Genomic DNA, 57,671 nt, shown 5'->3' on the forward strand with positions numbered 1-57,671 from the left:
TGAAGTACGTGTACACCGTACTTTTGGGAGGAAAGTCGCTCGGTATCATGTCCCACTGGCAGCCGCTTTTTAACACGTACAATACCGCGCAAAACACATCATATAAATCCACTTTGCGCGGCTTGGTCTTCTTGCGTGCGCTCAGCAAAAGATCTTCTATCTTCGCAAACTGTTCTCGACTGATATCGCTTGGGTAGGTTTTTCTCATTACCCAAGTTTACGCAATATTCTTTTTGTTTACAATAAGATCTCGAATAGCTTCTTAGAATGATGCTGGGCAAACCCTGAGTTTGCTTCACCCTTCCAGCAATTCGCTCAGATTCCCTAGTCGCAGCACATTACACCCGCCGCACTGGCAACCGGGTGCGCAAGATCAATGCGGTGCTACAACATCCTGATCCTGACAAGTCCTGGATGCTGGCGAATATCGACCGGGAAGTGACCGGTGCACCGGATGTGCAAATACTGGAATGCAAGACTGCCGGGGAATTTGGGGTCAGGTTGTGGCGTGAGGGTGTGCCGGAATACATTGTCTGTCAGGTACAGCATCAGCTTGCTGTCACGGGTAAGACGGCTGCAGATGTCTGTGTGCTGGTATGTGGGCAGGAAATCAGAATTTATCGTATTACTCGCGATGATGAGTTGATTGCCCGACTGATGGCACTGGAAAGACAGTTCTGGTATTACGTGGAAACGGATACACCACCACCTGCGGACGGATCAGAATCTGCTGAGTTGGCCTTGCGCTGTCTGTATCCGCAGGATTCGGGCAATCATCTCGATTTCACCACTGATACGGAAATGTCAGCCATCTTTGCCGATCTGGTCAATCTGCGGGCGGATATAGCGAACCGGGAAGAACTGGCCGCTTTGCTGGCGCAGCAAATCCAGCAGCGCATGGAGAATGCGAGTACGGCGAGTTTTGAAACTGGTCGTGTCAGTTGGAAACGTTCGAAAGACAGTGCACGTCTTGATGTTGAGAAGCTGCTGCTGGATCAACCGGATTTGCTTGAGCGTTATCCGCTGCTCAGGCCGGGTAGCCGACGATTCTTGCTGACACCTGAAACTGGTGACTGAACAATCCGGATGCTGGCGAATTTTCCCATTAGTACCAGTTTAATCAAGCTGCATTTTCCCCTTCTGCAAGTCCATACAGCCTGCCCCTGATTACCAGAGGGCAGGCTTTCTTTTTTTATTTCAAGGAATCATGATGATCAAAGGTCTCGCTATCACGCCTCCCATATTGGGCCGTATTTCCATAGGCAGCATAGTTGAAACGAACGGTAAACGTCTGCCAGTCAAGGAAGACTTTTTTACTATTACTTCACAGGTACAGGGGCGGAATGGATGGTTGAACCATCCAATGAATGAAGCATTGCGCAAGAAGTCAGGAGGAACAGACAAGCTGCGCTCGATCCCTGTACGGGTACTGTTCAGTGAACCCGGCCTGAACTTGCGGGCCGAGTACAGCCTGTTCGACCGGCAGACTGGCCGACCACTATGTGTGGGGAACGGGGAAACGTGCAGACGCTATACCAAGTCGGGACTCCAAAGCCTGCCCTGCCCTTCGCCAGATGGTTGTGAACTGGCAAAGGGCGGTGCCTGCAAACCCTATGGCCGTCTGAATGTACAGATCGGGGATGAGGATGAACTGGGGTCGTTCATCTTCAGGACAACCGGGTTTAACAGCATCCGCACCCTGGCAGCACGTCTTAGCTATTATCAGGCGGTGTCTGGCAATCTGCTGGCTTGTCTGCCGCTGGAACTGCGGCTCAGAGGTAAAAGCACGACGATGAGCCATCGTTCTCCTATTTATTACGTGGATTTAACGGTGCGGGAAGGCATGTCGCTGGAGGCAGCCATTGCCACAGCAAGGGAAACGGATCAAAGACGCAGGGATAGCGGGTATGACCAGGTGGCACTGGATACTGCCGCAGCGCTCGGGTTGCGCCTCCAAAAATTCAGGATGCGACGAGAGTGCTGTACTTTTCAAATTGAATCCATCTGAAAGGATGGTTTTGATGTAAATTAAAACTAAGGAATCATCATAAACATGATCCTTAAGAGAGGTTTCGTTTAGTGCAATACCTAGGTGCGTCATTGATTCCTTTCTTAGTGATTAAGCAAAAAAAAGCCCGCAGGGATTAAGTGCGGGCTAGATTTAATAGGTTAGTTTGTTTTTCAACCTATGCATAAATAATATCATCACAATGTCAATTTGTCAAATTATGCCTTCTTGGGGACTGAGAAAACTATTGGGAGCTTTAGCTTAATCCTAAGGATTCTTAACTTAGAAAGCTGAAGATCAATAAATGAATAGCTCTATCAAAACGAATAGGGCAATGCATCTTGAATAAAAGTAGTGAAAGTATTGCGATGGTACAATCGCAGGAGACATTCAACATCAGTTAAGCCTAATTTAAGCCTAAATGACCTTGAATTCTTTGACGATAAGCACGCTTATCAGTTGATATAAACCCTTAGGCAGCAAGTTAATTACTGTGCTAAAGCTTTTTAAGTCTTTGATTTATATAGGTAAATGGCGGAAGCTGTGAGATTCGAACTCACGAAGGCTATAACACCTCGCCAGTTTTCAAGACTGGTGCATTCAACCGCTCTGCCAAGCTTCCGAGCCGATGATTATACCCGGATTATGCTTCTTCAACAAGGCTCAAATTTCAGTATGAAAATTCTTGTCCAGCAGGCTGATGATCTGCTCCGGGCTGACGGGTTTGGAATACAGGTAGCCTTGCACCTCGTCACAGCCAGCCTTGATCAAAAAATCAAGTTGTTCGCGGGTTTCCACGCCTTCGGCGATGACTTTGTGGTGTAGCTGCTTGGCCATGAGGATGATGGCGCTGGCGATGGCGCAATCGTTGGGGTCGGTGGGGATACTTTGTATGAAGGACCGGTCGATTTTAAGCGTATCAATAGGGAAACGTTTCAGGTACGACAAGCTGGAATAGCCGGTGCCAAAGTCGTCCAGTGCCAGCACTACGTCTTGTGCTGTGATTTGCTCCATGATGGCGATCACGCTTTCCGAGCTGTGCATGAGCATGCCTTCGGTAATTTCCAGTTCCAGCCACTGGGGTGATATCTGATACCGCTGCAAGGCTTCTTTGACGCGCACTGGCAGGTTATTGGTAAATTCCCTGGCTGATACGTTGACGGCAACGCGGAAAGGCGCAATGCCGCTGTCTTGCCAGGCTTTGGCCTGGGCGCAGGCGGTTTCCAGTACCCATTCATCAATTTGCAGGATCAAGCCGGTTTCTTCGGCAACGGGGATGAACTCTACTGGCGAGATGAAGCCTTTGTCTGGATGTTGCCAGCGCAATAGCGCTTCGGCACCGATGATTTTGCCGCTGGCCAGGTCTACCTTGGGTTGATACACCAGATAAAATTCCTGGTTTTCCAGCGCCTTGCGCATGGCGGATTCCAGGTACAGCCTGCCGGCGATGCTCTGGTTCATGCTGTCGCTGTAAAACAAGAAACTGCCGGATACGTTGCCGGCACTGCGCTTGGCTTTCACCATGGCGATATCGGCTTTTTGCAGCAGGGTGTCAGCACCGCTACCATCTTGCGGGTAGACGCTGATGCCTATGCTGGCCCCTACCCGCAGTTCATGCCCATCCACTACGAATGCATTCTCTAGCGCGTGCAACAGCTTTTGCACCACCAGGCTGGCATGAAAATGCTGGCTAATATCCAGCAAGGCAATCGCAAACTCATCACCACCCAGACGGGCGACGATGTCGTTTTCGCGCAAGGTGGTCAAAAACCGGGACGAGACCTGGCGCAGCAGTTCATTGCCAATATCATGGCCCAGGGTGTCATTGATGAGCTTGAAACGGTTCAGGTCAATAAAGATGATGGCGGCACTGGTGTTGTTGCGTTGTGACTGCAACAGGGCTTTGTCCACCAATTGTTTGAACAGGCTGCGGTTTGGCAGGCTCGTCAGCGCATCGTAATAGGCCAGGTAATTGATTTTGTCTTCGGCTTCTTTGCGCGCAGTAATGTCGCTTAAATAGCCGATGATGCCGATGGGCATGCCATGGGTATCACACAAAGGTGACAGGCTGAGGCTGGCCCAGAACACTGCACCGGATTTCTTTTTGCGGCGCACTTCCATCTCGCGCCCGCCCTGCTCCAGAAAGCTGTCATACAGCTTGAGGCCATCGATGTCTTCGTCGTCATACAGGAAAAGAATATTCTTGCCGATGACTTCCTGGGCGTCATAACCAAACAGTTTTTCTGCGCCACGGTTCCAACTGATGATGAAGCCTGCCAGATCCATGGTAATGACGGATTCATGAATCTGATCAAGTATCTGCGTCTGTTGCAGTTGCGCCTGGGCGGATGCCTGGTATTGCTTGTCCAGCAAAGCACGGCGTGAAAACAGGCTGGCTGTCAGCGCAGCCAATATGTTCAGTTTTTGTATGTCCGCCTGGTTGATGCGTCCCATTTTGCCGGACAGCACATAGTAACTTTCGGCAGTAGCGGCGCAATGTATTGCATCCTGCATCTGTCCTGGGTCGGGCAAACCGCGTTTGAAAGCGGCATTGGCATCGTTAAAAATGGCACTGACGATACGGTTCAATTCTGCATCAAGCGCTTCGCCTTGCAGGCACAATACGGCCTCGCTCAGGCTGACGCCGATTTCCAGTTCGTTGATCGCGGGCGGCATGCTCATGCTCACATGTCCTGACAAACCTGGTTGACCCATGCATAGGCAGAGATCACGCAGTCATAATACTCATCCGGCTTAAGGCCGATTTCGCCCATCAATGCCATGTCAAAGTGCGCATGCGCACGGTCGGCCCGCTCTACCAGGTCCAGGCATTTGCCCAGTTGCCCGGATTTGTGCAGCAAGGCGTCCAGCACGTCGGTATGCAAATTCAGCGACTGCAATACTTCTGCCAGCGAGTTGCCAAACAATTTGTCCAGCAATGAAAACATGCCGACCATGAAGGCGCAATCCAGTTGGTCTTTATTGCCGCCCTGCTTGTGGCAGATAGCCTCCATCAGGCTGGCACGAAAAGCGGCGCGGGGCATCAAGGGGTTCAAACCACCACCGTTGTCATGCTGGCGCGCGTATAGCAATAATTGCAGCCATCTTTGCAACTGTCGTCGGCCCAGCAGGTTGATGGCCTGGCCAAAACTGGATACCCCAACGGTCTGGGCAAAGGCAGCCGAGCTCACCAGCTTAAACAACATGAAAGACAGGGTGGTGTCTTGCTTGAAAAGTTCTTCCAGTTCACGCGATTCGGCATCCCGGGCGACAAGGCCCAGCAGCTTCAGCAAACGCGTCCTGACGCTGGCATCGGCGGTTTTATTATTGGCAGGTGGATTAAATGCATAATCGCCAGAAAACCATTTGAAACCGGCCTCACCAGCATGCTCTTGTAGTACGGCACTGGACAGGTTTTTTGCCAGATGCATGCCACCATGCAAGCGCCCCAGCCATGGTTTGACCTGGGCAGGTATGGCGATGTGGCAATCAACCGCAAGAATTTTGGTGCCTTCCCAGGCGGGTTCACAACGGGCGGTAAAATCATCCAATACTACCGCCACGCCCAGCGAAGAAAAATGCTTTAACCTGAGTTGTATCTCTTTGTCGCTGGCATGCACTTCGGGTACGCACAGCTTCAACCTTGCGACAGGCAGGCGGGTATCCAGATCAACGGGGACCTGGGCAACATCATTGATTTTTACCAGCAGCGAAATGGGGCTTAGCCTGGTAAAGAATTCGCTCTCATTCAAAAACTGAAGAATCGAAAACACTTCTGCCACAGGCACGTTACCAAAATCAGCCTGCAATGCCTGCAGTTGCTGTTTGCCGTTCATGACTGGCAAAAATGTGCCAATTCCTCGGTGTTGTGTCATAAGTGGAAGAGCAATTTGGATCAGAAATTGTTAAAGATATTAATTTGAGAATTTAGCAATTGCAACATAATTTAAAGCAATACATGAGGTATTTTGGATATTATCGGCAGGACTGTCTGTTTCCTTTAAAAACAAGGCCAGAACTTGCAATATCGTTGCTGTATCGTTGCTATATAGTTGAGCAAGTGTCGCGAAAATGCTTCACTGCAAGACAGCGCGCGAATGGCTGCCTGCAGAAAAATGCGTAAGGATTTTACAAAGTGATGGGTGACGCACCTGCCAGGATCAGGTGGTTTTCAAGAAAATCTGCTGCAAATCGTTCAGGAAAAGTTTGCCCAAAGCCGTGGGTGAGATCGTCTGGTGATCGCGGTATAGCAAGCCCTTCTTTTCTGCCTCAAGCAACTCGCTCTCGATGGTATTGAGCAGCATGCCGGTACGTTCCTGGAACAGGTTGACATTGAACCCGCCTTGCAGGCGTAAGGCATTCAGCATAAATTCAAAACCCATTTCATCCGGGTGGATTTCTGCAGATTCCTGCACGGCATTGCCGCTTGCCACGGCATCCATATACGCTTTGGGTTGCTTGTAGCGCGCCTGCCTGACCACACGGTGGGGGAAAGACAGTTTGGAATGCGCACCGGCACCTATGCCCAGGTAATCACCAAAGTTCCAGTAATTCAGGTTATGTCGCGATTCGCGTTTTGTCCTGGCGTAGGCAGACACTTCATAATTACCGTAACCGGCAGCCGCCATGTTGGCATGGATAAGATCCTGCATTTCGGCACTGAGGTCATCATCCGGTATCGCGGGTGGGTATTTGGCGAAATAGGTATTCGGTTCCAGCGTCAGGTGATACAGGGATAAATGCGGTGGTGCAAAAGCGATGGCGGTTTCCACATCCAGCCTGACTTCTTCCAGGGTCTGGCCGGGCAAGGCAAACATCAGGTCTAGATTGAAGTTGTCAAAATTGGCCCTGGCTATATCGATGGCGCGACGTGCCTCGTCGCCGTCATGGATGCGGCCCAGCGCTGCCAGGTGACGTGAGTTAAAGCTTTGTATGCCAACCGACAGGCGGTTGATACCGCTTTGGCGGTATGAGCGGAATTTTTCTGCTTCAAACGTGCCTGGATTGGCTTCCATGGTGATTTCAGCCGCACCGTCCAGTGGCAGCAAGGTGCGCACATCAGACAACAGCCTGTCCAGCCCGGCTGCTGACATCAGGCTGGGTGTGCCACCACCGATAAAGACGGTGTATATCTTGCGCCCCCAAATCAGGGGCAAGGCCATTTCAAGATCAGCCCGCAGCGCATCCAGATAGGCTTGTTCATCAAAGTTGCTACGCACTTCATGCGAATTGAAATCGCAGTAAGGGCACTTTTTTACGCACCACGGAAAATGAATATACAGTGACAGCGGCGGCAATTGCGTCAGGTTAAGGCTGCCTGGCGACAGGTATTGGCTGGCCACGTTTTGTGGTACCGCCGATAAATCGCGCTTGCTTGTTTGAACTGCGGGTGTCGCCGGAATAGGCTTGATCGGTATCATCTGAGTTTTTCAACCAGGGCACGCAAGGCCTGCCCACGATGGGATAACTGATTTTTTTGTTCTGCTGACAGCTCAGCCACGGTCTTGTTAAGACTGGGCAAGAAAAAGTGCGGGTCATAGCCAAAACCGTTTTCACCGCGGGCATCGGCAATCAATTCACCAGCCCAGACACCGTCAGCAATCACTGGCTGCGGGTCAAATTCAGAACGCACATAGACCAGCACACAATAATAATAGGCTGACTTGTCGCCAATACCAGCCAAATCGGCAATCAGCTTTTGATTATTCCTGAGGTCAGACTTGGGTTCGCCTGCATAACGGGCAGAAATCACACCCGGTGCGCCGTTGAGGGCATTCACGCAGATACCGGAATCATCTGCCAGCGCCGGCAGGCCGGTCAGGCGCGACGCATGCCTGGCCTTGGTCAAAGCATTTTCTACAAAGCTGAGGTAAGGTTCCTCTGCTTCAGGTACCTGAAATTCAGATTGCGAGCATAGCGTAATACCCAGCGGGGCAAGTATCTGGTAGAACTCTTTCAGCTTGCCCTGATTATTCGATGCCAGGACGATTTTCTTGTTCATAGCCCCACCCTCTTCAGCTTGCCTGCAAGCCTAGCACCTGTTTTTGCAAGGCGATCAGGTCGTTGATGCCTTCTTGCGCCAGATCCAGCAAACGATTCATGGTGGCACGATCAAAAGTTTCACCTTCGGCAGTCCCCTGCACTTCGACAAAATGGCCGTTTTCTGTCATGACCACATTCATGTCGGTATCGCATTGTGAATCTTCCAGATAATCCAGATCCAGTACCGGGTGTGACTGGTACACACCGACAGAAATCGCAGCCACAAAATGCTTGACTGGCACCCGTGAAATCAGCCCGCGTTCCACCAGTTTGGAAAATGCATCATAAGTTGCCACCATGGCACCGGTGATCGAGGCAGTACGTGTACCACCGTCGGCCTGAATGACGTCGCAATCTATATGCAGCGTGCGTTCACCAAATGCGTCCAGATCAAAGGCAGCGCGCAAGGAGCGGCCTATCAGTCGCTGGATTTCCTGGGTGCGGCCTGACTGCTTGCCCTTGGCTGCTTCGCGGTCCATGCGGCTGTGGGTGGAACGTGGCAGCATGCCATATTCGGCGGTCAGCCAGCCCTGGCCTTTACCCTTTAAAAAGCCGGGCACCTTGTCTTCTATGCTGGCGGTACAGATAACGCGTGTGTCGCCAAACTCGATCAGGACCGAACCTTCTGCATGCTTGGTGAAATGGCGACTGATAACAACCGGACGCAAGGCGTCCGCTGTACGCCCACTAGGGCGAAATGGATTTGACATGTGGTTTAATTCTTAGTAGTAATGCGTGACGATTTATGTATCGCGTTGCGGATTTCGGCAATGGCCTTTTCTATTTCGGCGTCATTGAAGACATCGCCATCGGTGGCTTCCACTTCAGCATCCATGGGTGCCTGTATGGTCGTCGTGACAGACCCGATAGGCAGGGTATTGGTAGAAATGATGGTGGAATTATCCATCCTGTCATCGCCTTCCCACATCATGGCCAGGGCGGTGACATTATCACTCTGCTTGCCGGCAATATCGACGGCCGACCGTATCAGTTCAGGCACGGCCCGCACTATGGTATGGTCGTGCAGGCGCTGCGCCAGCATATGGTCAGGCAATACCGACCACAGGCCATCAGAACACAACAGCAGCAAATCACCCGGCTGCAACACCGCACGGCGCGACAATTCGACGATAGGTGCATTCGGCGCGCCCAGGCAATTGAAAAGTTTGTTGCGGTCCGGATGGGTATGCCGTTCTGCCGGATCAACCTTGCCTTGCGCAATCAGGGTTTCCAGTCGCGAATGGTCTTTGGTACGCAACAAAATCTGCCCCTGGCGTATCCAGTACAAACGTGAATCACCGCAATGCGCCCAGTAGGCATAACCATTCTGGATCAGGCAGGCGACGATGGTGGTACGCGGGGTTTCCGGCAAGTTGTTGATGGCGCGATAGCGATGTATCTCTTGATGCGCCGCCAGGAAACTGTCTTCCATAAACCGTTCCGGGCGCCCTATCATGGGATGCGCCTGCTGCTGGAAGAGATTGCCTATGGTCTGCATGGCAATTGCTGCTGCCATTTCGCCCATGATGTGGCCACCCATGCCATCCGCCAGCAAGAGCAAAATCGAATCCCGAGTGAAGCTATACCCCATTCGATCCTGGTTGACCTTACGGCCACCAATATGACTTTCTTGATAAACGGAAAAACGCATGTGATATAAAAGTTAATTCTGATTTAATTCTGTTAATGGGAACTTCTGTTCATTTGAACAACAGGTGGCGTCAAAGACACTGTTATTTGCAAAAATGCAAATCTAATGCAAGGTGCTCTCTTGTATTGTTGTATGGTCGCTTTCGACCTTTTTTCTTTTGCCATTGATGAAGGTGGTGATCTTCAAGCGCATTTTTTCAATGAAACTCAGTTCTCTCTGTGGCTGCGCCTGTATTGCCAGTGCTTTTTGCAGGGCAAACACACTTTGTGGACGTTCCAGCGCATCCAGTTGCAGGCACCAGCGCACCACTTCTATTAATTCACTAGAGTATAAACCTTCCAGCTTACGATAATGCCCATCCATCTTATCATTGGTCTTGCGCTGGTCAGACGGCTGTGGCGGCGCACCTACCATACAGGCAAAAATCGAAGCACCTATGCTGTAAATATCAGTCCAGGGGCCAAGATTACCATTTTTTTGATATAACTCTGGCGCCGCAAAACCTGGTGTGTACATGGGATAGAGCTTGGGTATGTCTGTTTTCAGGGTTTGTCTGGCGGCACCAAAGTCCAGCAAAATCGGCGTCCCATCCAGGCGCAGGTAAATATTCGCCGGTTTCAAATCCAGATGCAGCAGCTTATTGGTGTGCACTTCACGCAAGCCATTCATCACCTGGTTGAACATGCGCCGGATAAAGCGTTCTGACACCAGCGGTTTTTCACCCTTGTCGCGGCGACGCAAGATATGCTCCTGCAACGAACGCCCCGACTCATAGGCCATTACCATATAAACCGTTTCGTTAGCCCGGAAAAAATTGATAACGCTCACCACATTGGGATGAGAAATGCGGGCCAGCGCACGGCCTTCTTCAAAAAAACACTTCAAACCGATACGATAAATCGGTAAATTCTCGTTCGAGATAGCAGGTACCAGCTCCCCCTGCTGGCGCAAGGCGAGTGAACTTGGCAAATACTCTTTGATGGCAACGGCATTGCCATCTTCATCAGAAGCCAGGTATACAATACTAAAGCCACCGGACGCAATTTTCTTTACAATGCGGTATCCGGCAATTTCCAGTCCATCTGGTAGAGGTGCGTTATTTTGTGCGGCCATCAATCTTCCAATTCACTATACAAAACGGATTGTGTTGATTATTGCGGTATTTGTAAAGAATATCCTAGTGTCTAACGCGCAATTTTGGCAATCTGATACACAGTTCATCCCTTTTAGAGGAAATACTTTGAGCATTTTTAGCATGACTGGCTACGCCACCAGCACCAATGAAACCGATGCTGGCACTATTACCATTGAAATTAAAAGTGTCAATTCCCGCTTTTTGGACCTGCAATTCAGGATTAATGATGAATTTCGCGCGGTCGAATCGCAATTCAGGGAAGCGCTGACACGCAAGCTGGCCCGTGGCAAAGTCGAATGCCGTTTCAGCTTTGGTAAAAAAGTCGCAGAAACCAGTCATAAATCGCTCAATGCCAGCCTGCTGACACAATTGGTCGGCTTTCAGGCTACGCTGAAATCCCAGTTTCCTGACGCTGCCCCCTTCACCACGAATGAAATCCTGCGTTGGCCAGGTGTGATTGAAGAAGGTGAAATCAATGCCGAGTTTTTTCAGACCGCCATCAACGACACCATCAACAAAACGCTGGAAGCCTTTGTCACCAGCCGTGAACGTGAAGGTGCCGCGCTGGAACAGGTATTGATCAGCCGGATCACGGCCATGGAAGAAATTGTCACCCGTATCACACCGCTGATGCCACAAATCGTGCAACAGTTCCAGCAAAAAGCCACCACCAGACTGGAAGAAGCACTGGGCCTGGCCTTGCAGTCTGGCGGCGCCAATGCTGGCCAGACCATCACCCGCGAAGAAGCGCTCGACCGTATACGCCAGGAAGTCACCGTGTATGGTATCCGCGTCGATGTCGCAGAAGAACTGGCACGTTTATCTGCCCATCTGACCGAAACCCGGCATATCCTGAAAAAAGGTGGCCAGGTCGGCAAGCGACTCGATTTCATGATGCAGGAACTGAATCGCGAGGCGAATACCCTTGGCTCCAAGGCTGCTTCGAAAGAACTGTCGGATGCATCCATGGAATTGAAATTATTCATAGAACAGATGCGCGAGCAAGTGCAAAACCTTGAATAAGCAGGCGCATTTGCTTATACTCCCGCCACTATTTTCTCTGGGAAATGAATGAAAGCGGACAGCAAGCGAGACGGGCAGCGCTTTTCCGCCTGCTTCTTGAGCCTCAAGCGCTTTGTTATTGACCAGAATAACCACACCGGAGGACCGACCCATGCAAGCCAATACTTCGACTGCCGGCAGTCTTTTCGTGGTCGCCGCGCCTTCTGGTGCGGGTAAATCGACCCTGGTGAATGCCCTGCTTTCTCAGGAACCGGCGATCAAGCTGTCGATTTCCTACACGACACGACCACCGCGCCCCGGTGAGCAAGATGGCCGTGAATACCATTTCACGACACCAGAAGACTTTTTGGCGCGTAAGGCGCAAGGTGAATTTCTGGAATCTGCCGAAGTGCATGGCAATTACTATGGCACTTCACGCATCATTATCGAAGACCAAATGCGTTCAGGCACCGATGTGTTGCTGGAAATAGACTGGCAAGGTGCACAACAGGTCCGCAAGCAATTTCCTGGCGCTGTTGGCATTTTTATCTTGCCACCATCAATTCCAGCGCTGGAAGAGCGCCTGAAAAAACGCGGTCAGGATGAGCCGCATGTCATTACCAAGCGTATTTTGGCCGCGGGCGGTGAAATGGCGCACTCTCCTGAGTTTGAATATGTTATTATTAATCAAGACTTTGCGACAGCCTTGTCAGAATTAAATGCAATCGTGAAAGCAACACGCTGCCGATTTGCACAACAGGCAACTCGCCACTATGAGCTATTTGCCCAGCTTGGCATTCACGCCAATCCGAATTAATTCTCGAAACCCCAATTGGCAGCATTGGCAATTTTTAGTATTTTGTAAATAATTTAGTATTTAGGAAAAAAACATGGCACGTATCACCATTGAAGACGCTTTGAAACAAATCCCTAACCGCTTCCAGTTGACCCTGTGTGCTACTTATCGCGCCCGCCAATTGCTGCAAGGCCATACACCGAAAGTAGATTCCAAGGACAAGCCTACCGTGATCGCTCTGCGCGAAATCGCTGAAGGCAAAATCGGCATTGAAATGTTGAAGAAGGTACCTGTTTAAGCGTCGTTCTGCGATAGGTTTTTTTATATCGTTGTCCAACACGCTCACAACAAGCCCGTATTCATCGGCCGGGACCACTCAGAATGAACCTAAATGACAGTTATTCATCTCTGGAAATCAAACCGGCCGAATCAGCATCAGTCGCGCTTCCTCCTGCGCGCACCATTCCCGCAAGACATACTTCGCCGCTGGACGATCTGAACGGTATGCGTACGCCTGCCAATAGTACAGGTGTCGCATCCATCACGGCACTGACCAGTCGCATCGGCGAATACATGTCGGCCAGCGAATTGAAGCTGGTCAAGGAAGCCTATCGCTTTTCAGATGAAATGCACCTGGGACAGGTACGCAAGTCTGGCGAACCCTATATTTCCCACCCCATCGCTGTGGCAGAAATCTGCGCTGAATGGAAGCTCGACGTGCAAGCCATCATGGCGGCACTGCTGCATGACGTCATGGAAGACCAGGACGTCAAAAAAGACGAATTGATAGAGCGCTTTGGCGCGCCGGTGGCAACCCTGGTGGATGGTTTGTCCAAGCTGGAAAAAATTGAATTCCAAAGCCAGATCGAAGCCCAGGCAGAGAATTTCCGCAAGATGCTGCTGGCGATGGCACGCGATGTCCGCGTCATTCTGGTCAAGCTGGCTGATCGCCTGCACAATATGCGCACCCTGGGCGTCATGTCGTCTGAGAAAAAACGCCGCATCTCGCGTGAAACCATGGATGTGTATGTGCCCATCGCGCACCGTCTTGGTTTAAATAATATTTACCGTGAACTGCAGGACCTGGCGTTTTCGCATCTGTACCCCATGCGTTACCGCACACTGTCAAAGGCAGTCAAGGCAGCACGCGGCAATCGGCGTGAAGTGGTCAACAAGATCATGGAAGCGGTGAAGTCCTCCCTGGCCGATTCTGGCATCAAGGCAGAGGTCTATGGGCGCGAAAAAACCCTGTACGGCATCTACCGCAAGATGCATGACAAACACCTGAGCTTTTCCCAGGTACTGGATGTGTATGGCTTCCGCATCGTTGTTACCGACCTGCGTGACAGTTATTACGCCCTGGGCAGTCTGCACGCCCTGTACAAGCCCATGCCTGGCAAGTTCAAGGACTATATCGCCATTCCCAAGACGAATGGCTACCAGTCCCTGCACACCACCCTGATCGGCCCGTATGGCACGCCGGTCGAATTCCAGATCCGCACCCGCGACATGCACCACGTGGCGGAATCCGGTGTTGCCGCACACTGGCTGTACAAGAACGAAGAAGGCAGCCTGACCGACCTGCAGCAACGCACACATGCCTGGCTGCAATCACTGCTGGATATCCAGAAACAGACCGGCGATTCAGCCGAGTTTCTGGAACACGTCAAAATCGATCTGTTCCCTGACTCTGTGTATGTCTTTACGCCAAAATCCAAAATTATTGCGCTGCCACGCGGCGCAACAGCTTTGGACTTTGCCTACAACATCCATACCGATATCGGTGACCAGGCGATTGCTACCCGCATCAATCATGAACCCGTACCTCTGCGTTCAGAATTGAAGAATGGCGACATCGTTGAAATTATCACTTCCCCCAATTCGCGTCCTACACCGAACTGGCTGACGTATGTGCGCACAGGCAAGGCCAGGTCAGCGATCCGCCATTACCTGCGCACCATCAACCTGAATGAATCGACCGAGCTGGGCAAGCAATTGCTGGCACAGGCATTGTTGTCAGTCAACCTGAACCCGGATCTGCCCACACCCCTGATCGACAAGCTGCTGAATGAATCCAGTGCCAAGTCGCTGGATGAAATCCATACTGACATAGGCATAGGCAAGCGCATGGCTGCACTGGTCGCCCGACATATCCTGGATCTGGTCGAGGATGATTCGCCCTCCATCCCTTTTCAGCAATACGGCGACAAGATGGCCAACAAGCGCGACCCTGTCATTATTTATGGCAGTGAAGGTCTGTCGGTGCAACTGGCTGCGTGTTGTTTGCCGATTCCCGGGGATGGCATCGTTGGCCAGTTGAAACGCGATCAGGGCCTGGTCGTGCATACCGATGATTGCGAACACGCCAAGCGCCTGCACATCAAGGAACCGGATCGCTGGATAGACGTCAATTGGGGGGAAGACCTGAACCGCCGTTTTGATTGCCGCATTGCCGTCACCGTTACCAATGAGCGTGGCGCGCTGGCACGTATCGCTGCCGAAATTGGCGAATCCGATGCCAATATCAGCCATGTGAACATGGAAGATGGCGACGCCAACGACATGACCAATATCCATTTCACGATACAGATAGAAGGCCGCACCCACCTTGCCAGAATCATGCGCAACATCAAGCACCTGACTGGTGTCACACGCATTATCAGGGAACACGGTTAAACCGCAGTTCAACTAGTGTAGTGTTGCACGCAGATTGCCGCTTATAAAATTGCGAATTTTTCGTTGAGGCAAGGAAAAAACCGCAGCAATACCGAGGTATTGCGAGGATTTTTGACGCAGTATCGGCGGAAAAGGCGCATTTTATAAGTGGCAAGAAGAGTGCAGCACTACACTTACCTTCCATCAAGACCGCATCAGTGTATGCCTTGATGCAGCTTACGCAAACCCCACCAGACCAACCCGGCGATGACCGGCAACAGCAAACCAGTCATCAGATCCGGGTTCAGCGGCACCCCCATGGCTTTCAAGCCCTTGCCAGCATATTGAACCAGGCCTGCCATGTAATAACTGATCGCGGCCACTGACAAGCCCTCTACTGCCTGTTGCAGGCGCAATTGCTGGGCCGCGCGGGCATTCATGCTCTGCAGTATCTTGCGATTTTGCTGTTCCTGCACGATACCCACCCGGGTACGCAACAAGTCATTGGTATGGGCAATACGTTCTGCCAGGCTTGCTTGCCGCCACACGATGGCTTCGCAGGTATTCATCGCGGGTGCCAGCCGACGATCCATGAATTCCTGTATGGTGGGCACGCCTTCAATGCGCGCTTCCCGCATTTCGTCGGTACGTGACTGCACCAGCTTGAAATACGCCTTGGATGCAGCGAAACGATAACTGTTTTCCAGCGCAAGTTTTTCTATGCGGGCAGCCAGATCAATAATCTGACGCAACAGACTTTGCTCTGCATCGGCATTCGCCGTGCCGCCATGGCCGTTACCATTGCTGGCCATGGTCATGGCTTCGGTCAGCGTCACCAGCTCACTTTCTATGGTATTCAGGACGGGAGAAGCACGCTGCGCATGTGGCAAACCCAGCAAGGCCATCATCCTGTAGGTTTCAATTTCCAGCAAACGCTGGATGATGCGGCCTGCCTGCTGATCAAGAAAGCCCTTGTCCCTGACCACAAAGCGGCTGAAACCGTCGGCCTGTATCAGGAAATCGGTCCAGATCTCGCCACGCTGCAGCACTTCGCTGCCGACCAGGACGCCTCCTTCAAAAATCTGCCTGGATGGCAAGGCAGGCTGGCTGTCGTCCTGGAATGGCAGCAAGGCCACATGGGCAGCCACCATCACCTTGCCCTGCAATTCAAATAACCATTGTTGCGGCAAATGCTTTAGTGGCACATCAGCAAACATCTGCTCAGGCCCGGATTCAGGGGCATGTTGTTCTGCCGCTGCGAGCGCGTTTGCAACGAAGGTATAGGTGGCAAATTCGGTATGACATTCCCACTGCAGGCGAAAGCGGCCAAAATCATGGAAAAAGTACTTGCCCTGCCCCGCCGGACTGGCAACGCCAAAATGACGGCAAAAATCTTCCAGTATCACCTGCTGGGTCAGCAGGTTGTCACCACCGAGATGGGCATCACTGCGGGCATAAATGGCCAGATGAGTCAGTGTTTCGGGTGCCCGCAAACGTAATGATGGCCGTGAATGCATCTCAGCTGCCAGCGGCACCCTGAGTGGATGATACAGTTTCGTGTAGGCGATGGACATGGTTGGTCAGCAAAGGATGGAAAAGCTTCAGGCCGGATAGTCAACCTCAAGAATCGTCAGCTCATCGACGCCGCCAGGGGTGCGCAAGGTCACCGTATCGCCGACCCTGGCCTTGATCAGGGCGCGTGCCACCGGTGAAATCCAGCTGATCTTGCCTTGCAGGGGATCAAATTCATCCACCCCGACGATGCGGACAGTCACTTCATCGCCATGCTGGTTCTCATAGGTGACGGTCGCGCCAAAAAATACCTGGTCCGAGCCATGGTGCATGCTGGAATCAAATACTTCGGCAATGTCGAGACGCTTGGTCAGAAAACGTATGCGGCGATCAATTTCGCGCAGACGTCGTTTGCCATAGATATAGTCACCATTTTCTGAACGGTCTCCATTTGACGCCGCCCAGTGCACGATATTGACAACTTCGGGCCGGTCAACATCCATCAGATGCAAAAACTCTTCCTTCATGCGCTGGTGCCCTTCCGGCGTCATGTAGTTTTTTACGCCCGCAGGAATAGCCGGTGCGCCGAATTCTTCGTCGTCATCGGAGTCTGACTCTTTGGTAAATGCTTTGCTCATTGCATTATTGTAACGGACTTGATGGATTTAATTTTCTTTATAGCACCAAAATCTGTGCATCCCTTATAAAATAGCTGAGACGCTACATGCCGGACGATTTAAATTTAAAGCAACTATGCCGCCTGCACCACCACGATCTGGTTCAAACTGAGCCATCTACCGGTGCAGCATACGATGGTAAGCCATGCGAAGCTTTCGGTCCGTCGGTAATGACCAGATGCCTGAACAAGAAATGGATTTTGCATGACAGAAAAAGCAGCAATTAATGTACTCATCGTAGACGATCATGCAGTTGTCCGCGAGGGCATTAAAAGCATCATCGCTACCAGCACGGATATTGCCGTCGTTGCCGAAGCGGAAACCGGCCTGGAGGCGATACGGCTATGCCGTCAGCATGAACTGCAAGTGATTCTGCTGGATATTTCCCTGCCTGACAAAAATGGCATCGAAGTGCTGAAACAGATTAAATCAGAAAAACCCGGGGTTGCCGTCCTGATGTTTTCCATCCATAGAGAAGATCAATATGCAGTGCGTGCCCTGAAAGCCGGGGCAGCGGGTTTCTTGAACAAACAATGCAGCGGCAGCCAGATTCTTGAAGCCATACGCCAGATTTCACGCGGTCTGAAATACATCAGCCCGCAACTGGCCCAGGAACTGGCCAACAATCTCAATCAGGAACATGAAGATGCCCTGCACAAGACCCTGTCGGACCGCGAGTTTCAAACCATGACGCTGATCGCCTCTGGTAAATCGGTTAGCGACATAGCAAAAGAATTGTCACTTTCTGTAAAAACCATTAGTGAATACCGTTCGAGAATTCTTTTGAAGATGAAATTGCGGCACAATGCAGAGTTAACGCACTATGCCATCAAGAATCAACTTGTAGACTAGATAGCAATATTGATGTGTGATCCGACCAGAACTTCAACCAGTCTTTTCATTGCAGCACCTTTGTTGGTAACGCCATTGGCAGAGCACCATGTCAAAAATTCCAAATAATTCGCAATTCAAAACCCCGACTGACATCGCGCGCGAAACCTTCCGGCAATTGGCAATACAAAGAATTGCACCTACCCCTGATGCGTATCGCAAGTTATATAACGATATTTCAGGCGTCATTGAACCGTCACCAGAAGTAGTTGCCGAAGTTGCCGCACCGGTGTCGGAAGCTGAAAACCTGTTGAGCAGTTTTGCCACCAGCCTGCAAGCCTCACAAACCGATTTATCGACTTTTGGCCTGCGCTTCAATCGCGCGATTAAATCCGGTAACTGGCCTGATCTGAGCCGGGCACTGACACAACTGACAGAACGCATTACCGCTCCCCCGCCCCCTGCGTCCAGCAGTAGTAACATCAGCCTGGTCGACCCAGCCCCTGTGCCGCAGACGAAAAATATTTCGCTGGTGGATGATGGACCAGTTGAAGACCCGCGTGTGCGTTTGCTCAAGGATTTGCTGCACCGCACACTGGCACTGGCACTGACATCGCTGCTCAAACCCAGCCCGCCCCTGTCTGGCGAATCTGAAAGCCTGGCACAGGCCGTTAAAGTCGCCGGCAACGAAAGTGAACTGAACCATATTGCTGCACGCCTCAAGCAGTTATGCTTTCAAATAGAATTGCAAAGTGGCGACAGCGCCGAACAGCAGGAATTACTGCTGCGTCTGTTTGATTTGTTGTTGACGAATATTCATGATCTGCTCGACAACGACAACTGGCTGCGTGGCCAGATTGAAGTGGTACAGAACCTGATAGCCGGCCCTATAGATCATCGCGCCCTGCAGGAAGCCACCCGCAGCCTGAAAGATGTGATCTATAAACAAGGCGTACTGAAAACCAGCATCGCAGAGTCGAAAACCTCCGTCAAGAACATGATGGCGGCGTTTATCGACAGACTGAATGCCATGGCTGACAGTACCGGTGCCTACCAGCATAAAATGGGAGCGTATTCCCAGCAATTGAGTAGCGCCAAAGATGTCGCCGAAGTCACCGGTCTGATCGCCAGCATTCTCAGCGAAACCAAGGAAGTGCAGTTTGAAACCCTGCGTTCCAGGGATATGATCGTGGCAGCACAAAAAGAAGTCGCCGAAGCAGAAGCACGCATCAAGGAACTGGAAAGCAAACTGGCACAGATGAGTGAACTGGTAAGGGAAGATCAGCTTACCGGCAGTCTGAACCGACGCGGCATGGATGATGTGTTCGAGCGTGAAGCAGACCGTGCAGACCGGCGTAGTACGCCGCTGTGCGTCGCCTTGCTCGACCTCGACAATTTCAAGAAGCTGAATGACACCCATGGCCATGCTGCAGGTGACGAAGCACTGGTACATCTGGTGCGTATCGTCAAGCAAACCCTGCGTTCCATCGATATGGTCGCCCGCTATGGGGGTGAAGAATTTGTCATCATCATGCCGGAAACCGAGCTGGAAGAAGCAGCGCAAGCGATGATACGTGTACAGCGTGAGCTAACCAAGCACTTCTTCACGGCAAACGAACAAAGACTGTTTATCACCTTCAGCGCCGGTGTCGCCTTGCGCAACCCGAAAGAGCCGCAAGATGCCACCATCAAACGGGCGGACAAAGCCATGTACGAAGCCAAGCAGTCAGGCAAAAACCGGGTGATCAAGGCACCCTGATCTGTCAAACGTATGCCATCAATAAAAAAACGCAGGCATCAGGCCTGCGTTTTGTTTAGTAGCGAGTAGTACAAATTATTGTATGCGCTTCAGGAAGCCATCAGGCGCGACAGTAATCTGCAATTTGTTATGCATGCTCTTGTCGATGACAAATTCCGGGTGTGTCTTCAGGTATTCGTGTACCGCAGTCTTGGGGCTGTTGCCTGGCTGCCAGGGGCGGTTATCAAAGACATCTGCCGGTACATCCTCCACGAAGGTATCAAACACCACGCAGTAACTGTCTTTGCTGACCAGGGGTGCATAGGCCTGCAATTCTGCCAATACATGCTCATGCGTGTGGTTTGAATCAAGAAACACCACGATACGCTGCTTGCCGTGCGCGATTGCCTGCACCTGTTGCACGATGTCGGGCGAAACGCTGGACCCTTCCAGCATTTGTATGCGTCTGGCCATGGGGTGCTGCAAAATCGCATCCTTGTTGTGCTGGCGGATATCGATATCTATACCCACCACCAGAGCATCCGCACTACCGCCACAGGCGGCATTCAATTCCAGTAATGAAGCAGAATAAATAATCGACCCACCGTGGGCAATGCCAGTCTCGATGATCAGGTCGGGCTGCACGCTCCAGATGATTTCCTGCATGGCGACCATGTCGATGGGGTTTTGTATGATGGGCCGCCCCAGCCAGGAGAAGTTGTACACATACTGGCGTCGCATGCTTTGTTCCAGCCAGCTGCGCGACTGTTCCTGGAACTCGCTGTCCTGGCCCAGTTGTTCTATGCGTTGGTCGCGTTCAGCTTCGAATTGTTTGATCGGGTTCATGGCATCCTGGCGTAGTAGTTAAAAAGAACCGGCAGTTCAGTATTCAAATCACCCTGCATGGAACCACACAAGGCATTCAGTTTGGTCGTGGATATCTGGGGAAAGCGTAGTTCGGGTGCCTGGTCTTCAAATGCACACGCCACTCCCAGCGCTTGCAGTTGCGCAGCCAGGCTGGCATGAGAAGTATTATAGCCACTGGCCAGATTGTAAATACCTGTTTCACCCGCCGTTGCAATCAGCGGCAGGCAGCGGGCCACATCAGCCACGGCAATATAATCTTTTTCTGAGCTGGCGGCAGAGCGAAACAGCAGTTTTTTACTACCCGCTGCATCGCGCAATATGTCGGATAAAAAATTCTGCTCAGGCATGCCCTGCCCATATACATTCGACAATCGCACTACTCTGACGTTGCGCTGGCTGCTCAGGCATAAACTTTCTCCCATCAATTTGGAGATATTATATAAATCACCCGCTAGTTGCGGGTTCACCGTCAATGCTGCCTGTTCATCCGTCGATGTGGCCCCGGCATACACACGGGTGCTGGACAAATAAGTCAGACTGGCAAACCGGCTATGCTGCAATATGCCGGAAAGCAGATGGACATGCGCATCCACGGTTGCATATGGTCGCTGGCGAAAATCGGCTGTCAGGCCAGCGCAATAAAAGACGTGTCCCAGGTCTTCATCCATCAAGCGCGAATCTGCTTTTTCAGCGACATAGCTGTTCCAGCCCGTGTCTTGCAGGGCCTGATGCAAATGCTGCCCAATGAAACCCCGGCCCCCGATCAGGGTCGCACGTGGGGCCAAACTGATATCCCCTGTCACTGCCGTTCCCCTATCTGTCGCAAGGGAGTACCGACCTGTATCGAGTAAGCAGCGATTTCGCCACGGACGATGGACCCAGCACCGATAACACAGCCCTGGCGCAGGATAGCGCCGTCGAGGATGATGCAATTGGCACCAATCCAGACATCATCCTCAATCACTATGCCACCCTTGCTGGGCAAAAAGCCCTGCTGGTTGATGCGCCTGTTTTTATCTTGATAGGCATGATTGACAGGGGCAAACGTGCAATTGGCGGCGATAGCCACGTCATTCCCGATGTGAATACCATTCCCGGTGTACAGCACACAGCCGGAATTCACCACGCTGCGCTCACCAATGACGACATCGCCAGAACCGCCTGCGGGTTTGATTTTAACGAAGCTGTCTATACTGGCAAATGCAGCAATGACGATGCGCGTCCCCCTGACTGAATCTTCGATATCAGCCAGCCTGGATACACGTGCATCGGGATGTATGTCTATCACGCCTTCACCACTTTCTATGTGATCAAATAATGATTAAATTCTCATCAATTCGGGAACTGCCACGACAAAATGCCCGCCCCACTCTTTGACTGCTGCCAGGTCACGCATGATTTCCGTTTTCAAATTCCAGGGCAGGATCAGGATGTAATCCGGCTTGTCTGCCAACAGATAGGCGGCATTGACAATCGGTATGCGGCTGCCGGGCATGTATTTGCCTTGTTTGTGGGTGTTGATATCGACCACATAGGGCAGCAGGTCCGGACGTACACCTGAGAAATTGAGCAGGGTATTGCCCTTGGCTGCCGCACCATAGGCGGCGACGCGCTGGCCCTTGCGTTTGGCATCCAGCAAAAATTCCAGCAGGCCAAACTTGGCTTCTTCTGCCCTTTCCTGGGCGCGCCTGTAAAAATCCAGGGTCGTCATGCCGGCTTCGTGTTCCACCTGCAGCAATTGGCTGACACTGTCTTTTTCGGGATAATGGCGGATATCGGCTCTTTGGGCCAGCACACGCAAGCTGCCGCCATGGGTTGGCCATTCCTGCACATCAAATATATGCAGGCCATTACGTTCAAACACGGCCTTGACCGCGTGCAGGGACAGGTAAGAATAATGCTCATGGTAGGCAGTATCAAACTGGTTTTGCTGCACCATGTTCAGCAAATGCGGAAATTCAAAGCTGGCCACACCCTGATCGCTGAGGATGTCGGTAAAGCCACGGACAAAATCATTGATATCCGGCACATGTGCCAGTACATTATTTGCTACCGTTAAATCAACCCGGCCCTCAGCCGCAAGCAGCTCACGCGCCAGTTCGGTTCCAAAAAAGCGTTCTATGATGCGTATCCCTTTTTCCCGGGCGGCTGTGGCCGTGCTGGAAGTTGGTTCCACACCAAAACAGGAGATACCTGCTTCCATCACATATTGCAGCAGGTAACCGTCATTCGCTGCCACCTCCATGACCAGGCTTTGCTCGCCGAGCTTGAATTCCTTGCGCATGTCTTCCACAAATCGCTTGGCATGCAGCAGCCAGCTGGATGAGCATGAACTGAAATACGCATATTCGGCATCAAACAGGTTTTCACGACCGGTAAAGTCTATGGTTTGCACCAGCCAGCAGGCATCGCACACCATGAGCTTCATGGGCAGCCAGATTTCTGCGGTGTTCAAGGTATCCGTACGCAAGTAAGCGTTGGATGGCGGGGCAGAACCCAGGTCAAGAAAACTCTGGGTCAATTCATGGCCACAATGCCTGCACTTCATACATTTACTCCTTGAAAATCTGTATCCAGCGATATTCCACGATTGTCCCGGTCTGACATGTCGCTCACCGCCAGGGGCCAGGTGATGGCCAAACGGCTATCCATGGGGTGCACGCCCATTTCACTGGCTGGCATGTAAGGCTGGCTATGACAATACAACATTTCCACCTCATCCGTCATGGTCTGGAAGCCGTGGGCAAAGCCAGCCGGTATCAGGTAAGAGCGCTGATTTTCGGCAGACAGCAAGACGGCGTGCCATTGCAGGAAATGCGGCGAGCCTGCGCGCAAATCCACTGCGACATCCCACACCTCCCCTTTCATGCAACTGACCAGCTTCATCTCGGCAAATGGTGGCAATTGAAGATGCAGGCCCCGTAATGTTCCCTTGCGGGTGGTATAGGTGTGGTTGATTTGTGCTATTGGTGTTGTCCAGCCAAGCTCTTGCATATCGTCGGCACAAAATAGCCTTTGCAGATAACCGCGCTGATCGCCAAGCGGCTTCCTTTGCACTATTTGCAAACCCGCTATCGGTGTCGGCAAGAAATCAAATCGCCCGGACATGCTCATCGACCTTTTGTGATTAAAAGCTTCATACTGGCCGGCCGGGCTGTAATTGCGCAGTAGATTGTGCTGCTTGCAGATAAGCATCCATATCGCGTGCGCACAACACATCCGCTGACATACCGTTTTCAAAATCACGGTACCAGCGCATGCTGTGTTCTACGGCAGCATCCAGTTTCCAGCGTGGGGCTATCCCCAGCGCCTTTCTGAGCTTGCTTGCATCCAGCGCCAATAATCCGGCTTCATGCGGGCCGCTGATTTCGGTAGCGAATGCTATCTGCCCCTTGCCATAGGCAGCATGCGCCAGTTGCACCACTTCCCTGACGCTGGCAGCACCATCCGGGCCTATATTCCATGCCAGGCTGGTCGCCGGATTGCCCCAGGCATGTTGCGCCAGGCATAAATAGGCCGCCAGTGGCTCCAATACATGTTGCCAGGGACGTACTGAATCCGGCCGCCTGATTTGCAGGGTGTCACCATTACGCCAGGCCCGGACGGCGTCCGGCAACAGGCGGTCTTCCGACCAGTCGCCACCGCCAATGACATTGCCAGCCCGTGCGGCCAGTATGCTGGTGCCCTGCGCTTGCAGGAAAGAAGCGCGATAGCTGGCCAATACCAGTTCTGATGCCGCCTTGCTGGCGCTATACGGGTCATGCCCGCCCAATTCTGCGGTTTCGGGATACGGTGCCAATTGCTCGCGGTTGCGGTATACCTTGTCGGTAGTCACAATCAGGGCAACTTTCACGTCCGTGCGACCACGCAATGCTTCAAGCAGGTTGGCGGTGCCGATCACATTGGTTTCAAAAGTCGCCAGTGGTTGTTTATAACTGGCTCTGACCAGTGCCTGGGCCGCCAGATGAAACACAATGTCAGGCTGGGCCGCATCCACCGCCTGTTTGACAATGTCAAACTGACGTATGTCGCCAAAGTGGCTATGTATCTTTTTATCAATCTCCAGCGCATCAAACAGATTCGGGCGCGACTCTGGTGGCAGTGCCAATCCATGCACTATCGCCCCCATGCGTGCCAGCCAGTTGGCAAACCAGGCACCCTTGAAACCGGTATGCCCGGTCAGCAGCACCCGTTTACCGCGCCAAAACCCGGCATCGGGAACGGCATAACTATGTTGAACAATGTTTTGTATGCTTGCCGTCATGGTTTACCACACCCGCCACGGGGCATTTCCTGACTGCCACAAATCTTCCAGCAGATTTTTCTCACGCAGAGTATCCATGGGTTGCCAGAACCCGGAATGCTCAAAGGCCATCAATTCCTGCCGCGCCGCCAGCCCGTTTAAAGGCTCGGATTCCCAACTGATGGGGTCGCCATCGATCAAATCCAGTACTTTGGGAGACAGGACAAAATAGCCACCATTGATCCAACCACCGTCACCGCGCGGTTTTTCGGTAAAACCGGCAACCAGGTCACCTTCACGCTCCAGCGCACCATAGCGCCCCGGGGGCAAGACCGCGGTTACGGTAGCCAGTTTGCCATGCGCCTTGTGAAAGGCGATGGAAGCAGCAATATCCAGATCCGCCACCCCGTCGCCATAGGTAAAGCAAAAAGCCTCTTCATTTTGCAGATAACGGGCAACCCGTTTGAGCCTGCCGCCGGTCATGGTGTCTTCACCGGTATCCACCAGCGTCACCTTCCAGGGTTCGGCATGATGCTCATGCACTTCCATACTATTGTTTTGCATATTGAAAGTGACATCCGACATGTGCAAAAAATAATTGGCAAAATATTCCTTGATCAGGTAACCCTTGTAGCCGCAGCAAATGACGAACTCATTCACGCCGTGGGCCGAATAGGATTTCATGATGTGCCAGAGTATCGGGTGGCCACCAATTTCTATCATGGGTTTGGGCTTGAGATGGGTCTCTTCGGAAATGCGTGTTCCCAAACCGCCGGCCAGGATAACTGCTTTCATTGCTCGGGTCCTTCACAATAGATATTCCACATCTGACGATAGGCTTTTTCTACTGAACGGGCAAATGCCGGTTCATCCATCAGTAGCGATTGTTCCATTTCTGTACGCAAACTGCCACGCAGATGGCGCAAGGTGTCAAGATCATGCCCCAGGATGATTGCTTTCTGGGCGTATTCGTCTTCCGTATTGGCAATCCACTCTTCATGCCCTGCCGCTGTCAGGATACTGGCACCGATACGCCCTACCGATGGCCGGTCCGTCAGGGAGATGAAGGGAATCCCCATATACAGAGATTCCAGCAAAGTCGTCCCGGAATTATGCGGGAAACAATCCAGACCAATATCAATATGCTTGAGCACTTCCCACGAAGGTGTACTGAAGCCGATCAGCAGCCTTGAGCGGTCTATGCCGTAGCGCATGAAGCGCGATGCCATTTCATCCTGCACCTGGGGGTCCTTGAAATCGCCGCTATTGATGATCAGTTGTGAATTTGGCATGGCATCAAGTATGGTTGCCCACACCCGCACCACCCTATGGTTGATACGTGTCGAACGCGACAGGCTGCCAAAGGTAACCACCCCGGTTGATTCAAATGGTGGTGGGCCCAGTTCTGCCCTTCTGGTATCCGGCCTGTATACATAAGCAGGCCCATCCAGGCACCAGACTTTTTCGGCAAACAGATGCGCGCAATTGTCGGTGATGGTCGGTTTGTCGGTCAGGTAATAATCAATAGCACTCAGACCGGTGGTATAGCCATATTCCAGCCAATGCAGGGACACTGGCGCGGGCTTGCGGGCAAATACCGGCAGGCGGTTACCATTGGTATGCCCGGCAACGTCGACCAGGATATCGATACCGTCCGCCCGTATTCTGTCAGCCAGCACATCATCGGTCATGTCACGCGTTGGCACCCAATGGTCGATCTGCTTTTTATAATAGGCAGTGACATCGTCTTCAAATGGGGGATTGGCATAGGCGTAGACCTCCACCTGTTCCTTGTCATGCCCTTCCAGCAGTGGTAACAAGAAATATTTACACACATGATTATAGAAAGCCTGGGTCACATAACCCACCTTCAGGCGCTTGCCAGGGATGCGCGCATTCTCAAACTTCTTCCACTGGGCTTTCAGCGGTGCGGCAAAACGCAAGTCAAATTCATGGTAGGCGTTATAAATCACCTCTGGCGTCAGGTCCGGGTGGTAATTCAGGCAAAACAATAAATTGGTGTAGATCTTGCGATTGAAAGAAGACTGTCCGTCTTCCCTGAATGACAAGGCCTTGATATAGGCTTCGATGGCTGCATCCAGGTGGTTGGCTTCACGCAGGGTGTCACCATAGGCTGCCCAGATTTCAGGAATGTCCTGGGTCAGTGTCAATGCATGCTGGCCGCATTCTATCGATTCCTGTACCTGGCCATTCTGGCGCAAGGCATCAATCAGGTTAGGATAGACCTGCAACAGCTCCGGTTGCAGCTCCAGGGCATGCCGGTATTGCAAAATGGCGAAGCTGTACATGCCATGTTCACGGTAGGCCAGTCCCAGATTATTAAACAGGTAAGGCAGGCTTGGGTCGAGCTGTATGGCCTTGGATATATTTTCTATGGCTTCTTCGGTCCTGCCGATAAAGCGCATGGCATTACCCAGATTGTTCAGGCCCACCACCATGGTCGGCTGTATCGCCAGGGCTTTTTCCAGATAGACGATGGCGTCGGCACAGCGTTCCAGGGAAATCAGGACATTACCCATATTCACCAGGACGTGCGGATTGGTGGGCAACAGCTCCAGCGCCTTGGTCAATACTGTGAGTGCCTCGGGAAATTTAGCCTGCTCGATGCGGGCCACACCCAGGTAATCCCAGACTATGCCGTCACGCGGCAGGTATTTGGACAGCCACAAACTGACCTCTTCCAGTTGCGCATATTGTTTACTGAGCAGGTATTTATTAAAGATACCGAAAGCGATTTTCCTGTTATCCGGAAAATGTGGCATCACGTCGAATGCCAGTTTCAGGTACTGGACGCCTTCGTCGCACTGATTCAGGTCACCGCATATCCTGGCCAGGGCATACAGCGCATCCGGATGACGGGGGAAATGCCTGATGATATTCAGGCAAACCTGTTTGGCCTCGGGCAAAGCACCTGCATCAAAGTGCTTATTCACTTCGCGCATTGCCTTTCGTGCATCAAAACTGGATTTGCTCATGCCTGCGCCCTGATAAGGTGTAATTATTATTAAACAAATAAGCCGCTTAGTTGATCAACTAAGCTGATTTTGCATTTCTGCCCATTTCCCCGCATTTTTGTGTTGCAATAAAGACAGCATTGCCTGCGCACTGCCATTTTAAACAGGAAAATACCAGAAACTACCCAGCTCAGGCTTATTGTATAGCTAATGATTTCGTTTCCATATGTTAAATAAGACCCTAAAACTAAATCAAATTTAGCCCTAAAGTATTTAAAAAAAGCGCCGACAAGCGGAAACATCTTTAAAACTTGAGCGAAAAAAATAACATTTATTTTCAGAAACACGCTAAAACTTTTTTAGTCTCTACCGATACCCTTTACAACGGCGGTCCAATAGTCAGCACGAAAGACCAAAGTTTCAGGCTACTACGCCAATTTGAATAACTTAGGGAGAATTACCATGGCTGTTATTAATACCAATATTGCATCGCTGAATGCACAACGCAACTTGACTACATCGCAATCTGCGCTGAACACTTCCCTGCAACGTCTGTCTTCCGGTCTGCGTATTAATAGCGCGAAAGATGATGCTGCTGGTCTGGCAATTTCCGAACGTCTGTCTTCCCAAATCGGCGGCTTGAACCAAGCTGCACGTAATGCGAACGACGGTATCTCTCTGGCGCAAACCGCTGAGGGCGCGTTACAACAGATCGGTTCCAACTTGCAACGTATTCGTGATCTGGCCGTACAATCTGCCAACGGCTCCAACAGTGTTTCTGATCGTGCCGCTCTGAACAACGAAGCAAGTCAGCTGATTTCTGAAATTAACCGCGTTGCCAGCAGCACCAACTTCAACGGCGTGAACCTGCTCGACGGTAGCTTCTCTGCACAAACTTTCCAAGTTGGCGCCAACGGTACAGCAAACGATCAAATCAGTATCGCTTCCATCACCAGCGCAAAATCTAGCGCCCTGGGTGTTGGTGCATCTTCCAGCTACGCTACGACAGTAGCCGGTGCCGGTGCAGTTACCACGACAGCCCTTGCTGCCGGTGACCTGTCCATCAACGGCTTCCAGGTTGGCGCATCTGCAGCTGACGGCGTATCTTTCTCCAACTCCACAGGCAGCGGTATTTCAAAAGCAGCAGCAATCAATGCGATCAGCGGCAGCACAGGCGTAACCGCAACTGTAGGTTCGACAACCATTGCCGGTACAGCCAGCACATCCGCAACAGCGATTGCCTCCGGCGACATCACTATTAACGGCGTGAATCTGGGTGCCTTGAATGCTTCGACTTCCGGCGCACAACGTGGTGCACAGGTAGCAGCTGCTGTGAATGCGGTCAGCACACAAACAGGCGTTACTGCTACATTCAACACAACAACTGGTGCAGTTGCACTGGCTGCTGCTGATGGCCGTAACATCACCGTTACAGCCAGCACCAACGCTGCTGCTGCTGCTGCCAATACAGGTATTACTGTATCGGCAACTGGCGCAACTGACGTCAGCACTTCGACACTGTCCCTGACTTCTTCCAGCTCTGCCGGTATCACTCTGGCAAACGGTACCGGTACTGGTCTGACAGCTGCCAACCTGACTGGTGGTTTCACTTCTGCTTCGGTCACGGTCGGTGCGGGTGTCTCTTCACTGAATCTGGGTACCGCTGCCGGGGCCACCGCCGCGTTGACGACCATTGATGCGGCGTTGCAATCGATCAATAGCTCCCGCGCTTCTCTGGGTGCGTATCAAAACCGCTTCTCTTCCGCGATTGAAAGCTTGCAGACTAACTCTGAAAACTTGACAGCATCCCGCAGCCGTATCCGTGATGCAGACTTCGCCCAGGAAACAGCGTCGCTGACACGCGGTCAGGTCTTGCAACAAGCTGGTACAGCGATTTTGGCTCAGGCTAACGGTTTGCCAAACGGTGTTCTGGCCCTGTTGCGTGGCTAATAGCAGTAGGCTTATGTAAATTAGGTCTATACTTAAAGCATAAAGCATGTCCCCCTGGTCAACATTTTGACCAGGGGTATTTTTCTTGAAGGAAAAGATCATGGACATCCGATCGATAGGGAACACTTCTCAATCTGGACAACTGATCACGGACAGACCAGCAGGAACTGACGCCAGTGCATCGGTATACAAGTCGGCGGCTGCTTCAACGCAAACCATCGATGCCGTCAAAGCGACATCATCTGCATCGTCACCGCCAAGCATCGATAAAGTGATCAAGGCAGTCGACGATATCAATAAAACTATCCAATCTCTGTCACAGTCTCTAGAATTCAGTGTAGAGGAACATAGTAATAAAGTAGTCGTAAAGGTAATTGACCAGCAAACTAAAGAGGTATTGCGTCAGATTCCTTCCGAAGAAGCCCTTGAAATATCGCGTTCGCTAGATAAACTGCAAGGTCTCTTAATCAAACAGCAAGCTTAATCATTTATTTAGTCAGTCTTACACCTAAATTTTAAATTGGCACGTAAATTCCCCTCTAAAGTCTAGTTTGCCTTAGCCGATAATTTAGTACAGTACGGTCTGACAAGGGGGAACAACGTGGGTATACAATCAACAGGCTTAGGCGCCAATCTGGACGTCAACGGTCTGATTTCAAAGTTAATGACGGTCGAGAGCCAGCCCCTGACCACATTGGCAAAAAAAGAAGCCAGTTTTCAGGCTAAGCTGTCTGCTTATGGCACGCTGAACAGCGCACTCAGTGTTTTTCAGTCGAATGTGACCGGCCTCAGCAATCTGGGCACCTTTCAGTCACTTAGTGCATCTGCCGGCGACAGCACCATCCTGTCAGCCACCACCACCAGTGTTTCCACCCAGGGCAGCTATAACGTCAATGTGACCAAACTGGCACAGGCACAAACCATTTCCAGCGCAGGCCAGGTCAGCTCTACGGCCAGCATAGGCAGTGGCACCAGCACCACCATCAACTTCGAGTTTGGCACGATTACCGGTGGCGCTTTGGCAAATGGTGTGTATACAGGCTCCACCTTCACCCAGGATGCGACACAGTCGATAGGCACAGTCACGATAGATGGTGCCAATAATTCACTACAGGGCATACGCGATGCCATCAATGCCGCGAATGTGGGCGCAACTGCAGCCATTGTTGGCGACGGTAGTGCCACCCCTTTCCATCTGGTTCTCACTTCAGCCAAGACTGGTGCGACATCCAGCCTGAAAATCACAGCCACTGGCGATGCCGCCATACAAAGCCTGGTCAATTATGATCCGGCCGGCACTCAGAACCTGACAGAAACAACAACAGCACAAAACGCCGCACTAACGGTCAACGGCATTGCCATTTCCAGCGCGTCGAATGCAGTAACCGGTGCAATACAGGGCACCACACTGAATCTGAGCAAAGTCGGCACCACCAGTTTGTCACTGAACGCCAATACCAGCGGCATCCAGTCGGCCATCAATGGCTTTGTAAAAGGTTTCAATGATTTCCAGGCAACATTAAAATCTCTGACTGGTTATGATGCCAGTACCCAGAAAGGCGGCATCCTGATCGGTGACTCTACCGCCAGGAACGTGCAAAGCCAGGTCAGGTCGACATTAAGTGCAGCCGTCAATGGTCTGGGCGGGAACATTACCACCCTGTCCAGCATAGGTATCAGCTTTCAAAAAGACGGCACGCTTTCAATTGACTCGTCTAAATTGCAAACGGCCCTGAGCACCAATTATTCAGAAATAAGCGGCCTGTTTGCTTCCGTCGGTAAAGCTACGGACAGTCTGGTCGGGTATAGCAGTTCGACTACGGCAACCAAGCAAGGTGCCTATGGCCTGCAAGTAACCGCAATTGCCACCCAGGGCGGCTTGAAGGGTGATCTGGATCTGACTACGGGCAACACGACCATTGCAGCCAGTACCACCATCAATGTCACGCTGAATGGGAAAACCGCTGCCGTCGCACTGGCAGCAGGTTCATACACCGCATCGTCGCTGGCGACGCTGTTGCAAACATCGATTAATGGCAATTCCACCTTCAAAGACAATGGCTCCACCGTCACTGCCACGATTGATGGCAGTGGTTTCCTGCAATTGCAATCAACCAACTATGGCAGCGCATCCAATGTCACCCTGGCGGATGGCACTGGCACTGGTGCGGCCAGTCTGACAGGTACTGTTCTTAACGGTACTGCAGGGGTGGATGTTGCGGGCAAACTGAATGGCATTACTGCTGCCGGCTCAGGGCAATACCTGACGGGTGCCACCGGCTCCGATGCAGAAGGCTTGAAAATACTGATCAGCGGTGGCGCACTCGGCGCACGCGGTACGGTCAATTTCTCCAGGGGTTATGCGTCCCAGATAACTTCCCTGCTTTCCACGGTGGTCGGCACCTCTGGTTCAATTTCCAGCGCAACTGATGGTATCAATCGCAGCATCAAGGATATCGGCAAGCAACGCGACATTATGAACAGTCGCCTGTTTGACACAGAAGCACGTTATCGCGCGCAATTCACAGCCCTGGATACGATAGTGAGCAGCCTGAACAATACAAGTTCATTCCTGACACAGCAACTGGCAGCATTGACGTCCAGTACGAAGTAAAAGTAGTTAGTAGAATAGAAAATATCAGAGAGGATTAACCGCTATGTTTGGCTCATCTCAAGTACGTGGTGCAAATGCCTATGCCAAGGTCGGCATAGAGACTGGCGTCGTTGCTGCCAGCCCCCATAAATTGATCGTGATGCTTTTTGAAGGCGCAATCGTGGCGATCTCCAATGCTTCACAGCACTTAAGCAATGGAGAAATAGCCTCGAAAGGCCAGTCGATTTCCAAAGCAATTGCCATTATCGAAAATGGCCTGCGCGCCAGTCTCGATAAAAAAGCGGGTGGTGAAATAGCCGACAACCTCGACGCCTTGTATGAATACATGACCGCCCGCTTGATTAAGGCGAATCTGGAAAACAATGACGGCATGCTCAACGAAGTCAGAAATCTGTTAAAGGATCTGAAAGCCTCGTGGGAAGCAATTGCACCTGCCAGTGAAGCCGTCATGGAAGCGCCAAAAATGAACGTTGACCCACTGTCTCCTCGTCCTGCCAACTTTGTTGAGGCTTGAATCAAGATGAATAGTCTGGAACTGATTACATTGTACGAAAATGTTGCAACGATTACGGGCAATATGCTAGAAGCCGCCCGTTCGCGCGACTGGGAACTCTTGGGACGACTGGAAAGCGATTGTTCAAGCCGTGTCCAGTTGTTGCGTGAAAATGAAATCCCTTCTGATCTACCAGCCGATATGCGTGACAAAAAAATCCGCATCATCAAGCAGATACTGGCAGACGATAAGGAAATTCGCGATATTACCGAACCCTGGATGGCGCAGTTATCGGACATGATGAAGAGTTCCAGCACCAGCCAGAAACTCTCCAGGACTTACGGCGCTGGCAATAGCGCCTGACGCATATGCCTGCGCGGCTCGATATACTCACCAAACCCGTAGCCAATATCGAGGCACCGGCCGCCACGGCCGCGATTACCGAAACCAAACAGGACATCACCCCAAGGCTGGCACAACTGGTCACGGGCCAGCTACTGAAGGGTGAAGTCCTGTCGAAACTGATGGATGGCAGTTTTACCGTCAGGGTAGCGGGTATAACAGCAAAAATGTTGTTACCCGAAGGTAGCAAGACCGGGGACCAAATCCCCTTGCGCCTGATTGGCACTGAACCACGCCCTACCTTTTTACTGGAAAGCGATACCGACGCCCACCTGTCCGGCAACCTGCCGCAATTATTGACACCCACCCCGGGCAAGCCCGGCCTGTCTCCCACTTTACAGAATTATGTTGCGCCACAGCCAGCAGAAGCAGGCAAGGCAACACCTTTGCCTGCTACCGGCAACAACACCAATGCCACCATTACTGAAGCCCCGTCCGAAACAGATGCCTCGGCAGTGGTCACTCTGTCCGGCAACAAAAGTACGCCACAAACCGGCAATGCTTTGCTGGACAAGGCGCTGACACCAGCGCTACAGCAGTTGGCAACATCAAAAATAACCGGAGCCATAGGCAACACCAATGCTGTCGACACCACTCCCGATCATCTGAGCAGTGCGCCCACCTCATTAAGCAATACCGGCAAATTGATAGACCAGATTTTGCAAACCGGACGCCAGACCGGCACGAAAACCAGCATCAGCAGTGAAGTACCCATTCTTGCCAGTCCTGCAGAATTGAAAGACGGCATCAGGACTGCCGCCAAACTGCAAAATCAAATCAGTGCCAGCGGCCTGTTTTATGAATCGCATGTCGCGGAATGGGCGCAAGGCAAACGTGATATCACCGACATCCGCAATGAGCCACAGTCACAACTCGGTACATCTAGAGCAGCCGACAGTCTGCAGACCGGCAATGCGACGCCCGTCAACAAGGAAATGGGGCAAATTATTCATCAGCAGCTCAATGTTTTGGAGCAAAATGTTGTACGATGGCAAGGAGAGCTTTTCCCCGGTCAGAAAATCGATTGGGAAATCAGGAAAGAAAGCGAACAAGCGCGACACAATCAGATAGACAGCGAAGATAGCAGTTGGCAATCAGTCGTCAGCTTCGATCTCCCCAACCTGGGGAAAGTAACTGCAACCATCAACTTGCAGTCGAACAGCGTCGGTTTATCCTTGCGCGCCGCACAAAGTGACACGGTAACAGCATTAAAAAGCCATGCGAACGAGCTTGCCTCTGCATTGCAGATGGCCGGTTCGCCATTGATGTCTTTCGTTGTCAATCAAAATGAATGACCCCAAACCGCAGATTCAAAACGCTGTCGCCCTCGCCTATCAGAATGGCGATGCGGCACCACGTGTGGTTGCCAAGGGAAAAGGGTTGATCGCAGAAGAAATCATTGCCCGCGCCAAGGAGCATGGTGTGCACGTGCACCAATCCAAGGAACTGGTCTCATTATTGATGAAAGTCGATCTGGACCGAGATATTCCACCAGCTTTGTATCGCGCAGTTGCAGAACTTCTCGCTTGGCTTTACCATATTGATAAAGGAAATTCAGAAGCAATTTCGGAGACATCAGGGCAAAAACCGGTTTGATTGCCCATTTACTGAATGTGATTATAAAAATATGCCATCCTCACCTCCGAGCCTAGGTACAGAAAATCAGAGCCCCTTCCAGGTCGACTCCAAGAGGGAGATCGTCGGCTTGTTGCGTGGTTTAAGGGAAAGCAAACAATTGATCAGCATGCTGATCAATAGCGGTTCCGAAGTATTTATCACATCCATCCTGGACGTTGACGACACCAGCAACTTAATCATTATTGACAGTGCACCAGGCCATCTGGCAAATCAGCGCATTATCGACGCACCACGGGTGTCTTTTGAAGGCTTGCTGGACAAGATCAGCATACAGTTTTCTTCCGACAATGTGGAGCTGATCTCATTTGAAGACCGCCCGGCCTTGCAGTTTACCATTCCGGCTACGATGGTACGCCTGCAAAGGCGGGAGTATTATCGTATCAACACCCCACTGTCGACACCGATACGCGCCATGGTGCCGGTAAAGGTCGATACCCGCCAGGAAACCCTGAAACTGTCACTGGTCGACATCAGTTGCGGCGGCATTGCCCTGCTGGATGAAAAGAAAGCCATGGATAGCACCATAGGCGTTATCTATGAACATTGCAAACTTGATCTACCCACCATAGGCTTAGTGGACGTGGTACTGCAAGTCAGAAATTCCCAGGACCTTATATTATTGAATGGCAAAACCAATCGCCGTCTGGGCTGCCAGTTCATCAACATGTCCAACAATGTACTGGCCAGTGTTCAGCGTTACATCATGAAACTGGAACGTGAGCGCAATGCCAAAATGACTGGCATACGATAGTAAAATAGGTAAGTAGTAAAATACGTAGGCAGCAAAATACCATCAGCAGAAAGACCAGGGGCAATTTGCCCCTTTCTTTTTTTGCATGGCTCCATCAATAAACAAACACCATCAGATTTAAAGCAGACTTAAATCTGCATATTCATGATGTCATGATAGGCAGACACCAGCTTGTTTCTGACCTGCACCGTGGTCTGGAAAGAAATATTCGCTTTTTGCATGGAAATCATGACATCCGACAAGCTGACCTTGTCGTCACCCATGGCAAACTTTTCGCCCAGTTGTTGCGAGCTCATCTGCGCCTGATTCACGCTGTCCAGCGAGGCTTTTAGCGCATCCGCAAAGTCGAGCTTGCCAGGACTGAGATTTTCCGCCTGATTGACCCCTAAACCTGCGCCGGCTTCCATTTTTGCCGCAGTTGCCTTCAACTGTGCCACCATGGCTTCTATGCGACTTGCGTCAATTCCGCCCATTTTCATCACATCACCTTTTTTTTCGGACTTCTATGACTGCTACATTAACACTTTGAAAATAAAGGCGAAGCTGGAAAAGAGCTGGAAAACCAGTGTTTTTCCTGCCTTTGATTTTGCTAATTCAGTGGAAAATTGGTATCAAGGAAAAAACTCAGCTCCGGAAGTGCAAGCATGCAACTCATCGACACAATTATTGGCACAAGGTAATTTATGGCAACCGCAGAAAATACCGTACTTGCCCCACCAGGCCCTGCTCTGCCGAATATCTTCGGATTGCAGCAAACACCAGCCATTCGCAATGTATTCCTGGCGGTAGGTGCCGCCATTACACTGGCCATCATGGTAGGCGTATGGCTGTGGAGCCAGCAGCCCGACTACAAGGTCCTGTTTTCCAACTTCAATGACAGGGATGGCGGTGCCATCGTCGCATCGCTGCAGCAATTGAATGTGCCCTACAAATATTCAGATGGCGGCAATGCCATCCTGGTGCCGGCCAACCAGGTCCATGATGCGCGCCTTAAACTGGCGGCACAGGGCTTGCCCAAGGGGGGCAATGTCGGTTTCGAGTTGATGGAAAACCAAAAACTGGGCATTTCGCAATTCCTGGAACAAGTCAATTTTCAACGTGCATTGGAAGGCGAACTGGCACGTTCCATACAGGCTGTTTCTGCAGTGCAGACGGCGCGCGTGCATCTGGCCATTCCCAAATCATCCGTATTCATCCGTGATCAGCAAAAACCCACGGCTTCGGTATTGCTGAACCTCTACCCCAGCCGCGTGCTGGATCAGCAACAGGTCAGTGCCATCGTCCACCTGGTCGCCAGCAGCGTACCAGAACTGTCTGCCAAGAGCGTCACGATCGTTGACCAGAATGGCAACTTGCTGTCCGACCCCAGCAAACAGATGGCGAATAATAATCTTGACCCTTCGCAATTGAAGTATGTACAGGAATATCAACAAAACATCGTCAAACGCATAGAATCCATCATTTCACCCATCGTAGGCCCCAGCAATGTCAGGGCCGAAGCGACGGCGGATATCGACTTTTCCAGGACTGAACAGGCGGCCGAAAGCTATCGCCCCAACTCGCCACCGGAAGCCTCAACCATACGCAGCCAGCAAACCAGCGAGTCTTACAATAAATCCGCCAATCCTTCCGGCATCCCTGGTGCATTGAGCAATCAACCACCGGTGCCCGCAACTGCGCCCATCGTTGCCAGCGCAGCGGCTGTCGGTCAGGCTGGTGCTGCCGCAAACAGCGGCTTGATGCAAAAAGACTCGACCACCAACTTCGAGGTGGACAAGACCATCAAATACACCCAGCAACCCATGGGTGGCGTCAAGCGGCTCTCGGTCGCCATCGTGGTTAATTACAGGACAGAAACCGATAAGGCAGGGAAAACCTCAACCCGGCCTTTGACTGACATAGAAAAAACACAAATCACTGATCTGGCCAGAGAAGCCATGGGCTTCAACAAAGATCGTGGTGATACACTGAATGTGGTCAATAGTCCATTTGCCAGCCCCGAAAAAGAACCTATAGTGGAATTACCGCTGTGGAAACAGCCAGATGTCATCCAGATGGCAAAAGAAATCGGGAAATATATCCTGGCGTTTATTGCCTTGGCTTACCTGTTTTTCGGTTACCTCAAACCCATGTTGTATAAAATGATGGGCAAGGACAAGGAAACACTGGAAGCGCTGGAAGCGGAAAAACAAAAAGCCCTGGAAGAAGAGCGAGAGGAAGAAGAAGCCGCCATCGTCAATCTTTCCAGAGAAGCAGAGCAGCAGAATACGCGCCATGGTTCCAGCTATGAAATGAACCTGGAAATGGCAAAAGCCTTGGCAAAAGAAGATCCAAGGATAGTCGCAAACGTTGTAAAGGCATGGGTCAGCAATGAGTGAAGACGGAATTCAAAAAGCAGCCACCCTGATGCTGGCGCTGGGTGAGGACGGTGCGGCCGAGGTCATGAAATATCTTGGCCCGCGTGAGGTGCAAAAGATCGGTGCCGCCATGGCTGCGATCGGCCCTATCCCGCATGAAGCCATCGCCAAAGTCCTGGATGACTTCAAGTCCGCGGCCGACCTCAGTTCTTCGGTCGGACTGGATTCGGATGAATATATCCGTAATGTGCTGACCAAGGCCCTGGGTGACGACAAGGCAGCCTCTCTCCTGAACCGCATCCTGGGCGGTAAGGATGCCAGCGGCATAGAAAGCCTGAAGTGGATGGATTCACCTTCAGTGGCCGAACTGATCAAGAACGAGCATCCACAGATTATTGCCACCATCCTGGTTCATCTGGAAAGTGACCAGGCCTGTGAAATCCTGAACCAGTTCACCGAACGTTTGCGCAATGATATCGTGTTGCGTATCGCCACTCTGGATGGTATCCAGCCTACTGCCCTGCGTGAACTGAATGACGTACTGACCAAACTGTTGACCGGCAATGAAAGCCTGAAGAAAAAATCCATAGGCGGTGTGCGTGCAGCGGCTGAAATCCTGAACTTCATGAGCGGCGAAAACGAAGCCTCCGTCATGGACAATCTCAGGAAATATGACGGCGACATGGCCGAGAAGATCATGGATGAAATGTTTGTCTTTGATAATATTCTCGAGATTGACGACAAGGGCATACAATTGCTGCTGCGGGAAGTCCAGTCCGATTCACTGATCGTGGCCTTGAAAGGTGCGAATCAGGACATGCGCGAAAAAATATTCAAGAACATGTCACAGCGTGCAGCTGAAATGATGCGCGAAGATCTGGAATCCAAGGGACCGGTACGTCTGTCAGAAGTGGAAACACAGCAGAAACAGATCTTGCTGATCGTCCGTCGCCTGGCCGACGAAGGTCAGATCATGTTAGGCGCGAAAGGCGAAGACGCTTATGTCTAACCCGGTGCGTAGCGGTGATCTGACCGCCTTTCAACGCTGGGAAATGACCTCGTTTGGCGATAACCGCCCGGCCCAGGTCGAAGAGATCAAAGTGGCGACCGCCCAAGCCGCCGCCGTCGGCCGCATAGAAGCCGACAAACTGCGTGAGACTGCCCGCCAGGAAGGTTTCGCGGCGGGCTACAAGGAAGCCTATGAACGTGGCCTGAAAGATGGCCAGGAAACCGCCTATGCCGAAACCATGGAACAGGTGCAAGGTGAAATTCAATCCCTGCAGCAGATGGCGCAGGGGTTTTCGCAACAATTGCAGGCGGCCTCCGGACAAATGAGCAATGAAGTGCTGGAGCTGGCGATTGATCTGGCTAAAGCCATGCTAAAAACCAAATACGATACTGAACCCGAACTCATCCTGCCCATCGTTGAAGATGCGATTAACCAGATAAGCACGGTGCAACAACCGGCGCAGGTCTTGTTGCATCCGGATGATGCCGTCATCGTCAAAAACCATCTGGGTGAGTCGCTGGCTGAAAACGGCTGGCGTATCGTCGCCGACCCGCATATGGAACGTGGTGGCTGCAAGCTGGAAACCCAGCACAACCTGCTAGACGCCAGTTATGCGACACGCTGGCAAAAACTCATGGATAGCATGCAACACAACTTTGTGAACGCAGTGTAGGTAAGCAGGCATCATGCAAGAGGCATATATCAGCGATTGGAAAGCCAGGCTACACAACAGCCGTGAGCAGCTATCGCGTGTCAACACGACCTCGCTGTCGGGGCGCGTCACCCGCGTCACCGGCCTGGTGATGGAAGCAGTTGGCCTCAGGCTGCCGGTAGGCAGTGCCTGTTCCATCCATTTACAGAGCGGTGCCAAAATCGATGCTGAAGTGGTCGGGTTCGAAGGTGAACGCCTGTTTCTGATGCCGCACAGCGATCTTGACGGCGTCACCCCTGGTGCCCCCGTGTTTCCGGCGGAACCGGAAGCCCATGAAGTAGTCAATCATCCACGCCGCCGCCCCAGCGACAGGAGCAGGCATTTACCGGTAGGCTATGAATTACTGGGTCGTGTTCTGGATGGTAATGGTCGTCCACTGGATACACTGGGGCCGCTGGGCACGCATGAATCTGCACCGCTGGGTGCGCGCATTTACAACCCGCTGGAACGCGCTCCCATCGTCGATACCCTGGATGTGGGCGTCAGGGCCATCAACAGCATGCTCAGCGTCGGCCGCGGGCAGCGTCTGGGTCTGTTCGCCGGTTCTGGTGTCGGTAAAAGCGTGTTGCTGGGCATGATGGCGCGCTATACATCTGCCGACATCATCGTGGTTGGCCTGATTGGTGAGCGGGGTCGTGAGGTCAAGGAATTCATAGAACAAATTCTGGGACCGGAAGGTCTGGCCCGTTCCGTGGTCGTGGCCGCCCCGGCGGATGCGCCGCCCCTGATGCGCCTGCAAGGTGCGGCCTATGCCACCACCATCGCCGAATATTTCAGGGACCAGGGACGCAGCGTACTGCTGATCATGGATTCCCTGACCAGGTATGCCATGGCCCAAAGGGAAATCGCGCTCGCCATCGGCGAACCGCCAGCAACCAAGGGTTACCCGCCATCCGTCTTTGCCAAGCTGCCTATCCTGGTGGAACGTGCTGGCAATGGTAAAAGCGGCGGCGGTTCCATTACCGCTTTCTACACGGTCCTGACCGAGGGTGACGATCAGCAAGATCCGATTGCCGATGCCGCCCGGGCGATCCTGGATGGCCATATCGTATTGAACCGTACCCTGGCAGAAAGCGGCCATTACCCCGCTATTGACATAGAACAATCGATCAGCCGGGCCATGCACAGCATTACCTCGCCAGAACATCAGCAGCTATCGAGAAAACTCAAGCAATTGTATTCGCGCTATGAACGCGCCAGGGATCTGATCAGCGTCGGTGCGTATTCGCCTGGCTCCGATCCTTTGCTGGATGAAGCAATCAGGTTGCACCCCAAAATAATTTCATTCTTGCAACAAGATATTACCGAAAAAAGCACCATACCGGAGAGCTTGGGGGCACTTCAGGCCCTATTCAACGGATAGAAACCTCCGATACCTACTATACTTGAATCACCATGGCACTAAAATCTCCCATCACCACACTGATCGAAATTGCAGAAAAAGAAGTTGACGACGCCGCCAAACTTCTGGGAAAGGCAATACGCGCTCATGAAGATACGGAGAAAAAGCTCAGTTTGTTGCAGCAATACCGGGATGACTATGCGCAAAGACTGCAGGATGGGGCAACAAAAGGTTTAAGTGCCGCGCAATACACGAATTTCCTGTCCTTCCTGGGTAAGCTGGATGCTGCCATTGAAGGACAAAAGCAGGTGGTCATGGATGCGCAACACCGCATCATCATGGCAAAAACAGAATGGCAATCGACAGAAAAAAAGCGTCTTTCCTATAACACATTGCAAAATCGGGCCCATAACCTGATGCAAAAAAAAGAAGCCAAGCGCGACCAGAAGCAAACCGATGAAATGGCTGCCCGCGCCCTTTTTTATAAGCGTTAGTCAAAAATTTAACAGGTACTCCACATGCAAGCGACAACCTTACTGACTTCCCTGGACAAACAGGCTGGAAACGCTAAATCTGCCAAGACCACCACGTCCAGTGACGCCGGAAACAATTTCAATCAACTGTTGAACCAAGAAATTTCCAACGTCAAAAAACCGGACAGCGACGCCAACCGCAATGTGAGCAAGCCTGCCGCTGCACCCAAGCCAAATAATACCAATGCCAATACCAATACCAACGCCGCTGCCAGCAATTCCGGCAACAAGGTTAACAACAATAGCAATGCCAACAAACAAAATACTGCCGACAATGCCCCCGGCACGCCGGTAAAAAACAGTTCACCAGCTGATGGCACCGATGACAACAGTAAGCTCAGCAAGGAAGATGAAAACAACACAGCGCCTGCAGAAGATCTCAGCGCCCAGATTCTGGCACTGGTAGGCAATCTTGCCCCGGCGCCAGTAGTCACCGATACCAGCAAGGCCAGCGCTGCATCCGCCGATACCAAGGCCACTGACGCCTTGGCTGGTGTGGATGCTGGCGCACTCACTGCCGGCAATAGCTTGGCCGATATGGCTGCCCTGGCTGGCGACAGCAAGTCTGCCGAAACAGCCGACAAGCTGTTGGCCGCTAACGGTGCCAAGGCTGGTGGCACGGATCAGGCAGCCAGCGAAACTGCAGCGACGGCAGCTGATTTCAATGCCATCGCCGCGCAGTTAATTGCTGGCAAGGCAACAGAAAAAGCAGGAAGCAAGGCCACAGACAAGACAGGGACCAATACGGGCCTGGACACTAAACTGGCAAGCAGTGATGCGGTACTGACCGCCGCTCCAGTGCTGGCCCCGGCACCGAAAGATGCCGCCGCCAAACCTGATAGCCCAGCACTGGCAGATGCAGGTAAAACGGAAGTGACTACCAGCGATCTGGCACTGGGTAGCAAAGCCTCAGACAAGGCTGCCAATGCCACCGCGGCTACCGCTGCCGACACAATCAAAACTTTCGCCAGCGATGTTGCACAAGCCCGCGATACGATTGCAGACAAGCTAGCCGACATCAAGCCTGCTGAAAGCAGCAAGGAAACACCGCAGGTCATCGCCCCTGTACCCATTGCCACTCAGGCCGTCAGCAATGCGCAAGCCAATGCGGCAAATGCCATGGCAATCGACCATATCAGCCCACGCGTCGGCAATCCCGGCTGGGATAAGGCGGTTGGCCAGAAAGTGGTCTGGATGGTTGGTGAAGCCATGCAGTCTGCCGAATTGACGCTGAACCCGCCCGATCTTGGTCCTCTGCAAGTCGTACTGAAACTCAGCAATGATCAGGCCAATGCCAGCTTTACTGCTGCCCAGCCAGAAGTCAGGGAAGCACTGGAAGCAGCCATGCCCAGATTGCGCCAGATGCTGAGCGATGCCGGCGTACAACTGACAGGTTTTTCAGTCAATTCACAGGCTGCCGGTCAGGGGCAAAACTTTGCTGAGCAACAGACCCGGAGTACAGGCACGTCACGTCAGAGCAGCGATCTTGGCGACAATACAACGGTAGCCGCAACCGGCAGCACCCAGGCTAAAGTCCGGGTAAGCAATGGCGTGGTCGATACCTTTGCCTGATCACGGTAAAAACCGGGACACCATCTCACTTCCGGTCAGGCAAGGCTTGAGACCTTCCCTGGCTTGCAAATCGGCTGGCCCTGCATATCCAGAACGCTGAGGGAACTGGCACCCGGTTCCAGCAAGCATCTATTGAATATCAGCTAAATTCACGATCTCCCCGTGTTTCGCTAGCGCGTGTCTGGAAAAAAACACCTACATGCATGTAGAATGATTGCCAAAGGCTAAATCCATGAAGCTAACGGTAGTTGGCAATAGCTGAAGGTAGCTGACAGTGAATATATGCATGCCCTTGTTTTCATCACGCAAATGACAGAGCTAAGCTGAAATACACCTTCTTTTTCTTGGATATTAAAAGCCTCTTATCAACGATAATACCTATAAATCATGGCAATAAGTGCCCATCGAGAGGAAAACCATGGCGAAAGCACCAGCAAAAGCAGCGACTGAAACAAGTGATGCCCCACCAGCGGGCAAATCTAAAAAGAAACTCCTTATCATGATCGCCGTCGCCGTTTTTCTATTGGTGGCAGTTGGTGGTGGAGCGGCTATTTTGCTGTCTAAAAAAGGTGCGACCAACAAAGAAAAAGAACACAAGGCAGAACCTGCAAAAGCACCTGTATTCCTGGCGCTGGAACCATTCACCGTCAACCTGCAATCGGATGGTGGCGATAAATACCTGCAAATCAGCATGACACTGCAGGTACAGGATGAAGAACAGGTCAACCTGATCAAGGCCAACATGCCACAAGTACGCAGCCGTCTGCTGTTACTGCTGTCAAGCAAGGATGCAACAGAGATTTTGTCCGGTGAAGGCAAGGAAAAACTGGTCAATGAAGTCATTGAAAAAGTCAGCCTGCCGTTTGTAGCCAAAGGGGAGCCGCAAAAAGTGAGTGGCGTATTCTTTACTTCTTTCGTCGTTCAATAAACTATGTCAGATAATTTTCTCTCCCAGGAAGAAGTTGATGCCCTTTTAAAGGGTGTCACGGGAGATCAGGACGATTCGCAGTCACTGGAGGATACCTCCGGTGTCCGGCCCTACAATCTTGCCACGCAAGAGCGTATCGTCCGCGGCCGCATGCCGACACTGGAAATTATCAACGAACGTTTTGCCCGCCTGCTGCGCATCGGTTTGTTTAACTTCCTGCGTCGCAGTGCAGAAGTATCGGTAGGTACCGTCAGGGTTTCCAAATACAGTGAATTCATCCGTAACCTGGTGGTGCCGACCAATCTGAACCTGGTTCACATGAAGCCTTTGCGCGGCACCTCGCTGATCGTGCTCGATCCTGGCCTGGTGTTTTTGCTGGTGGATAATCTGTTTGGTGGCGATGGCCGCTTCCACACGCGTGTGGAAGGTCGTGACTTCACCCAGACCGAGCAGCGTATCATCCACCGCATACTGGAAATCATTTTTGAAACCTATTCCAAATCATGGGAGCCGGTCTATCCCATCGAGTTTGAATACATACGTTCAGAAATGAACACCCAGTTCGCCAATATCGCCACCCCGAATGAAGTGGTGGTGTCCACCACCTTCACGATAGAACTGGGGCCGGTCAGTGGCGAGATGCATATGTGCATGCCCTATTCCACCATAGAACCTATCCGCGACATCCTGACCAGTAGCCTGCAGGGTGAAACGCTGGAAGTGGATAAGCGCTGGGTGCGCCTGATGACGCAGCAGATACAGATTGCCGAAGTAGAAATCGTCGCCGACCTGGGTACCACCCGTGTCACCCTGGGTGACATTTTAAACATGAAAGAAGGTGATGTGATTCCCCTATCCATTCCCGAAATCATTTCAGCCAAAGTAGATGGCACCCCGGTGATGGAGTGCAAATATGGCGTATTTAACGGACAGTATGCTTTACGCGTTGAGAAACTGATCAGTTCCAGCGTACAGGAAGTAGCACAAGGAGAGAACCATGGATGATAACGGCGATTCACCAATCAGTGAAGATGATTGGGGTGCGGCAATTGCAGAGCAGGAAAAAGCGGAAGCTGCAGCAGCAGAAAAAAGTGAGCCGCAGCCCAGTGCTGCCATTTTCAAGGAATTCAGCGGTAAAAGCCAGGCACCGGAAACCCATAATGACATCGACTTCATTCTGGATATCCCGGTACAACTGACCGTGGAATTGGGCAGGACCAAAATCGCCATCAAGAACCTGCTGCAACTGGCACAGGGTTCGGTGGTGGAACTCGATGGTCTGGCAGGTGAACCGATGGACGTGCTGGTCAATGGCTGCCTGATTGCCCAGGGTGAGGTGGTGGTCGTGAATGACAAGTTTGGTATACGCCTGACCGATATAGTCACGCCTGCCGAGCGCATACGCAAATTGAACAAATGACGTATTTCCCACGTATTTATGCTGTGCTGGCAACGGCAGCCTGGTCGGGCAATGTGCTGGCCGCAGACACACCTGCTGTTTCACCCAGTGGTGGGCTGCTGCAGATTATCATGGCCTTGCTGCTGGTACTGGCACTGGTGGTCGCTGCTGCATGGGTCATGAAACGCCTGGGCCCGATACAGGGTGGTAACAAAATCCAGGTCAAGATCATCGGTGGTATCAACGTAGGTAACCGTGAACGCGTGATGGTGGTGGAAGTTGCCGATCAATGGTTGATCCTCGGTGTCACAGCCAACAATATAAATAATCTGGGCAGCATGCCAAAACAGGAAGAGTTGTTACTGCAGGCTGCACAGGCACAGACCAATGATCCCTTTTCTGCATGGTTGAAACGAACGCTGGATAAACGTTCTACCGAACGATCTGAAAACAAGTAATTACATCTGCATGAAAACTTTGCGATCTTCCCTGCCACTGGTCTGGCTTGCCATTTTCCTGAGTGGCCTGCTATTGCCTGAACTGGCTTTTTCACAAACGGCGGGTGGCTTGCCAGCCATTACGACAAGCCCTGCTGCCGGCGGCGGGCAGAATTATTCGCTGAGTATTCAAACCCTGCTGTTCCTGACGGCGCTCAGCTTTATCCCGGCAGCATTGCTGATGATGACGAGTTTCACCCGCATCATCATCGTACTGTCCTTGTTGAGACAGGCCCTGGGTACGCAGTCAGCGCCACCGAACCAGGTAATGGTCGGGCTGTCACTGTTTTTGACCCTGTTTGTCATGGGGCCGGTGTTTGACAAAATCTATGCTGAAGCCTATCTGCCATTCACTGAAAACAAAATCACCATGCAAGTGGCGATGGACAAAGGTGTCACACCGCTCAAGCAATTCATGATGAAACAGACCAGGCAATCGGATCTGGCGCTGTACGTCAAATTATCGAATACCCCACAATTGCAGGGGCCTGAAGATGTGCCGCTGCGCATCCTGATACCCGCCTTCATCACCAGTGAATTGAAAACTGCCTTTCAAATCAGCTTTGCCATTTTCATCCCCTTCCTGATCATCGATATGGTGGTTGCCAGTGTGCTCATGTCCATGGGTATGATGATGGTATCGCCCGCGATTGTGTCCCTGCCCTTCAAGTTGATGCTGTTTGTCCTGGTGGATGGCTGGCAATTATTGATAGGCTCACTCGCACAAAGTTTTTATTAAGGCTTTATTAAGGCTAATTATGACCCCGGATAGCGTAATGACACTCGGCCGCCAGGCCATGGAAGTGACCCTGATGGTTTCGGCCCCTTTACTGCTGGTAGCACTGGGCATAGGTTTGATCGTCAGTATTTTTCAGGCCGCCACCCAGATCAATGAAACCACCTTGTCTTTCATTCCCAAGCTGATAGGTATCTTTGTCACCCTGATTATCGCCGGACCCTGGATGCTGACCATACTGACGGATTACATGCGCCAGATGTTTACCAGTATCGCAACCATGGCGGGATAGCTGCCAGCACCAATCACGCTGACATGTCACACCCATGATTTCCTTTTCCAGCAATGAACTGATCGCACTGATCAATTCTTTTATCTGGCCGCTGACCCGGATACTGGGCATGATTGCTGTTGCCCCGCCTTTCGGCAACAATACCATCCCGGTGCAGATCAAGCTGGCGCTGGGCATCGTGCTGTCACTGATCGTTGCCCCCACCCTGCCCGCCGTTCCCGCACTGGATCCGGTATCGCTGAATGGCATACTGGTGCTGTCACAGCAATTGATCATCGGCATGGGCATGGGTTTTGTCATGCGCGTCGTGTTTTCTGCCATAGAAATGGCAGGCGAGGTAGCGGGCCTGACCATGGGCCTGGGTTTTGCCACATTCTTTGATCCGCAGACACAGGGGCGTTCCTCGGCAATCGCCCAGTTTCTGGTGCTGACAGCCACCCTGCTCATGCTGACTGCGAATGTGCACCTTTCCATGCTGGCCACGCTGGTTGAAAGCTTCCAGACCATACCGATTTCAACCACTTTTCAGACCGGGCTGAATTATCAGAAAATGGCACTATGGGGTGAGCAGATTTTCAGTGTGGGGATGCACTTATCCCTGCCCATTGTGGCCGCCTTGCTGGTCACCAACGTGGCATTGGGCATACTGACACGTGCCGCCCCGCAGCTGAATTTATTCGGTATCGGCTTCCCGATTACCATAGGCGTCGGCTTTTTAATGCTGGCGCTGATCCTGCCGTATCTGCTGGTGCCGCTGGAAAACCTGTTTCAGCAAGGCATAGAAGCCATGCAGGCAGTGGGCCAGCCGAATGTTCAGCCACCTGCCAAACCTTCGACCTTGCCACCAGCCCTCCAACCCAAATAGACCATTATGCAAACCATGGGCAATCAGGATGACAGGCTGAATTGCCTGTACAGCGTGGCAGAAATTCGCGCGATAGAGACACATGCCCTGGCCACGCAACTAGATCAAGGCAATCAAGATACTTTATCGCTGATGCAGAAAGCCGGATTGGCCGCCGCTAATCTGGCCACGGAACTACTCGTTCAGTCACATGCGCCGCCACCTGTCCAGGCACCAGCAAAAATCCTGAAAGTCCTGATATTGGCTGGCCCTGGCAATAATGGCGGCGATGCCTTCGAAGTCGCTGCGATTTTATCGGCACGTGGCCATGCGGTGTATGTCGTGCAATGTGGTGATGCGGTAAATTATTCCAGCGATGCCCTGTCCAGCCTGCACAAAGCGCAGGAGCACAAGGTGCAATGGATCGATGCAGCCAGTCTGGCGACCTTGCCTGCCGATTGGGCACTGATCATCGATGGCCTGTTTGGCATAGGCCTGAAACGCGCGCCCGCAGGCAACATCGCCAGTCTGATACGTGACATCAACAAGCTTGCTGCAGAGACTGTAATCCCGTTGCTGGCACTGGATGTGCCCAGCGGTTTGAATGCCGATACAGGACAAGTTACCGGTGTTGATGGCAGCGCTATTTGCGCAACGCATACCATCAGCTTCATCGGCAATAAACCGGGCCTGCATACCGGCGCAGGGCGAGATTATGCTGGTCAGGTCAGCGTGGCAACACTGGATATTCCCGCGAATTTTTTCCCGCCCATCAGGGCCCGCTTGAATACTGCAAAATCCCTGCAAGCCATACTGCAGCCGCGCCAACAAAACAGCCACAAAGGCAGTTACGGTGATGTCGTCGTCATAGGGGGTGCCAGCGGCATGGTGGGTGCCGCCATCCTCGCGGCCAGGGCGGCCCAATTTTCTGGTGCCGGACGCATTTATTGCGGCATTCCTGATGCAGCACCATTAGCACCGCTAGCACCACCGCCACCACCGTATGACAGCCTACACCCGGAAATCATGTTTCGCCTTCCGCAAGAACTGGATTTTAATCACCGTCATGTCGTCATCGGCCCTGGGCTAGGCATGTCGGCATCCGTACAGGCTTTGCTGACCCGGGCCATCAATACCGCCCAGACCCTGGTGGTCGATGCCGATGCACTGAACCTGATCGCCGCAGACCAGACGCTTGCCCGACTATTGGCAGCCAGGACTGCAGCCAGCTTGCTTACCCCGCACCCGCTGGAAGCCGCCCGGTTGTTACAGCAAGATGTGACCGAGGTACAGGCAGACCGTCTGCTTGCGGCGCGCAAACTGGCGCAGCAATTGAATGCCGTTGTCGTATTGAAAGGATCGGGCAGCATCATTTGTGAAGCAAATGAGAATTTGTTCATCAACACCAGCGGCAACCCGGCACTGGCCAGCGGCGGCACCGGGGATGTATTGGCTGGTGTCACCGGCGCTTTACTGGCACAGGGCTGCACTGCCACAGAAGCAGCAAGAATTGCTGTCTGGGTGCACGGTTACGCGGCAGATGAACTGGTGGCGCAAGGGATTGGCCCCATAGGTTTGACTGCCAGTGAATTGCTGCCGGTCATCAGAAAAAACCTGAACCGACTGGTAATGGCTTGACCAAAAAAACTGATCAAAAAGCCTGATCAAAAAGCCTGATCAAGAAGTCTGATCAAGAAATCTGATCAATCAACCAGGCTATTGATCTGTTCGGGATTGAGTTTCTCAGCTTTTTGTGCCGCATCACAAACGATACCTGCACCAGACAGTGCTGCCGACAGTTTTTCTATCTGCTCCTGCTGGGATGCGGCATGATCTATCAGCTTGTGCAATACCTTGGAAATAGGGTCATCACTATTCTGCGTCACGCCATAGGCAGTAAATAATTGCGCCGCTTCGGAATCTGCCGATGCCACTTCTTTCTTGATGATATGGGCCGGATTACCAACCGCCGTGGCACCCGCAGGTATGGGTTTCAGTACCACGGAATTGGAACCGATTTTAGCGCCTGCACCTATGGTAAAACCACCCAGCACCTTGGCACCAGCACCAACGATGACACCCGTCTCCAGCGTAGGATGGCGCTTGGCACCTCTGGATAAAGAAGTACCACCCAGTGTCACGCCCTGATAAATCGTGCAATCGTCGCCGATTTCTGCCGTTTCCCCTATCACCACGCCAAAGCCATGGTCGATAAATACCCTGCGGCCCAGCTTGGCTCCCGGATGTATCTCTATGCCAGTCAATACCCTGGCGATATGGGAAATAAAACGTCCCAGCCACTTCATGCCGCGCGTCCAGCACCACTGTGCCCATCCATGCATGAGAATCGCCTGAAAACCAGGATAACAAGTGATCACCTCCCAGGCATTGCGGGCTGCGGGATCTTTTTTGATGATACTTGCGATATCTTCTCTTAAGCGGCTAAACATGGATTTTAAAAATGTTCTGGCGGGAGCTAGATAGTAGCGTATTTCACAAAGGCCCGTGGAGAGCCCCTAATGCCCGCCAGGGAATGGCGGGCAGCAAACCTGGAGTTGCAGCTTCAGCTTCTTACCAGACGCTGGCGACGCGCTTCATACAGGCACACGCCGGAAGCCACAGACACGTTCAGGCTTTCAACAGAACCAAACATGGGAACACTGACCAGCACATCGCAGGTTTCACGGGTCAGGCGACGCATGCCTTCACCTTCAGAACCCATGACGATGGCGGCACCCGTTTTAAAGTCCACATCGTAGATATTCTTTTCCACTTCGTCGGTCGTGCCGACCAGCAAGATGTCCCGTTCTTTCAATTCACGCAGGGTGCGGGCCAGATTGGTCACGGTAATATAGGGTACGGTTTCAGCTGCACCGCTGGCGACTTTGGCGGCAGTTGCATTCAAACCTACGGCCCTGTCCTTGGGGGCGATCACGGCATGCGCACCGGCACCATCAGCAACCCGCAGGCAGGCACCCAGGTTGTGCGGATCAGTAATGCCATCGAGTACCAGCAACAAAGGCGGGCCATCGATGGCATCCAGCAATTCATCCAGATTACGGGCCAGTGACAGTTCACTGGCTTTCGCCACCACACCCTGATGACGGCGCGTACCGACGATATTGCTGAGACGTTGGTCATCTGTCAGGATAATGCGCACGCCGGCAGTTTTTGCGGTACTCAGCAAATCCTGCATGCGTCTGTCCACACGGGCGGAGTCGACATAAATCTCGTCGACAGAAGAGGCTTCATGGCGGATACGTGAAGTCACCGCATGGAAGCCAAATATCATTTTACTTTTCATCTTGTTCTTTTCAATTATCTACTAACGTCTTTTCTTTGCAGCCTTGCCTGCAGTGCCGGTGGTTTTTTTCTTGGCACTGGCAGGTGCAGCAGCAGATTTCTGGCGACGTCCCCCAGAAAAACTGTCTTCACTTGCTTTTACACTTCCCTTTTTTACGGCCGTGGTTTTGGTCGCCTTGGAAAAAACAGGTGCTAATTTTTCTTCCGGCTCCAAAGCGGGTTTTCTTGTATTGGTAGAATTTTTGCGGCCTTTTTCTGTCGTGCCGACACTTCTTTGCTCGCCTGGTCCACCAGGCAATTTGCTGGATGCCGGCTGCACGATGCTCAGGTCAATTTTCCTGGCATCCAGGTCAACCCGGCTTACCTGTACCCTGACTTTATCCGTCAGTTGATAACGCTTGCCTGTGCGTTCGCCACGCAATTCATGACGTGCATCATCGAACTGGAAGTAATCTGCACCGAGTTCAGTCACATGCACCAGGCCTTCGATATAAATCTCGTCGAGTTGCACAAAAATACCGAACTGGGTGACACCGGTGATCATGCCGGTAAACTCTTCACCCAGTTTGCCGCGGATGAAATAACATTTCAGCCAGGCTTCCACATCACGTGATGCTTCATCTGCCCGTCTTTCGTTGGCAGAGCAATGTACGCCGAGTGCGTCCCAGATGGTCAGGTCTTTTTCGACTTTCTTCTTGCCGGCAGCCTTGTCAGCAACCATTTGCTTGCGGGCGGCGTTGGATACGGTGGTATTCAACAGGCTCAGGTCTATGCCTTTGGGTTCGTATTTACGTCCCTGCAAGATGGCCTTGATGGCCCGGTGCGTCAGCAGATCGGGGTAACGGCGTATCGGGCTGGTGAAATGCGCATAGGCATCATACGACAAGCCAAAGTGGCCGATATTATCCGGACTGTATACGGCCTGCTGCATGGACCGCAGCAACATGGTCTGCAACAGCGGTGCGTCTGGCCTGCCTTTGATTTTTTTCATCAACTCGGCATAGTCAGATGCCGACGGCGAATCGCCACCGTTGAGGAACAAGCCAACCTGCTTCAGGAAATTCCTGACCTGGGTCAGTTTTTCTTTGGTAGGGCCGGCATGGATGCGATACGTGCCAGGATGCTTATAGGTTTCCAGCAAATTGGCAGCACAGACATTGGCTGCCAGCATGCATTCTTCTATCAGCTTGTGTGCATCATTGCGTGTACGTGGCAGGATTTTTTCTATCTTGCCGGACGGGTTGCAAACGATATAGGTTTCTGTCGTTTCAAAATCGATCGCACCACGCACCTGGCGTGCCTTCAGCAATGACTGGAAGACTTCATACAGATGCAACAGATGCGGCACCAGCGTCAGGCGCTTGCCTGCTTCCGGGCCCTTGGTGTTACCCAGGATGGCCGCCACTTCGGTATACGTGAAACGCGCTGCCGAATGCATGACTGCCGGATAAAACTGGTAGGCAGTGACTTCACCATCCTGAGTAATGACCATGTCGCAAACCAGCGTCAAACGATCAACGTCAGGATTGAGCGAACACAGTCCATTCGACAGGCGTTCCGGCAACATGGGGATGACGCGACGCGGGAAATATACGGATGTACTGCGCAATAGCGCTTCTTCATCCAATACATCGTTAGGGTGAACATAGTGACTGACATCGGCAATCGCCACGATCAGGCGGTGTCCTCTGCTACGGCCGATCTTGATGGGCTCGCAATACACGGCATCATCAAAGTCACGCGCATCTTCACCGTCAATGGTCACCAGCGGGATATCACGCAGGTCTACCCTGTCATTCAGATCGACGTCACGCACTTCGGACGGCAGTTTCGCTGAGGCCTTTTTGACTGCTTCAGAAAACTCATGCGGCACCCCAAATTTCCTGACCGCGATTTCGATTTCCATACCGGGATCATCGACATCACCCAGCACTTCAACAATCCTGCCTACCGGCTGTGCATAACGAGTGGGTTGCTCGGTCAACTCGACGCTGACAACCTGGCCGGCTTTTGCCTTGCCGGGTGCACCGGTCAGCAGAATGTCCTGGCTGAAGCGTTTGTCTTCAGGCGCAACGATCCAGACCCCGTTTTCATTCAGCAGACGCCCGATGACATGGGTATTGGCTCTTTCCAGGATTTCCAGGATGCCACCTTCCAGCCTGCCACGCCGGTCCGTGCCGACCACGCGTGCCATGACACGGTCACCATGCAGTACTTTCTGCATTTCACGTTCTGGCAAAAACAAGTCTTCGCTACCGTCATCCGGTATCAGGAAACCATAACCTTCACGATGGCTGCTGACTTTTCCGCTGATGAAATTGTCTTGATTGGCGATGGTGTAACTTCCACCTTTGTCCACTTTGATCTGCCCATCCCTTTCCATCGCGTTTAATCGTCGTGTCATGCCATCTAACTCCTCAGGTTTAACCGACAACCCGTCCGCAATGGCGGAGGCCGTCATTTTTGCCTTGTTAGTACGTAGAACGCCCAGTATCTCTTCGCGGCTGGGAATGGGGTATAAATGCTTATTCAAATCTTATATTTCTTCTTTAAATGTTAATCTGGCCTGTGCCAGAACCATAGTCAGGCATTAGTTTACCGGAGCAAACCTCTTTCGCCTAACAATTCTTGTATTCATCAAGACACGCGTCTTGACAAATCCCCGTATTAATTTATAATGTTGTTCTCCGTTGCCCACGTGGCGGAATTGGTAGACGCGCATGGTTCAGGTCCATGTGCCTTCGGGTGTGGGGGTTCGAGTCCCTCCGTGGGCACCACCAAATTGAGAGCCCGCTGATTCGTCAGCGGGCTTTTTCATTTCCGCTATCGCCCGCATTTCCTGTTTTTCCCGCTGCCGTTTTTGCCGCTGTGTTGGCCACTGCACTTCATCATCCCTGATTTTGCCATTGTTCATGGCATTTTTTCCATCCCTACAGAAATCAATCCCAGTCGATTTGCGTGGTTTCAATTTCGTTTTGAAATACTCACCCAAAATACCGCAAATGCTCTATAATTACGCCTTCGTTGCCCACGTGGCGGAATTGGTAGACGCGCATGGTTCAGGTCCATGTGCCTTCGGGTGTGGGGGTTCGAGTCCCTCCGTGGGCACCACCGATTTGAGAGCCCGCTGATTCGTCAGCGGGCTTTTTCATTTCCGGCTTATTTTTTCCGACTTATTTATCAGCTTCTTTATCCGCATTGCCCTGCATTCCCGCACCACTATCAAGCATCGCCATCTGCACTTCCGTCAAGGCGCGCATAAAAAAACGGAAGCCTATGCTTCCGTCTCTGGATACGCTTACTTCGCGCCTTTTTTCAGCCAGGCATTCAACTGATGTGGTCTGATACTGTCATATTCTTCAAAAGGTTGATGTATCCATGGATTGCTCGCCAGATGTTCGAGATAATAGTCCGGCGCCACGGATGAACATGCCTTGTACCAGATAACAGCCGACTTGACTTCAGTCACTGCCGGGAAATTCTCGCGTAAATGCACCAGCACCTTCTCCAGTGTCACGCCAGAATCAACCAGATCATCCACTACCAGCACACGGCCTTCCAAAGCGCCTCTGGTCATGGAGATATACTTGCCGATGTCCAGCGCGCCCTGCACGGTGCCGGATTCTTCACGATAGGAACTGGTCGACAATATCGCCAGCGGCACATCAAAAATACGCGAGAAAATATCACCTGGACGCAAACCACCACGCGCCAGGCACAGTACCTGGTCAAATTTCCAACCGGTTTCATGCACTTTCAAGGCCAGTTGTTCGATGGAGCGATGATAGGCTTCCCAGGAAACCCATAAATCCTTGTCTGTTGATGCGGGCATATTCATATTCTTATTTTCCTTCTTAAATAAATGGATGCCTTAAAACGATCGTTTCTTCACGATCCGGCCCGGTAGATACCATATCGACCGGAACACCGACCAGTTCCTGAATCCGCAGGATATAGTTGCGGGCGTTGACGGGCAAGGCATCCATGCTCTTGGCACCGACCGTGGTCTCGGTCCAACCTGGCATTTCTTCATAAATGGCTTCGCAGCGCGCCGCTTCTTCAGCGCCGACCGGGAAGATGTCAACGACTTTGCCATCCACTTTATAACCAGTACACAGGCGCAGCGTTTCCACGCCATCGAGTACGTCCAGCTTGGTCAGGCACATGCCGGAAACACCATTGATCTGCACCGAGCGTTTCAACAAGGCTGCATCAAACCAGCCGCAACGACGCGCACGCCCGGTAACGGTACCAAACTCATGGCCAACACTGGCCAGATGCTTGCCGACACCGGCGTCCGTTGGCAGTTCAGACGGGAAAGGACCGGAACCGACACGGGTGGTGTAAGCCTTGGTAATACCCAGGATGTAATGCAGCATATTGGGGCCGACACCAGAACCGGCAGCGGCATTACCGGCTACACAGTTACTGGAAGTCACGAAAGGATAGGTGCCGTGATCAACGTCCAGCAAGCTACCTTGCGCACCTTCAAACAACAGGCTGGCGCCTGCCTTGTGGGCTGCATACAGGGCGCTCGACACGTCGGCCACCATAGGGCGGATACGCGGCACATTGGCTAGTGTGTCGTCCAGGGTTTTCTGGAAGTCAACAGCCGGCGCCTTGAGATAATTGGTCAGCACAAAATTGTGATAATCGAGATTATCACGCAGCTTTTCTGCAAAGCGTTCTTCATTGAGCAAATCCGCGACACGGATCGCACGACGTGCCACTTTATCTTCATAGGCCGGGCCTATGCCCTTGCCAGTGGTACCGATCTTGGCAGCGCCACGGGCAATTTCACGCGCGGCATCGAGTGCAGTGTGGTAAGGCAGGATGACTGGGCAGGCTTCCGAAATTTTCAGACGCGATACCACTTCCACGCCATTTGCCTGCAGCTTGTCAATTTCCCTCAACAGGTCAGGCACGGACAACACCACGCCATTGCCAATATAGCAGGCAACGCCGGCACGCATGATACCGGAAGGTATCAGTTGCAAGGCTGTCTTTTGGCCACCTATCACCAGTGTATGGCCGGCATTGTGTCCGCCCTGAAAGCGCACCACGCCTTGTGCGTGATCGGTCAGCCAGTCAACGATTTTCCCTTTGCCTTCATCGCCCCACTGGGTGCCGATTACAACAACGTTTTTTGCAATTTTAGTTTGTGTCATCACTCAACCTACATTTTGAAGAATCCATTTACCACCATCGAAAGTGAGTGCACGATTGCAATCAAATTCGTCTTGTTCACTCTCGTGTCCGGGCATGCTTTGAATCACGATCTCGCCTTCGCTACGCAATTGGGCAATTTTCTCGCGCAAGAGCTGCTCACTACCCCAGGGTGCGCGTATCGCCCCTTTTCTTTCGGCAGTAGGCAGCAGACGTGCCAGCTCACGCAAATCCAGAGAAAAGCCAGTGGCAGGTCGCAGACGGCCAAAAGCCTCGCCAACGTGATCATAACGCCCGCCACGTGCGACAGCATTCGGCAAACCAGGCACAAATACGTTGAACATAACGCCACTGTGATAGTGGTAGCCGCGCAAATCTGCCAGGTCGATGGTGACATGGGCACCACCGGTCAGATTGACCAGATAGTCCAGCTCATCCAGCGCCACATCAATGCCCTTCATGGCTGGCAAGACAGAACGTGCTTTGGCAATCACGGACGCATCGCCGTACAGGCCAGGCAAAGCCAGCAAGGCTCCCCTGACTTCGGCAGAAAAATTCTGGCTCAGCTTGTCTATGCTCGGCAGGTCTTTTGCTTCCAGCAGGGCGAACAGGGTGTTTTCCTGTGCCTTGGCCAGCGGATCTGCCGCCAGCAATGTACGCAAGACGCCCACATGGCACAGATCCAGGCGCACATCACGGATATTTGCCAGCGCCAGGCAACCCAGTACCAGTTCCTGGATTTCAGCATCAGCCTCGAGGCCGGCATGGCCATAAATCTCGGCACCGATCTGCAAAGGCTCGCGCGTGGCATGCAGGCCAGACGGCCTGGTCTGCAACACGCTGCCGGCATAGCACAGGCGCGTGACAGAACGGCGGTTCAGCAAATGGGCGTCAATACGGGCGACCTGGGTCGTCATATCCGAGCGCAGGCCCATGGTACGGCCTGACATCTGGTCCACCAGCTTGAAGGTACGCAGGTCGGTGTCCTGCCCGGCCCCGGT

54 protein-coding genes, 3 tRNA genes and 1 pseudogene (1 of these 58 running past the window's edge) are annotated in these 57,671 nt (G+C 52.2%); 32 read left to right on the forward strand and 26 right to left on the reverse strand.

The window, feature by feature from the left end:
• The coding region (locus tag ACO0LM_RS07810; RefSeq protein WP_423035877.1) for a transposase at window positions 1-208 on the reverse strand (208 nt) is incomplete at its 3' end.
• A gap of 110 nt (window positions 209-318) precedes the next feature.
• Between ACO0LM_RS07810 and ACO0LM_RS07815 the strand changes: the two are divergent.
• Window positions 319-1,077, forward strand: a pseudogene (locus ACO0LM_RS07815) (YqaJ viral recombinase family protein); the annotation flags it as partial.
• A gap of 133 nt (window positions 1,078-1,210) precedes the next feature.
• Window positions 1,211-2,008, forward strand: coding sequence for a hydrolase or metal-binding protein (locus tag ACO0LM_RS07820; RefSeq protein ID WP_423036354.1), 798 nt, complete (start codon window positions 1,211-1,213; stop codon window positions 2,006-2,008).
• Between the two features lie 532 nt (window positions 2,009-2,540).
• On the opposite strand, the gene ACO0LM_RS07825 is transcribed toward ACO0LM_RS07820, so the two are convergent.
• The 8 genes from ACO0LM_RS07825 to ACO0LM_RS07860 form a co-directional block, all read right to left on the reverse strand.
• Window positions 2,541-2,630 (reverse strand) — tRNA-Ser (locus ACO0LM_RS07825).
• Between the two features lie 41 nt (window positions 2,631-2,671).
• Window positions 2,672-4,690: a putative bifunctional diguanylate cyclase/phosphodiesterase gene (locus ACO0LM_RS07830; RefSeq protein WP_423035879.1), complete on the reverse strand. Its 2,019-nt coding sequence runs from the start codon at window positions 4,688-4,690 to the stop codon at window positions 2,672-2,674.
• A gap of 2 nt (window positions 4,691-4,692) precedes the next feature.
• Window positions 4,693-5,844 (reverse strand): EAL and HDOD domain-containing protein, encoded by a 1,152-nt coding sequence (locus ACO0LM_RS07835; protein ID WP_423035881.1) that lies wholly within the window; start codon window positions 5,842-5,844, stop codon window positions 4,693-4,695.
• 324 nt (window positions 5,845-6,168) lie between these two features.
• Entirely contained in the window at window positions 6,169-7,428 is a 1,260-nt protein-coding gene (gene hemW, locus ACO0LM_RS07840; protein WP_423035883.1) for a radical SAM family heme chaperone HemW, read from the reverse strand.
• Window positions 7,425-8,009: an RdgB/HAM1 family non-canonical purine NTP pyrophosphatase gene (gene rdgB / locus ACO0LM_RS07845; protein ID WP_423035885.1), complete on the reverse strand. Its 585-nt coding sequence runs from the start codon at window positions 8,007-8,009 to the stop codon at window positions 7,425-7,427. The genes hemW and rdgB overlap by 4 nt, the downstream gene beginning before the upstream one ends.
• Window positions 8,010-8,022: 13 nt before the next feature.
• The gene (gene rph / locus ACO0LM_RS07850) at window positions 8,023-8,760 is read right to left on the reverse strand and encodes a ribonuclease PH (RefSeq protein WP_423035887.1); all 738 of its coding nucleotides are present in this window, start codon (window positions 8,758-8,760) and stop codon (window positions 8,023-8,025) included.
• A gap of 5 nt (window positions 8,761-8,765) precedes the next feature.
• Window positions 8,766-9,701: a PP2C family protein-serine/threonine phosphatase gene (locus ACO0LM_RS07855; RefSeq protein ID WP_422981197.1), complete on the reverse strand. Its 936-nt coding sequence runs from the start codon at window positions 9,699-9,701 to the stop codon at window positions 8,766-8,768.
• A 102-nt stretch (window positions 9,702-9,803) separates the two neighbouring features.
• A complete protein-coding gene (locus tag ACO0LM_RS07860; RefSeq protein ID WP_422981195.1) occupies window positions 9,804-10,814 on the reverse strand; it encodes a serine/threonine protein kinase in 1,011 nt (336 codons plus the stop codon).
• Between the two features lie 142 nt (window positions 10,815-10,956).
• Between ACO0LM_RS07860 and ACO0LM_RS07865 the strand changes: the two genes are divergently transcribed.
• The 4 genes from ACO0LM_RS07865 (at window position 10,957) to ACO0LM_RS07880 (ending at window position 15,310) form a co-directional block, all read left to right on the forward strand.
• Entirely contained in the window at window positions 10,957-11,859 is a 903-nt protein-coding gene (locus ACO0LM_RS07865; RefSeq protein ID WP_423036356.1) for a YicC/YloC family endoribonuclease, read from the forward strand.
• A gap of 151 nt (window positions 11,860-12,010) precedes the next feature.
• On the forward strand, window positions 12,011-12,655 hold the full coding sequence (gmk, locus tag ACO0LM_RS07870) for a guanylate kinase (protein WP_423035889.1): 645 nt from the start codon (window positions 12,011-12,013) through the stop codon (window positions 12,653-12,655).
• A 73-nt stretch (window positions 12,656-12,728) separates the two neighbouring features.
• Window positions 12,729-12,932: a DNA-directed RNA polymerase subunit omega gene (gene rpoZ / locus ACO0LM_RS07875; RefSeq protein ID WP_186946559.1), complete on the forward strand. Its 204-nt coding sequence runs from the start codon at window positions 12,729-12,731 to the stop codon at window positions 12,930-12,932.
• Between the two features lie 83 nt (window positions 12,933-13,015).
• The gene (locus ACO0LM_RS07880; RefSeq protein WP_422981191.1) at window positions 13,016-15,310 is read left to right on the forward strand and encodes a RelA/SpoT family protein; all 2,295 of its coding nucleotides are present in this window, start codon (window positions 13,016-13,018) and stop codon (window positions 15,308-15,310) included.
• Window positions 15,311-15,504: 194 nt separating this feature from the next.
• Here ACO0LM_RS07880 and ACO0LM_RS07885 read toward each other — a convergent pair whose 3' ends face one another.
• Both ACO0LM_RS07885 and greB read right to left on the reverse strand, forming a co-directional pair.
• Window positions 15,505-16,863, reverse strand: a complete 1,359-nt coding sequence (locus ACO0LM_RS07885) for a DUF3422 family protein (RefSeq protein WP_423035891.1) — start codon at window positions 16,861-16,863, stop codon at window positions 15,505-15,507.
• 27 nt (window positions 16,864-16,890) lie between these two features.
• Window positions 16,891-17,439, reverse strand: coding sequence for a transcription elongation factor GreB (gene greB, locus ACO0LM_RS07890; RefSeq protein WP_423035893.1), 549 nt, complete (start codon window positions 17,437-17,439; stop codon window positions 16,891-16,893).
• A gap of 243 nt (window positions 17,440-17,682) precedes the next feature.
• On the opposite strand from greB, the gene ACO0LM_RS07895 reads away from it, so the two are divergent.
• Both ACO0LM_RS07895 and ACO0LM_RS07900 read left to right on the forward strand, forming a co-directional pair.
• Complete coding sequence (locus ACO0LM_RS07895; protein WP_423035895.1) at window positions 17,683-18,330, forward strand: response regulator; 648 nt, start codon at window positions 17,683-17,685, stop codon at window positions 18,328-18,330.
• Window positions 18,331-18,418: 88 nt separating this feature from the next.
• The gene (locus tag ACO0LM_RS07900; protein ID WP_423035897.1) at window positions 18,419-20,068 is read left to right on the forward strand and encodes a GGDEF domain-containing protein; all 1,650 of its coding nucleotides are present in this window, start codon (window positions 18,419-18,421) and stop codon (window positions 20,066-20,068) included.
• Between the two features lie 75 nt (window positions 20,069-20,143).
• Here ACO0LM_RS07900 and ACO0LM_RS07905 read toward each other — a convergent pair whose 3' ends face one another.
• The 8 genes from ACO0LM_RS07905 to ACO0LM_RS07940 are packed head-to-tail and all read right to left on the reverse strand — an operon-like array spanning window position 20,144 to window position 28,153.
• On the reverse strand, window positions 20,144-20,893 hold the full coding sequence (locus tag ACO0LM_RS07905) for a cephalosporin hydroxylase family protein (RefSeq protein ID WP_423035899.1): 750 nt from the start codon (window positions 20,891-20,893) through the stop codon (window positions 20,144-20,146).
• A complete protein-coding gene (locus tag ACO0LM_RS07910) occupies window positions 20,890-21,717 on the reverse strand; it encodes an NAD-dependent epimerase/dehydratase family protein (RefSeq protein WP_423035901.1) in 828 nt (275 codons plus the stop codon). Before ACO0LM_RS07910 ends, ACO0LM_RS07905 begins: the two co-directional genes overlap by 4 nt.
• Complete coding sequence (locus ACO0LM_RS07915) at window positions 21,714-22,202, reverse strand: acyltransferase (RefSeq protein WP_423035903.1); 489 nt, start codon at window positions 22,200-22,202, stop codon at window positions 21,714-21,716. The genes ACO0LM_RS07910 and ACO0LM_RS07915 overlap by 4 nt, the downstream gene beginning before the upstream one ends.
• 33 nt (window positions 22,203-22,235) lie before the next feature.
• Window positions 22,236-23,462, reverse strand: coding sequence for a methyltransferase domain-containing protein (locus ACO0LM_RS07920; RefSeq protein ID WP_423035905.1), 1,227 nt, complete (start codon window positions 23,460-23,462; stop codon window positions 22,236-22,238).
• Window positions 23,459-24,022, reverse strand: a complete 564-nt coding sequence (locus ACO0LM_RS07925; protein ID WP_423035907.1) for a dTDP-4-dehydrorhamnose 3,5-epimerase family protein — start codon at window positions 24,020-24,022, stop codon at window positions 23,459-23,461. The genes ACO0LM_RS07920 and ACO0LM_RS07925 overlap by 4 nt, the downstream gene beginning before the upstream one ends.
• 28 nt (window positions 24,023-24,050) lie before the next feature.
• A complete protein-coding gene (rfbG, locus tag ACO0LM_RS07930; RefSeq protein WP_423035909.1) occupies window positions 24,051-25,178 on the reverse strand; it encodes a CDP-glucose 4,6-dehydratase in 1,128 nt (375 codons plus the stop codon).
• Between the two features lie 3 nt (window positions 25,179-25,181).
• Window positions 25,182-25,952 carry a glucose-1-phosphate cytidylyltransferase gene (gene rfbF / locus ACO0LM_RS07935; protein WP_422981170.1) on the reverse strand — a complete coding sequence of 257 codons (771 nt, stop codon included), beginning with the start codon at window positions 25,950-25,952 and terminating at the stop codon, window positions 25,182-25,184.
• Complete coding sequence (locus tag ACO0LM_RS07940) at window positions 25,949-28,153, reverse strand: tetratricopeptide repeat protein (protein WP_423035911.1); 2,205 nt, start codon at window positions 28,151-28,153, stop codon at window positions 25,949-25,951. The genes rfbF and ACO0LM_RS07940 overlap by 4 nt, the downstream gene beginning before the upstream one ends.
• Before the next feature lie 441 nt (window positions 28,154-28,594).
• Here ACO0LM_RS07940 and ACO0LM_RS07945 point away from each other — a divergent pair, with 441 nt between their 5' ends.
• The 8 genes from ACO0LM_RS07945 to ACO0LM_RS07980 all read left to right on the forward strand — a co-directional run bounded on the left by ACO0LM_RS07945 (window position 28,595) and on the right by ACO0LM_RS07980 (window position 35,980).
• A complete protein-coding gene (locus ACO0LM_RS07945; protein WP_423035913.1) occupies window positions 28,595-30,082 on the forward strand; it encodes a flagellin in 1,488 nt (495 codons plus the stop codon).
• A 100-nt stretch (window positions 30,083-30,182) separates the two neighbouring features.
• A complete protein-coding gene (locus tag ACO0LM_RS07950; protein WP_423035915.1) occupies window positions 30,183-30,566 on the forward strand; it encodes a flagellar protein FlaG in 384 nt (127 codons plus the stop codon).
• 117 nt (window positions 30,567-30,683) lie between these two features.
• Window positions 30,684-32,696 carry a flagellar filament capping protein FliD gene (gene fliD, locus ACO0LM_RS07955; protein ID WP_423035917.1) on the forward strand — a complete coding sequence of 671 codons (2,013 nt, stop codon included), beginning with the start codon at window positions 30,684-30,686 and terminating at the stop codon, window positions 32,694-32,696.
• A gap of 43 nt (window positions 32,697-32,739) precedes the next feature.
• A complete protein-coding gene (gene fliS, locus ACO0LM_RS07960; protein WP_423035919.1) occupies window positions 32,740-33,210 on the forward strand; it encodes a flagellar export chaperone FliS in 471 nt (156 codons plus the stop codon).
• 6 nt (window positions 33,211-33,216) lie between these two features.
• Entirely contained in the window at window positions 33,217-33,552 is a 336-nt protein-coding gene (locus ACO0LM_RS07965) for a flagellar protein FliT (protein WP_423035921.1), read from the forward strand.
• A gap of 5 nt (window positions 33,553-33,557) precedes the next feature.
• Window positions 33,558-34,886, forward strand: coding sequence for a flagellar hook-length control protein FliK (locus tag ACO0LM_RS07970; RefSeq protein ID WP_423035923.1), 1,329 nt, complete (start codon window positions 33,558-33,560; stop codon window positions 34,884-34,886).
• A complete protein-coding gene (locus ACO0LM_RS07975; protein ID WP_422981154.1) occupies window positions 34,879-35,187 on the forward strand; it encodes an EscU/YscU/HrcU family type III secretion system export apparatus switch protein in 309 nt (102 codons plus the stop codon). The genes ACO0LM_RS07970 and ACO0LM_RS07975 overlap by 8 nt, the downstream gene beginning before the upstream one ends.
• A 31-nt stretch (window positions 35,188-35,218) precedes the next feature.
• Complete coding sequence (locus ACO0LM_RS07980; RefSeq protein WP_423035925.1) at window positions 35,219-35,980, forward strand: flagellar brake protein; 762 nt, start codon at window positions 35,219-35,221, stop codon at window positions 35,978-35,980.
• Window positions 35,981-36,108: 128 nt separating this feature from the next.
• Here ACO0LM_RS07980 and fliE read toward each other — a convergent pair whose 3' ends face one another.
• Entirely contained in the window at window positions 36,109-36,459 is a 351-nt protein-coding gene (fliE, locus tag ACO0LM_RS07985; protein WP_422981150.1) for a flagellar hook-basal body complex protein FliE, read from the reverse strand.
• A 204-nt stretch (window positions 36,460-36,663) separates the two neighbouring features.
• Between fliE and fliF the strand changes: the two genes are divergently transcribed.
• From fliF to ACO0LM_RS08055, 14 genes are all read left to right on the forward strand, one after another.
• The gene (gene fliF, locus ACO0LM_RS07990; RefSeq protein ID WP_423035927.1) at window positions 36,664-38,358 is read left to right on the forward strand and encodes a flagellar basal-body MS-ring/collar protein FliF; all 1,695 of its coding nucleotides are present in this window, start codon (window positions 36,664-36,666) and stop codon (window positions 38,356-38,358) included.
• On the forward strand, window positions 38,351-39,346 hold the full coding sequence (gene fliG / locus ACO0LM_RS07995) for a flagellar motor switch protein FliG (RefSeq protein ID WP_422981146.1): 996 nt from the start codon (window positions 38,351-38,353) through the stop codon (window positions 39,344-39,346). The genes fliF and fliG overlap by 8 nt, the downstream gene beginning before the upstream one ends.
• Window positions 39,339-40,019 (forward strand): flagellar assembly protein FliH, encoded by a 681-nt coding sequence (locus tag ACO0LM_RS08000; protein ID WP_422981144.1) that lies wholly within the window; start codon window positions 39,339-39,341, stop codon window positions 40,017-40,019. Before fliG ends, ACO0LM_RS08000 begins: the two co-directional genes overlap by 8 nt.
• A 13-nt stretch (window positions 40,020-40,032) precedes the next feature.
• Window positions 40,033-41,421 carry a flagellar protein export ATPase FliI gene (gene fliI, locus ACO0LM_RS08005; protein ID WP_423035929.1) on the forward strand — a complete coding sequence of 463 codons (1,389 nt, stop codon included), beginning with the start codon at window positions 40,033-40,035 and terminating at the stop codon, window positions 41,419-41,421.
• A gap of 32 nt (window positions 41,422-41,453) precedes the next feature.
• Complete coding sequence (gene fliJ, locus ACO0LM_RS08010) at window positions 41,454-41,894, forward strand: flagellar export protein FliJ (RefSeq protein WP_423035931.1); 441 nt, start codon at window positions 41,454-41,456, stop codon at window positions 41,892-41,894.
• A gap of 24 nt (window positions 41,895-41,918) precedes the next feature.
• Window positions 41,919-43,505, forward strand: coding sequence for a flagellar hook-length control protein FliK (locus ACO0LM_RS08015; RefSeq protein ID WP_423035933.1), 1,587 nt, complete (start codon window positions 41,919-41,921; stop codon window positions 43,503-43,505).
• Window positions 43,506-43,923: 418 nt separating this feature from the next.
• The gene (gene fliL, locus ACO0LM_RS08020) at window positions 43,924-44,433 is read left to right on the forward strand and encodes a flagellar basal body-associated protein FliL (RefSeq protein ID WP_423035935.1); all 510 of its coding nucleotides are present in this window, start codon (window positions 43,924-43,926) and stop codon (window positions 44,431-44,433) included.
• 3 nt (window positions 44,434-44,436) lie between these two features.
• Entirely contained in the window at window positions 44,437-45,438 is a 1,002-nt protein-coding gene (fliM, locus tag ACO0LM_RS08025; RefSeq protein WP_423035937.1) for a flagellar motor switch protein FliM, read from the forward strand.
• Window positions 45,431-45,853 (forward strand): flagellar motor switch protein FliN, encoded by a 423-nt coding sequence (fliN, locus tag ACO0LM_RS08030; RefSeq protein ID WP_423035939.1) that lies wholly within the window; start codon window positions 45,431-45,433, stop codon window positions 45,851-45,853. Before fliM ends, fliN begins: the two co-directional genes overlap by 8 nt.
• Window positions 45,850-46,290, forward strand: coding sequence for a flagellar biosynthetic protein FliO (gene fliO, locus ACO0LM_RS08035; RefSeq protein ID WP_423035941.1), 441 nt, complete (start codon window positions 45,850-45,852; stop codon window positions 46,288-46,290). Before fliN ends, fliO begins: the two co-directional genes overlap by 4 nt.
• 10 nt (window positions 46,291-46,300) lie before the next feature.
• Window positions 46,301-47,068: a flagellar type III secretion system pore protein FliP gene (gene fliP, locus ACO0LM_RS08040; protein ID WP_423035943.1), complete on the forward strand. Its 768-nt coding sequence runs from the start codon at window positions 46,301-46,303 to the stop codon at window positions 47,066-47,068.
• 19 nt (window positions 47,069-47,087) lie between these two features.
• On the forward strand, window positions 47,088-47,357 hold the full coding sequence (gene fliQ / locus ACO0LM_RS08045; protein WP_422981127.1) for a flagellar biosynthesis protein FliQ: 270 nt from the start codon (window positions 47,088-47,090) through the stop codon (window positions 47,355-47,357).
• Between the two features lie 34 nt (window positions 47,358-47,391).
• A complete protein-coding gene (fliR, locus tag ACO0LM_RS08050) occupies window positions 47,392-48,222 on the forward strand; it encodes a flagellar biosynthetic protein FliR (protein ID WP_422981125.1) in 831 nt (276 codons plus the stop codon).
• A gap of 6 nt (window positions 48,223-48,228) precedes the next feature.
• Window positions 48,229-49,839 (forward strand): NAD(P)H-hydrate dehydratase, encoded by a 1,611-nt coding sequence (locus ACO0LM_RS08055; RefSeq protein ID WP_423035945.1) that lies wholly within the window; start codon window positions 48,229-48,231, stop codon window positions 49,837-49,839.
• A 65-nt stretch (window positions 49,840-49,904) separates the two neighbouring features.
• On the opposite strand, the gene cysE is transcribed toward ACO0LM_RS08055, so the two are convergent.
• The 3 genes from cysE to rnr all read right to left on the reverse strand — a co-directional run bounded on the left by cysE (window position 49,905) and on the right by rnr (window position 54,037).
• Window positions 49,905-50,651: a serine O-acetyltransferase gene (gene cysE, locus ACO0LM_RS08060; RefSeq protein WP_423035947.1), complete on the reverse strand. Its 747-nt coding sequence runs from the start codon at window positions 50,649-50,651 to the stop codon at window positions 49,905-49,907.
• Between the two features lie 113 nt (window positions 50,652-50,764).
• Window positions 50,765-51,505 carry a 23S rRNA (guanosine(2251)-2'-O)-methyltransferase RlmB gene (rlmB, locus tag ACO0LM_RS08065; protein WP_422981119.1) on the reverse strand — a complete coding sequence of 247 codons (741 nt, stop codon included), beginning with the start codon at window positions 51,503-51,505 and terminating at the stop codon, window positions 50,765-50,767.
• 21 nt (window positions 51,506-51,526) lie between these two features.
• Window positions 51,527-54,037 (reverse strand): ribonuclease R, encoded by a 2,511-nt coding sequence (gene rnr / locus ACO0LM_RS08070; RefSeq protein ID WP_423035949.1) that lies wholly within the window; start codon window positions 54,035-54,037, stop codon window positions 51,527-51,529.
• Between the two features lie 159 nt (window positions 54,038-54,196).
• Here rnr and ACO0LM_RS08075 point away from each other — a divergent pair.
• A tRNA-Leu gene (locus ACO0LM_RS08075) sits at window positions 54,197-54,281 on the forward strand.
• A 249-nt stretch (window positions 54,282-54,530) separates the two neighbouring features.
• Window positions 54,531-54,615: transfer RNA gene (locus tag ACO0LM_RS08080), tRNA-Leu, on the forward strand.
• Window positions 54,616-54,802: 187 nt separating this feature from the next.
• On the opposite strand, the gene ACO0LM_RS08085 is transcribed toward ACO0LM_RS08080, so the two are convergent.
• The 3 genes in view from ACO0LM_RS08085 to ACO0LM_RS08095 are tightly spaced (at most 22 nt apart) and all read right to left on the reverse strand, a layout consistent with a single transcriptional unit that may run on beyond the window.
• Window positions 54,803-55,336: a phosphoribosyltransferase gene (locus tag ACO0LM_RS08085; RefSeq protein WP_423036358.1), complete on the reverse strand. Its 534-nt coding sequence runs from the start codon at window positions 55,334-55,336 to the stop codon at window positions 54,803-54,805.
• Window positions 55,337-55,358: 22 nt separating this feature from the next.
• On the reverse strand, window positions 55,359-56,672 hold the full coding sequence (locus ACO0LM_RS08090; protein WP_423035951.1) for an adenylosuccinate synthase: 1,314 nt from the start codon (window positions 56,670-56,672) through the stop codon (window positions 55,359-55,361).
• 3 nt (window positions 56,673-56,675) lie between these two features.
• Window positions 56,676-57,671, reverse strand: partial view of an ATP phosphoribosyltransferase regulatory subunit gene (locus ACO0LM_RS08095; RefSeq protein ID WP_422981113.1) — the 3' portion only. 156 nt of this gene lie beyond the right edge of the window; 996 of the gene's 1,152 nt are visible here — the last part of the coding sequence; its start codon lies off the right edge, out of view — the gene reads right to left on this strand; its stop codon occupies window positions 56,676-56,678.

The organism is Undibacterium sp. Di26W (assembly GCF_049340265.1).
Lineage (GTDB): Bacteria > Pseudomonadota > Gammaproteobacteria > Burkholderiales > Burkholderiaceae_D > Undibacterium.

Coding starts and splice junctions, on each gene's coding strand:
- ACO0LM_RS07940 (WP_423035911.1), bottom strand. CDS start 28,153: ATGAGCAAATCCAGTTTTGATGCACGAAAGGCAATGCGCGAAGTGAAT.
- fliS (WP_423035919.1), top strand. CDS start 32,740: ATGTTTGGCTCATCTCAAGTACGTGGTGCAAATGCCTATGCCAAGGTC.
- ACO0LM_RS07975 (WP_422981154.1), top strand. CDS start 34,879: ATGAATGACCCCAAACCGCAGATTCAAAACGCTGTCGCCCTCGCCTAT.
- ACO0LM_RS07950 (WP_423035915.1), top strand. CDS start 30,183: ATGGACATCCGATCGATAGGGAACACTTCTCAATCTGGACAACTGATC.
- fliE (WP_422981150.1), bottom strand. CDS start 36,459: ATGAAAATGGGCGGAATTGACGCAAGTCGCATAGAAGCCATGGTGGCA.
- rpoZ (WP_186946559.1), top strand. CDS start 12,729: ATGGCACGTATCACCATTGAAGACGCTTTGAAACAAATCCCTAACCGC.
- fliN (WP_423035939.1), top strand. CDS start 45,431: ATGGATGATAACGGCGATTCACCAATCAGTGAAGATGATTGGGGTGCG.
- fliM (WP_423035937.1), top strand. CDS start 44,437: ATGTCAGATAATTTTCTCTCCCAGGAAGAAGTTGATGCCCTTTTAAAG.
- ACO0LM_RS07835 (WP_423035881.1), bottom strand. CDS start 5,844: ATGAACGGCAAACAGCAACTGCAGGCATTGCAGGCTGATTTTGGTAAC.
- fliF (WP_423035927.1), top strand. CDS start 36,664: ATGGCAACCGCAGAAAATACCGTACTTGCCCCACCAGGCCCTGCTCTG.
- ACO0LM_RS07980 (WP_423035925.1), top strand. CDS start 35,219: ATGCCATCCTCACCTCCGAGCCTAGGTACAGAAAATCAGAGCCCCTTC.
- ACO0LM_RS07965 (WP_423035921.1), top strand. CDS start 33,217: ATGAATAGTCTGGAACTGATTACATTGTACGAAAATGTTGCAACGATT.
- ACO0LM_RS07885 (WP_423035891.1), bottom strand. CDS start 16,863: ATGTCCATCGCCTACACGAAACTGTATCATCCACTCAGGGTGCCGCTG.
- fliG (WP_422981146.1), top strand. CDS start 38,351: ATGAGTGAAGACGGAATTCAAAAAGCAGCCACCCTGATGCTGGCGCTG.
- rdgB (WP_423035885.1), bottom strand. CDS start 8,009: ATGAACAAGAAAATCGTCCTGGCATCGAATAATCAGGGCAAGCTGAAA.
- fliI (WP_423035929.1), top strand. CDS start 40,033: ATGCAAGAGGCATATATCAGCGATTGGAAAGCCAGGCTACACAACAGC.
- rph (WP_423035887.1), bottom strand. CDS start 8,760: ATGTCAAATCCATTTCGCCCTAGTGGGCGTACAGCGGACGCCTTGCGT.
- ACO0LM_RS08085 (WP_423036358.1), bottom strand. CDS start 55,336: ATGCCCGCATCAACAGACAAGGATTTATGGGTTTCCTGGGAAGCCTAT.
- ACO0LM_RS07900 (WP_423035897.1), top strand. CDS start 18,419: ATGTCAAAAATTCCAAATAATTCGCAATTCAAAACCCCGACTGACATC.
- ACO0LM_RS07820 (WP_423036354.1), top strand. CDS start 1,211: ATGATCAAAGGTCTCGCTATCACGCCTCCCATATTGGGCCGTATTTCC.
- ACO0LM_RS07880 (WP_422981191.1), top strand. CDS start 13,016: ATGAACCTAAATGACAGTTATTCATCTCTGGAAATCAAACCGGCCGAA.
- rfbG (WP_423035909.1), bottom strand. CDS start 25,178: ATGACGGCAAGCATACAAAACATTGTTCAACATAGTTATGCCGTTCCC.
- cysE (WP_423035947.1), bottom strand. CDS start 50,651: ATGTTTAGCCGCTTAAGAGAAGATATCGCAAGTATCATCAAAAAAGAT.
- ACO0LM_RS07970 (WP_423035923.1), top strand. CDS start 33,558: ATGCCTGCGCGGCTCGATATACTCACCAAACCCGTAGCCAATATCGAG.
- ACO0LM_RS08055 (WP_423035945.1), top strand. CDS start 48,229: ATGCAAACCATGGGCAATCAGGATGACAGGCTGAATTGCCTGTACAGC.
- ACO0LM_RS07895 (WP_423035895.1), top strand. CDS start 17,683: ATGACAGAAAAAGCAGCAATTAATGTACTCATCGTAGACGATCATGCA.
- ACO0LM_RS07855 (WP_422981197.1), bottom strand. CDS start 9,701: ATGCGTTTTTCCGTTTATCAAGAAAGTCATATTGGTGGCCGTAAGGTC.
- rfbF (WP_422981170.1), bottom strand. CDS start 25,952: ATGAAAGCAGTTATCCTGGCCGGCGGTTTGGGAACACGCATTTCCGAA.
- ACO0LM_RS07860 (WP_422981195.1), bottom strand. CDS start 10,814: ATGGCCGCACAAAATAACGCACCTCTACCAGATGGACTGGAAATTGCC.
- ACO0LM_RS07905 (WP_423035899.1), bottom strand. CDS start 20,893: ATGAACCCGATCAAACAATTCGAAGCTGAACGCGACCAACGCATAGAA.
- ACO0LM_RS08015 (WP_423035933.1), top strand. CDS start 41,919: ATGCAAGCGACAACCTTACTGACTTCCCTGGACAAACAGGCTGGAAAC.
- fliQ (WP_422981127.1), top strand. CDS start 47,088: ATGACCCCGGATAGCGTAATGACACTCGGCCGCCAGGCCATGGAAGTG.
- fliO (WP_423035941.1), top strand. CDS start 45,850: ATGACGTATTTCCCACGTATTTATGCTGTGCTGGCAACGGCAGCCTGG.
- ACO0LM_RS08000 (WP_422981144.1), top strand. CDS start 39,339: ATGTCTAACCCGGTGCGTAGCGGTGATCTGACCGCCTTTCAACGCTGG.
- ACO0LM_RS07865 (WP_423036356.1), top strand. CDS start 10,957: ATGACTGGCTACGCCACCAGCACCAATGAAACCGATGCTGGCACTATT.
- ACO0LM_RS07830 (WP_423035879.1), bottom strand. CDS start 4,690: ATGAGCATGCCGCCCGCGATCAACGAACTGGAAATCGGCGTCAGCCTG.
- hemW (WP_423035883.1), bottom strand. CDS start 7,428: ATGATACCGATCAAGCCTATTCCGGCGACACCCGCAGTTCAAACAAGC.
- rlmB (WP_422981119.1), bottom strand. CDS start 51,505: ATGAAAAGTAAAATGATATTTGGCTTCCATGCGGTGACTTCACGTATC.
- fliR (WP_422981125.1), top strand. CDS start 47,392: ATGATTTCCTTTTCCAGCAATGAACTGATCGCACTGATCAATTCTTTT.
- ACO0LM_RS07945 (WP_423035913.1), top strand. CDS start 28,595: ATGGCTGTTATTAATACCAATATTGCATCGCTGAATGCACAACGCAAC.
- ACO0LM_RS07920 (WP_423035905.1), bottom strand. CDS start 23,462: ATGAAGTGCAGGCATTGTGGCCATGAATTGACCCAGAGTTTTCTTGAC.
- fliP (WP_423035943.1), top strand. CDS start 46,301: ATGAAAACTTTGCGATCTTCCCTGCCACTGGTCTGGCTTGCCATTTTC.
- fliL (WP_423035935.1), top strand. CDS start 43,924: ATGGCGAAAGCACCAGCAAAAGCAGCGACTGAAACAAGTGATGCCCCA.
- ACO0LM_RS07925 (WP_423035907.1), bottom strand. CDS start 24,022: ATGTCCGGGCGATTTGATTTCTTGCCGACACCGATAGCGGGTTTGCAA.
- ACO0LM_RS08090 (WP_423035951.1), bottom strand. CDS start 56,672: ATGACACAAACTAAAATTGCAAAAAACGTTGTTGTAATCGGCACCCAG.
- greB (WP_423035893.1), bottom strand. CDS start 17,439: ATGAGCAAAGCATTTACCAAAGAGTCAGACTCCGATGACGACGAAGAA.
- gmk (WP_423035889.1), top strand. CDS start 12,011: ATGCAAGCCAATACTTCGACTGCCGGCAGTCTTTTCGTGGTCGCCGCG.
- fliJ (WP_423035931.1), top strand. CDS start 41,454: ATGGCACTAAAATCTCCCATCACCACACTGATCGAAATTGCAGAAAAA.